Source organism: Niveibacterium sp. COAC-50 (genome assembly GCF_013184235.1).
In the GTDB taxonomy this organism is placed as follows: Bacteria; Pseudomonadota; Gammaproteobacteria; order Burkholderiales; family Rhodocyclaceae; genus Niveibacterium; species Niveibacterium microcysteis.
In genome coordinates this window covers 1-57671 of the sequence record NZ_JABCJM010000007.1, presented here as the reverse complement: position 1 = coordinate 57671, position 57671 = coordinate 1, and the positions used below count along the sequence as shown (strand labels likewise).

47 protein-coding genes and 1 tRNA gene (1 of these 48 running past the window's edge) are annotated in these 57671 nt (G+C 64.1%); 22 read left to right on the top strand and 26 right to left on the bottom strand.

All coding sequences use genetic code 11. From position 1 onward, the window contains the following. Window positions 1-636, bottom strand: the 5' portion of a protein-coding gene (locus tag HH302_RS19600; RefSeq protein WP_172204265.1) for an MFS transporter. 576 nt of this gene lie to the left of the window's left edge; only the first 636 of its 1212 coding nucleotides appear in the window; it begins with the start codon at window positions 634-636; the stop codon falls past the left edge of the window. 234 nt (window positions 637-870) lie between these two features. On the opposite strand from HH302_RS19600, the gene HH302_RS19595 reads away from it, so the two are divergent. Beyond that, complete coding sequence (locus tag HH302_RS19595; RefSeq protein WP_172204263.1) at window positions 871-1857, top strand: bile acid:sodium symporter family protein; 987 nt, start codon at window positions 871-873, stop codon at window positions 1855-1857. Between the two features lie 74 nt (window positions 1858-1931). Beyond that, window positions 1932-2195 (top strand): hypothetical protein, encoded by a 264-nt coding sequence (locus tag HH302_RS19590; RefSeq protein WP_172204261.1) that lies wholly within the window; start codon window positions 1932-1934, stop codon window positions 2193-2195. A 52-nt stretch (window positions 2196-2247) separates the two neighbouring features. On the opposite strand, the gene HH302_RS19585 is transcribed toward HH302_RS19590, so the two are convergent. From HH302_RS19585 to argF, 6 genes are all read right to left on the bottom strand, one after another. Next, entirely contained in the window at window positions 2248-2568 is a 321-nt protein-coding gene (locus HH302_RS19585; protein WP_172204259.1) for a pyrimidine/purine nucleoside phosphorylase, read from the bottom strand. 79 nt (window positions 2569-2647) lie between these two features. After that, window positions 2648-2875 carry a DUF2788 domain-containing protein gene (locus HH302_RS19580; RefSeq protein ID WP_172204257.1) on the bottom strand — a complete coding sequence of 76 codons (228 nt, stop codon included), beginning with the start codon at window positions 2873-2875 and terminating at the stop codon, window positions 2648-2650. A gap of 215 nt (window positions 2876-3090) precedes the next feature. Next, a complete protein-coding gene (gene pfkA, locus HH302_RS19575; protein WP_172204255.1) occupies window positions 3091-4053 on the bottom strand; it encodes a 6-phosphofructokinase in 963 nt (320 codons plus the stop codon). A 151-nt stretch (window positions 4054-4204) separates the two neighbouring features. Continuing rightward, window positions 4205-5434 carry an argininosuccinate synthase gene (locus HH302_RS19570; RefSeq protein WP_172204253.1) on the bottom strand — a complete coding sequence of 410 codons (1230 nt, stop codon included), beginning with the start codon at window positions 5432-5434 and terminating at the stop codon, window positions 4205-4207. A 154-nt stretch (window positions 5435-5588) separates the two neighbouring features. Beyond that, window positions 5589-5966, bottom strand: coding sequence for a VOC family protein (locus HH302_RS19565; protein ID WP_172204251.1), 378 nt, complete (start codon window positions 5964-5966; stop codon window positions 5589-5591). A gap of 18 nt (window positions 5967-5984) precedes the next feature. Continuing rightward, window positions 5985-6914 carry an ornithine carbamoyltransferase gene (argF, locus tag HH302_RS19560; RefSeq protein ID WP_172204249.1) on the bottom strand — a complete coding sequence of 310 codons (930 nt, stop codon included), beginning with the start codon at window positions 6912-6914 and terminating at the stop codon, window positions 5985-5987. 310 nt (window positions 6915-7224) lie between these two features. On the opposite strand from argF, the gene HH302_RS19555 reads away from it, so the two are divergent. Beyond that, window positions 7225-7509 (top strand): DUF3579 domain-containing protein, encoded by a 285-nt coding sequence (locus HH302_RS19555; RefSeq protein WP_172204247.1) that lies wholly within the window; start codon window positions 7225-7227, stop codon window positions 7507-7509. Window positions 7510-7584: 75 nt separating this feature from the next. Here HH302_RS19555 and rpsT read toward each other — a convergent pair whose 3' ends face one another. After that, window positions 7585-7857 carry a 30S ribosomal protein S20 gene (rpsT, locus tag HH302_RS19550; RefSeq protein WP_172204245.1) on the bottom strand — a complete coding sequence of 91 codons (273 nt, stop codon included), beginning with the start codon at window positions 7855-7857 and terminating at the stop codon, window positions 7585-7587. Window positions 7858-7994: 137 nt separating this feature from the next. On the opposite strand from rpsT, the gene murJ reads away from it, so the two are divergent. The 5 genes from murJ to HH302_RS19525 all read left to right on the top strand — a co-directional run bounded on the left by murJ (window position 7995) and on the right by HH302_RS19525 (window position 16591). Then, on the top strand, window positions 7995-9527 hold the full coding sequence (gene murJ / locus HH302_RS19545) for a murein biosynthesis integral membrane protein MurJ (RefSeq protein WP_172204243.1): 1533 nt from the start codon (window positions 7995-7997) through the stop codon (window positions 9525-9527). Window positions 9528-9612: 85 nt separating this feature from the next. Next, window positions 9613-10239, top strand: a complete 627-nt coding sequence (locus HH302_RS19540; RefSeq protein ID WP_172204241.1) for a YbhB/YbcL family Raf kinase inhibitor-like protein — start codon at window positions 9613-9615, stop codon at window positions 10237-10239. Between the two features lie 24 nt (window positions 10240-10263). Further along, a complete protein-coding gene (locus HH302_RS19535; protein WP_172204239.1) occupies window positions 10264-12075 on the top strand; it encodes a cyclic nucleotide-binding and patatin-like phospholipase domain-containing protein in 1812 nt (603 codons plus the stop codon). Then, window positions 12048-15884 carry a non-ribosomal peptide synthetase gene (locus HH302_RS19530; protein ID WP_172204237.1) on the top strand — a complete coding sequence of 1279 codons (3837 nt, stop codon included), beginning with the start codon at window positions 12048-12050 and terminating at the stop codon, window positions 15882-15884. The genes HH302_RS19535 and HH302_RS19530 overlap by 28 nt, the downstream gene beginning before the upstream one ends. Beyond that, complete coding sequence (locus tag HH302_RS19525; protein ID WP_172204235.1) at window positions 15881-16591, top strand: TVP38/TMEM64 family protein; 711 nt, start codon at window positions 15881-15883, stop codon at window positions 16589-16591. Before HH302_RS19530 ends, HH302_RS19525 begins: the two co-directional genes overlap by 4 nt. A 44-nt stretch (window positions 16592-16635) precedes the next feature. Here HH302_RS19525 and adk read toward each other — a convergent pair whose 3' ends face one another. The 6 genes from adk to HH302_RS19495 all read right to left on the bottom strand — a co-directional run bounded on the left by adk (window position 16636) and on the right by HH302_RS19495 (window position 20367). Then, complete coding sequence (gene adk, locus HH302_RS19520; RefSeq protein ID WP_172204233.1) at window positions 16636-17289, bottom strand: adenylate kinase; 654 nt, start codon at window positions 17287-17289, stop codon at window positions 16636-16638. Between the two features lie 79 nt (window positions 17290-17368). Then, on the bottom strand, window positions 17369-18142 hold the full coding sequence (gene kdsB / locus HH302_RS19515) for a 3-deoxy-manno-octulosonate cytidylyltransferase (protein WP_172204231.1): 774 nt from the start codon (window positions 18140-18142) through the stop codon (window positions 17369-17371). A 2-nt stretch (window positions 18143-18144) separates the two neighbouring features. Then, complete coding sequence (locus HH302_RS19510) at window positions 18145-18327, bottom strand: Trm112 family protein (RefSeq protein WP_172204229.1); 183 nt, start codon at window positions 18325-18327, stop codon at window positions 18145-18147. After that, complete coding sequence (gene lpxK, locus HH302_RS19505) at window positions 18308-19318, bottom strand: tetraacyldisaccharide 4'-kinase (protein ID WP_172204227.1); 1011 nt, start codon at window positions 19316-19318, stop codon at window positions 18308-18310. Before lpxK ends, HH302_RS19510 begins: the two co-directional genes overlap by 20 nt. A 2-nt stretch (window positions 19319-19320) precedes the next feature. After that, window positions 19321-19743: a biopolymer transporter ExbD gene (locus HH302_RS19500; protein WP_172204225.1), complete on the bottom strand. Its 423-nt coding sequence runs from the start codon at window positions 19741-19743 to the stop codon at window positions 19321-19323. An 18-nt stretch (window positions 19744-19761) separates the two neighbouring features. Then, on the bottom strand, window positions 19762-20367 hold the full coding sequence (locus tag HH302_RS19495; protein WP_172204223.1) for a MotA/TolQ/ExbB proton channel family protein: 606 nt from the start codon (window positions 20365-20367) through the stop codon (window positions 19762-19764). Between the two features lie 300 nt (window positions 20368-20667). Between HH302_RS19495 and xseA the strand changes: the two genes are divergently transcribed. The 6 genes from xseA to HH302_RS19465 all read left to right on the top strand — a co-directional run bounded on the left by xseA (window position 20668) and on the right by HH302_RS19465 (window position 31982). After that, the gene (gene xseA / locus HH302_RS19490; protein ID WP_172204221.1) at window positions 20668-22065 is read left to right on the top strand and encodes an exodeoxyribonuclease VII large subunit; all 1398 of its coding nucleotides are present in this window, start codon (window positions 20668-20670) and stop codon (window positions 22063-22065) included. Between the two features lie 34 nt (window positions 22066-22099). After that, window positions 22100-22687 carry a superoxide dismutase gene (locus HH302_RS19485; protein WP_172204219.1) on the top strand — a complete coding sequence of 196 codons (588 nt, stop codon included), beginning with the start codon at window positions 22100-22102 and terminating at the stop codon, window positions 22685-22687. A 177-nt stretch (window positions 22688-22864) separates the two neighbouring features. After that, window positions 22865-25147, top strand: coding sequence for an EAL domain-containing protein (locus tag HH302_RS19480; RefSeq protein WP_172204217.1), 2283 nt, complete (start codon window positions 22865-22867; stop codon window positions 25145-25147). A gap of 34 nt (window positions 25148-25181) precedes the next feature. Continuing rightward, window positions 25182-28733 carry a PAS domain S-box protein gene (locus HH302_RS19475; RefSeq protein ID WP_172204215.1) on the top strand — a complete coding sequence of 1184 codons (3552 nt, stop codon included), beginning with the start codon at window positions 25182-25184 and terminating at the stop codon, window positions 28731-28733. Between the two features lie 23 nt (window positions 28734-28756). Continuing rightward, a tRNA-Leu gene (locus HH302_RS19470) sits at window positions 28757-28841 on the top strand. A gap of 720 nt (window positions 28842-29561) precedes the next feature. Next, window positions 29562-31982: a substrate-binding domain-containing protein gene (locus HH302_RS19465; protein ID WP_172204213.1), complete on the top strand. Its 2421-nt coding sequence runs from the start codon at window positions 29562-29564 to the stop codon at window positions 31980-31982. Between the two features lie 56 nt (window positions 31983-32038). Here HH302_RS19465 and HH302_RS19460 read toward each other — a convergent pair whose 3' ends face one another. From HH302_RS19460 to HH302_RS19445, 4 genes are all read right to left on the bottom strand, one after another. After that, the gene (locus HH302_RS19460) at window positions 32039-34327 is read right to left on the bottom strand and encodes a diguanylate cyclase domain-containing protein (protein WP_172204211.1); all 2289 of its coding nucleotides are present in this window, start codon (window positions 34325-34327) and stop codon (window positions 32039-32041) included. Window positions 34328-34596: 269 nt separating this feature from the next. Then, a complete protein-coding gene (locus HH302_RS19455) occupies window positions 34597-35256 on the bottom strand; it encodes a hypothetical protein (protein WP_172204209.1) in 660 nt (219 codons plus the stop codon). Window positions 35257-35329: 73 nt separating this feature from the next. Then, window positions 35330-35908: a hypothetical protein gene (locus HH302_RS19450; RefSeq protein ID WP_172204207.1), complete on the bottom strand. Its 579-nt coding sequence runs from the start codon at window positions 35906-35908 to the stop codon at window positions 35330-35332. A 69-nt stretch (window positions 35909-35977) separates the two neighbouring features. After that, a complete protein-coding gene (locus tag HH302_RS19445) occupies window positions 35978-36379 on the bottom strand; it encodes a bacteriohemerythrin (RefSeq protein ID WP_172204205.1) in 402 nt (133 codons plus the stop codon). A 282-nt stretch (window positions 36380-36661) separates the two neighbouring features. On the opposite strand from HH302_RS19445, the gene HH302_RS19440 reads away from it, so the two are divergent. The 4 genes from HH302_RS19440 (at window position 36662) to HH302_RS19425 (ending at window position 41388) form a co-directional block, all read left to right on the top strand. Then, complete coding sequence (locus HH302_RS19440) at window positions 36662-37123, top strand: anti-virulence regulator CigR family protein (RefSeq protein ID WP_172204203.1); 462 nt, start codon at window positions 36662-36664, stop codon at window positions 37121-37123. Window positions 37124-37908: 785 nt separating this feature from the next. Continuing rightward, window positions 37909-39030 (top strand): saccharopine dehydrogenase family protein, encoded by a 1122-nt coding sequence (locus HH302_RS19435; protein WP_172204471.1) that lies wholly within the window; start codon window positions 37909-37911, stop codon window positions 39028-39030. 12 nt (window positions 39031-39042) lie between these two features. After that, window positions 39043-40596, top strand: coding sequence for an aldehyde dehydrogenase family protein (locus tag HH302_RS19430; RefSeq protein ID WP_172204201.1), 1554 nt, complete (start codon window positions 39043-39045; stop codon window positions 40594-40596). Between the two features lie 99 nt (window positions 40597-40695). Then, window positions 40696-41388 (top strand): DUF3047 domain-containing protein, encoded by a 693-nt coding sequence (locus HH302_RS19425; RefSeq protein ID WP_172204199.1) that lies wholly within the window; start codon window positions 40696-40698, stop codon window positions 41386-41388. Window positions 41389-41403: 15 nt separating this feature from the next. Here HH302_RS19425 and HH302_RS19420 read toward each other — a convergent pair whose 3' ends face one another. Beyond that, entirely contained in the window at window positions 41404-42654 is a 1251-nt protein-coding gene (locus HH302_RS19420) for a beta/gamma crystallin-related protein (protein ID WP_172204197.1), read from the bottom strand. Window positions 42655-42898: 244 nt separating this feature from the next. Here HH302_RS19420 and HH302_RS19415 point away from each other — a divergent pair, with 244 nt between their 5' ends. Then, window positions 42899-43840: a hypothetical protein gene (locus tag HH302_RS19415; RefSeq protein WP_172204195.1), complete on the top strand. Its 942-nt coding sequence runs from the start codon at window positions 42899-42901 to the stop codon at window positions 43838-43840. A gap of 154 nt (window positions 43841-43994) precedes the next feature. On the opposite strand, the gene HH302_RS19410 is transcribed toward HH302_RS19415, so the two are convergent. The 3 genes from HH302_RS19410 to recQ form a co-directional block, all read right to left on the bottom strand. After that, window positions 43995-46418, bottom strand: coding sequence for a carbohydrate-binding module family 20 domain-containing protein (locus HH302_RS19410; RefSeq protein ID WP_172204193.1), 2424 nt, complete (start codon window positions 46416-46418; stop codon window positions 43995-43997). Between the two features lie 257 nt (window positions 46419-46675). After that, entirely contained in the window at window positions 46676-47134 is a 459-nt protein-coding gene (locus HH302_RS19405) for a DUF456 domain-containing protein (RefSeq protein WP_216661993.1), read from the bottom strand. A 41-nt stretch (window positions 47135-47175) separates the two neighbouring features. Further along, entirely contained in the window at window positions 47176-49005 is a 1830-nt protein-coding gene (gene recQ / locus HH302_RS19400) for a DNA helicase RecQ (RefSeq protein ID WP_172204189.1), read from the bottom strand. Window positions 49006-49105: 100 nt separating this feature from the next. On the opposite strand from recQ, the gene HH302_RS19395 reads away from it, so the two are divergent. Beyond that, a complete protein-coding gene (locus HH302_RS19395; RefSeq protein ID WP_172204187.1) occupies window positions 49106-49576 on the top strand; it encodes a DUF4124 domain-containing protein in 471 nt (156 codons plus the stop codon). A gap of 13 nt (window positions 49577-49589) precedes the next feature. On the opposite strand, the gene HH302_RS19390 is transcribed toward HH302_RS19395, so the two are convergent. Continuing rightward, complete coding sequence (locus HH302_RS19390; protein WP_172204185.1) at window positions 49590-50756, bottom strand: MFS transporter; 1167 nt, start codon at window positions 50754-50756, stop codon at window positions 49590-49592. A gap of 367 nt (window positions 50757-51123) precedes the next feature. On the opposite strand from HH302_RS19390, the gene HH302_RS19385 reads away from it, so the two are divergent. Beyond that, window positions 51124-52002 carry a hypothetical protein gene (locus HH302_RS19385; protein WP_172204183.1) on the top strand — a complete coding sequence of 293 codons (879 nt, stop codon included), beginning with the start codon at window positions 51124-51126 and terminating at the stop codon, window positions 52000-52002. Continuing rightward, on the top strand, window positions 51992-53230 hold the full coding sequence (locus HH302_RS19380) for a hypothetical protein (protein WP_172204181.1): 1239 nt from the start codon (window positions 51992-51994) through the stop codon (window positions 53228-53230). Before HH302_RS19385 ends, HH302_RS19380 begins: the two co-directional genes overlap by 11 nt. A 118-nt stretch (window positions 53231-53348) precedes the next feature. Here HH302_RS19380 and malE (HH302_RS19375) read toward each other — a convergent pair whose 3' ends face one another. The 3 genes from malE (HH302_RS19375) to malE (HH302_RS19365) form a co-directional block, all read right to left on the bottom strand. Beyond that, window positions 53349-54548 (bottom strand): maltose/maltodextrin ABC transporter substrate-binding protein MalE, encoded by a 1200-nt coding sequence (gene malE / locus HH302_RS19375; RefSeq protein ID WP_172204179.1) that lies wholly within the window; start codon window positions 54546-54548, stop codon window positions 53349-53351. Between the two features lie 78 nt (window positions 54549-54626). Next, window positions 54627-55826: a formate-dependent phosphoribosylglycinamide formyltransferase gene (gene purT, locus HH302_RS19370; RefSeq protein WP_172204176.1), complete on the bottom strand. Its 1200-nt coding sequence runs from the start codon at window positions 55824-55826 to the stop codon at window positions 54627-54629. Between the two features lie 157 nt (window positions 55827-55983). Then, window positions 55984-57312, bottom strand: coding sequence for a maltose/maltodextrin ABC transporter substrate-binding protein MalE (gene malE, locus HH302_RS19365; RefSeq protein WP_253946241.1), 1329 nt, complete (start codon window positions 57310-57312; stop codon window positions 55984-55986). Between the last annotated feature and the right edge of the window lie 359 nt (window positions 57313-57671).

The window sequence follows — 57671 nt, the reverse complement described above, 5'->3', positions numbered from 1 at the left end:
GACGCCCTCGCGCAATGCCTGCAGCGCCGGCGCCTGCACGCGCGGCGGCGCAGGCTCCAGGCGGATCGCTACCAGCGCCAGTAACACCGCAAGATACGAAGCCGCATTGAGCACGAAACAGGCCGTCTCGCCGAACGAGGCAACCACAATGCCGGCCAGTGCCGGGCCAACGAAGCGTCCGCCGTTCATCAGCATCGAATTCAGCGCGATGGCGTTGGGCAGGTGCTCCGGGTCATCAACCAGTTGCACGGCAATCGCCTGCCGCACCGGCACATCCAGCGCGTTGACGCAGCCAAGCAGGAAAGCCAGGCCAATCAGAATTGCCGGTGTGACCAAGCCGAAGCCGGCAAGCACCGCCAACAACACCGCCTGCAGCATCGCCACCGCCTGCGTCCAGATCATCAGGCGGCGCCGGTCGAACCGATCCACCCATACGCCGCCGAACGAACCGAAGACCAGAATCGGGATCTGGCTGGCAAAGCCGATCGTGCCGAGCACGAAGGCGGAATTCGACAAACGGTAGGCCAGCCAGATCATCGCGATCTGCTGCATCCAGGTGCCGGCGAGCGAGATCAACTGGCCAGCGAAGTACAGGCGGTAATTGCGCGACTTCAGCGCGCGGAGGAATGCGGGCACGGGGCGTCCAGACTGGCCGCTGCGCGGATAGCAGCGGCATCACCGTTGTGACCAGGCATTGTCCCGCAGGTTTCGCACCGCCGATTTGCGCTGCCTGAAAGGCGGCGCATCTACGACGAAAAACGCCTCGTCTCCGACCACGTCACCCGCTCGCTTGCGCGACAATTCGATCCACTTGCGAACGCGAACCTGCGCCACTTACCCCCGACCGGCGCAACGGATCGAAGGATATTCATGCTGGCCCGCCTCAGACGTTTCGGAATCGACGGTTTCCTGCTCAGCCTCATCGCGGCGGTGGTCCTCGCCTCACTTTGGCCCGCACTGCTGAGGACGGGCGGGCTGATCCACATCGATGTGTTCACCACCTACGGCGTGGCGCTGGTGTTTCTGCTCTACGGCCTGACCCTGTCGCCTCAGAAGATGCGTGAAGGCATCGTTAACTGGCGCCTGCACCTGCTGGTACAAGCCTCGACCTTCCTGCTGTTCCCGCTGCTCGGTATCGGCTTCCACCAGCTCTTCGGGCAGCGGCTCGACCCGGCGCTTGCGCTCGGCGTGTTTTACCTCTGTGCCCTGCCCTCGACCGTATCGTCATCCGTCGCAATGACCTCGATCGCACGAGGCAATGTGCCCGGCGCAATCTTCAACGCCAGCCTCTCCAGCCTGATCGGCGTATTCATCACGCCGCTCTGGATCAACGCCTATCTGAATGCGCAGGGCAGCGGCATGGCACTCGGCCCGGTCATCCTGAAGATCGTGCTGCTGGTGCTGCTACCGATCGTGCTCGGCCAGCTGCTGCGCCCCTTCGTGCTGCGCTGGGTCGAGGCACACCTCGCAGCAGCAAAGCTGCTCGACCGCGCGACGATTCTGGCGATCGTAGCCAATTCATTCGCCGACTCGGTCGCCGACGGCGTTTGGGCGGCCCACGGTTTGCGCACGCTGCTACTGATCGCGGCGATCTCGATCGCGCTGTTCGCGCTGATGTTCGCGCTGACGAGCCTCTTGTGCCGTAGCTTTGGCTTCAGCCGGGAAGACCGCATCGCGGCCATCTTCTGTGGCTCGAAAAAGTCGCTTGCGAGTGGCGTGCCGATGGCGAAGATCATGTTCGGCGGCAATCCGGCGCTCGGCCTGATCATCGCGCCGATCATGCTGTTTCATCTGCTGCAGTTGATCATGGTCAGCGTGATTGCCCGACGCTTCGCCGCCGAGGCTACAAAAGCCTGAGCTGCGCTTGCCGCGCGCCAAGCGCCTTGCCAGAATCGAAGCACAGCCACACTCACGCGCCGGGAGGCATCAACATGGCAATACGCTACATGGTCATCGAGTTCATCGACGGCAAGAAGGAAACCTTCACCTTCCCGGAACAACTCGAATCGGAAGCGGGCAAGAAGGTTGGTATCGAGCGCTTCCTGCAAAGCCCCTGGATCATTGTGGAAACCGAGAGCACGGTGCTCGCCTTCCCGGTCGCCAACATCAAGAGCGTGCAGTTTTCCGGTGCGATCGACGACCGGCACGCGCTACCGCTGCCGGCCGTCACGATCCGCGGCGCCGAGCAGCGTTAAGCCCGCCCCGGCAGCGCCGCCCGCTCCGCGTTGCGCGGAGCGGTCAAAGCCGTCAGCCGAAGTGGCAGACGTAATGCAGGGTGTCCAGCGTTTCGATATCGAAGCTACTGTTGCCCGGCACGTTGAAAGACTGGCCTGCCACGTACTCCACCGCAGCCGTGGCGCCGGCGAGTTTGACGCGGCAACGCCCGTCGATGACTTCCATGATCTCCGGCGCGCCGGTGTTGAAGGTCAGGCTGGACGGCAGAATCACACCGACCGACTTGCGCGTGCCATCGGCGAACTGCACCGTGTGGCTGACGCACTTGCCATCGAAGTAGACATTGGCTTTCTTGACGACCGACACGCCGTCGAACTGATCCGCTGCAGACATCAGACTCTCCGAATTGAGCTGGAAATGAAAAAGGCCACGGATTATAGCCGTGGCCTCTCGTCGTCCTGCGGAATGGGCGTTACTCGATGCCCAGCACCTTCGCAATCACCGACTTTGCCATGAAACCGAACATGCCGGTGCCAAGCGCAAAAAACAGCACTGCAGTGCCAACCTTGCCCGCTTTCGACTCGCGCGCAAGATTCCAGATGATGAAGAACATGTAGGCGATCAGCGCGGTCAGGAAGAACTTGAGCGACAAGTCTTCAAACTGCGCAACGGTCAGGCCGAACAGGGTGACGGTTTCCATGGGCTCTCTGATTATGGGATTTGTCCAAACCCAAGCTCCATGAACCGGCTTTGGACAAATACCAGAGCGCGCGATTTTACCCAGCGTGCCCGCACCGCACAATAAGAAAATTGCCTACATTTCAGCAACTTGGCCTGACGCCACGCTGACAATACGCGCAGCGCCAAAAAGACAAAAGCCGCCCGGAGGCGGCTTCTTCTTGGCGCAAAACCGCGTCAGAACAGCTTGGCGCTCAGATCGAACAGTTCCTGGTTGAACGGGCGCTTCATGTTCTCGATACAGTCGATGATGTCGTGATGCACCATCTCGTTGTGCTGCAGACCGATACAACGGCCACCGTGCCCCTGCAGCAGAAGTTCGACGGCAAATGCGCCCATGCGGCTTGCGAGCAGGCGATCGCGCGCGGTCGGCGAGCCACCACGCTGGATGTGGCCGAGAATCGTGGCACGGGTTTCCAGTTCGGTACGTGCTTCGATTTCCTTGGCCAGCGCGTTCACATCGGTCACATGCTCGCAGATCACGACCAGCGCATGGCGCTTGCCGCGAGCGATGCCAGCCTCGATCTGCGACAGCAGCGACGCCTTGTCGAACGGCTGCTCCGGCACCACGACGAACTCGGCACCGCCGGCCACCGCGGCCGACATCGCGAGGTCACCGCAGTGGCGGCCCATCACCTCGACGACCGAGATGCGCTTGTGCGAACTGGAGGTGTCGCGCAGGCGGTCGATCGCTTCGAGGATCACGTTCAACGCGGTGTCGAAGCCGATCGTGAAGTCGGTACCGGCAATATCGTTGTCGATCGTGCCCGGCAAGCCGATGCAGGGGTACCCCATTTCGGTCAGCTTCTTGGCGCCCATGTAGGAGCCATCGCCGCCGATCACGACCAGCGCATCGATCGCGTGCTTCTTCAGGTTCTGAATCGCCTCGCGACGCACCGACTCTTCCTTGAAGGCCGGGAAGCGGGCAGAGCCGAGGAAGGTGCCTCCACGGTTGATGACGTCCGACACGCTGTAGCGCTCGAGCTTCTCGATGCGGTCTTGGTGCAGGCCGAGGTAACCATCGTGAATACCGTAAACCTCAAGCCCGCTGGACAGGCCCGCACGCACCACCGCGCGGATCGCCGCGTTCATGCCGGGCGAATCGCCACCGCTGGTCAGGACACCGATTTTCTTGATCATGCTGCGCCTCATTCTTGAACGAATCTAGGGGGTCAATTCGGGGGATCAATCCGTCTGACGCTGCCCGGCGGGGTGGTTCCACCGCTCTCGGCAGCGAGCGCGGCCTTGAAACGCAAGGGCCGCCCTAAGGCGGCCCGCACTACTTCAAAGCTCAGGCACCGCGCTTGCGACGCGCATTTTCCGCGATTCGCATACGCAAAGCATTGAGCTTGATGAAACCTCCTGCATCCGCCTGGTTGTATGCGCCGCCGTCGTCGTCGAAAGTTGCGATGGTTTGATCGAACAAGGTGTCCTTCGAGTCACGCGCCACGACCGACACCGAGCCCTTGTAGAGCTTCACGCGCACCCAGCCATTCACGTTGGTCTGCGTGTGGTCGATCAGCACCTGCAGCGCGCGGCGCTCCGGCGCCCACCAGTAGCCGTTGTAGATCAGGCTGGCGTAGCGCGGCATCAGATCGTCCTTCAGGTGCGCCACTTCGCGATCGAGCGTGATCGACTCGATGCCACGGTGCGCCTTGAGGAGAATCGTGCCTCCCGGGGTTTCGTAGCAGCCGCGCGACTTCATGCCGACATAGCGGTTCTCGACCAGATCCAGACGGCCAACGCCGTGCTTGCCACCCAGCTCGTTGAGCTTGGCCAGCACTTCGTGTGCGGCAAGGCGGGTTCCGTTGATCGCCACGACGTCACCGCGCTCGAATTCCAGATCGACGTACTCGGGCGCGTCCGGTGCCGCTTCCGGCGACACGGTCCAGCGCCACATCGATTCTTCAGCTTCGTTCTTCGGGTCTTCCAGATGGCGGCCTTCGAACGAGATGTGCAGCAGGTTGGCGTCCATCGAATACGGCGCGCCACCGTTCTTGTGCTTCATCTCGACCGGGATACCGTGCTTCTCGGCGTAAGCCAGCAGCTTCTCGCGCGACAGCAGATCCCATTCGCGCCACGGCGCGATGACCTTGACGTTCGGCATCAGCGCATAGGCACCAAGCTCGAAACGGACCTGGTCATTGCCCTTGCCGGTCGCACCGTGGGAGATCGTGTCAGCGCCGGTCTGGCGCGCGATGTCGATCAGGCGCTTGGCAATCAGCGGGCGTGCAATCGAAGTACCGAGCAGGTACTCGCCTTCATACACGGTGTTGCAGCGGAACATCGGGAAAACGAAATCGCGGACGAACTCTTCGCGCAGATCGTCGATGAAGATGTTTTCCGGCTTGATGCCGAACTTCAGCGCCTTGGTACGCGCCGGCTCCAGCTCTTCACCCTGACCGAGGTCGGCGGTGAAGGTCACCACTTCGCACTGGTAGGTGTCTTGCAACCACTTCAGGATGACCGACGTATCCAGGCCACCGGAGTAGGCCAGAACGACTTTCTTTGCTTCACTCATTTCCGTTCCTCGATGATTCCGACGCATCACCCACCGGCAGGCTCAAAGTGGTGCATACAGGCCGGGTAGGTCACCATTCGCGCTGAGCGTGCCGATGCGCGAACAGGATCCTGCACAGCCCCCGCCCGGCGTTCGGGGGCCAGACTAATCTTTGTCACTCAGGGTCGTGGCATACCGCCTCGACGTTGTTGCCTTCAGGGTCGATCACAAACGCGCCGTAGTAACCCGGATGGTAGTGCGGGCGCAGACCCGGCGCCCCGTTGTCACGCGCCCCCGCAGCCATGGCCGCGGCGTAGAAAGCGTCGACCGCAGCGCGGTTCGGTGCCCGCCAGGCGAGATGGCAGCGCGTCGTCACATCCGCTGCGCTGACAAACCAGGTATCGATCTTGCTGTCACAGGCAAAGCCCAGCACCCGGACCCCGTCATGCACCGCATCGTAAGCCGGCAAGTAACCCAACGGCGCCAGCGCCGCCGCATAGAACGACTTCGTACGCTCGATATCGGATACACGAAAGGTCATGTGATCGATCATGGTGCAGCCTCCGTCAGCTTACTTTCCGTCAACCCGCCCCATCACCAGATACTCAAGCAAGGCCTTCTGCGCATGCAGGCGGTTTTCGGCCTCTTCCCACACGACGCTCTGCGGCCCGTCGATCACTTCTGCCGACACCTCTTCACCACGATGCGCCGGCAAGCAGTGCATGAACAGCGCACCGCGGTTGGCCACTCGCATCATGTCGGCATCAACCTGCCAGTCGGCGAAAGCCTTGATCCGTGCTTCGTTTTCCGCCTCGAAACCCATCGAGGTCCACACGTCGGTCGTAATCAGATCGGCGCCGCGCGCGGCTTCCATCGGATCGGCAAATTGCTCGAAGTGACCCGTGCCGTAGAGGTTCGCCCGCTCGGGTTCGACCTCGTAACCCGGCGGCGTCGACACACGGACGTTGAAGTCCAGCACCTCAGCCGCTTGCAGCCAGGTGTTGCAGACGTTGTTGGAGTCACCGATCCAGGCCACGGTCTTGCCCTGGATCGGGCCACGCTGCTCGATCCAGGTGTAGATGTCCGCCATGATCTGGCACGGGTGGTATTCATTGGTCAGGCCGTTGATGACCGGCACGCGCGAGTTGGCCGCGAAGCGCTCGACGATACCCTGCTCAAAGGTGCGGATCATCACGACGTCCGACATGCGCGACATGACCTGCGCAGCGTCTTCCACCGGTTCGCCACGGCCCAACTGCGAATCGCGCGTATTCAGGTAGATCGCCGATCCACCGAGCTGGAACATGCCGGCCTCAAAAGACAGCCGCGTGCGCGTGCTGGCTTTCTCGAAAATCATCACCAGCGTGCGGTCGAACAACGGATGGTAGGGCTGGTAGCGCTTGAACTTGTCCTTGATCCAGCGTGTCCGCTCGAAGAGGTAATCGAACTCTTCACGCGAAAAGTCGTTGAACTGAAGAAAGTGCCTGGGCGCAGTCGCCATCATCATCTCGCTCGGCCGCGATCCGTATCGCGCGCGGCCCCGTTGGTCATGCAGTTGGTGGTGCGTTGCTCTGAGTACTCGATGCGATCGCGTCAGGCTGACGTCAGCCGCATAGAGGAACCTTCAATTTTACGGCAGCCGTCAAATCACGTCGACCCAATGGAACTTTCTGCCGCAACACCGATTGCAGCCCATACGCCACCGTCCGGCTTTGGCGCCCCCGCCCGCTCTGCTAGAATCCGCGCCACACAACGTTTCAGACCGGTAGTTCAACGGGGTCACAAACCCTCGTCAGGCCCCGGAGCACGCCATGTCGATTGAGAGTTTCGTGATCGTCGGCCTCACGCGCGAGGGCCGCAAATTCCGCCCGAGCGACTGGGCCGACCGCCTGTGCGGCATCATGTCGGCCTTCGGCGCCGAAAAACGGATGCGCTACTCGCCCTATGTGCGGCCTGGATGCACGCTGGGTGGCGAGAAGTGCGTGGTTGTCGACAAGCGGCTGCACGAACTCGAACCGCTCGCCTACAACTTCCTCGTCAACTTCGCGAAGGACAACGACCTTCAGGTCGATCCGCTCGCCGACGAACAAGGCTAAGCCGCACCGAAGGCGAGGCACAAAAGAAAACGGCTTCCCAAGGGAAGCCGTTTTTCATGCCAGATTAGCAAGAACTCAGGCGGTAGCGCCCAGTGCCTTGATCGCAGCCGACAGACGCGACTTGTGACGGGCAGCCTTGTTCTTGTGGATGATCTTCTTGTCAGCGATCGAATCGATGGTGCTCATCGACTGGTCGAAGACTTGCTTTGCAGCTGCCTGATCGCCCGCGTCGATGGCCTTACGAACCGCCTTGATCGCGGTGCGCAGGCGGGAACGGAGGCTGGCGTTGTGAGCTCGCGCCTTGAGCGCCTGGCGCGCGCGTTTGCGGGCTTGTACCGAGTTGGCCATGTTGGAACGTCCAGTTAGTATTCGTACAGAAAGCCGGCGATTTTAACGACCTTCTGCTAATTAGGCAAGCACTTAAGTTGCCCGCGGCATGCGGGGGTGGCTATCATCCCCTGCTTAGCTTCCCTCCGGCAAACTCAGTGAATCTCCTCAAGGCTCTTGCGACAGTCAGCGGCATGACCCTGCTGTCGCGCATCCTCGGCTTCGTTCGGGACTTTGTCATCGCGCGCGCATTCGGCGCCGGCATCGCGACAGACGCATTCTTCGTTGCCTTCCGCCTCCCCAACCTGCTGCGGCGGCTCTTCGCGGAAGGCGCGTTCTCGCAGGCCTTCGTGCCGATTCTGTCGGAATACAAGAACCGCCGCACCGAGGAAGACACCCGCGCGCTGGTGGACCATGTGGCAAGTCTGCTCGGCATCGCCGTGGCCCTGGTGGCGCTGCTCGGCGTGATCTTCGCGCCCGCCGTGATTCTGGTTTCGGCGCCGGGCTTCGCCAAGAACGCGGACAAGTTCGCCCTGACCGTCGAACTCACTCGCATCACCTTCCCGTACATCCTTTTCATGGCGCTGGTCGCGCTGGCAGGCGGCATCCTGAATGCGTGGAGCCGTTTCTCGGTGCCGGCATTCACACCGGTGTTGCTGAACGTCGCTTTCATCGTGATGGCGCTATTCGCCGCGCCATACTTTGATCCGCCCGTGCTGGCACTGGGTTGGGCGGTGTTTCTCGGCGGCATCCTGCAGCTGGCCTTTCAGGTGCCTGCACTGAAGAAGATCGGCATGCTGCCGCGCTTCCGCCCCGACTGGTCCGATCCCGGGGTGCGTCGGGTACTTAAATTGATGGCGCCAGCCACGCTGGGCGTATCGGTGGCGCAGATCAGCCTGCTGATCAACACCATCTTCGCCTCCTTCCTTCCGACCGGCTCGGTTTCGTGGCTCTACTACGCCGACCGCCTGATGGAATTCCCCTCCGGCATGCTGGGCGTGGCACTCGGCACAATCTTGCTACCAAGCCTGTCCAAACTGCACGCCAAAGGCGACCACGAGGAATTCGCGGCCCTGCTCGACTGGGGGCTGCGCCTGGCACTGCTGCTTACGCTGCCCGCGGTGGTGGGTATCGGCATCCTGGCTGTGCCGCTCGTAACAACGCTCTTCCACCATGGCGCCTTCTCGGCCAATGACGTGATGCAGACGCGCTCGGCGCTGACCGCCTACGCCGTGGGCCTCTCGGGCATCATCCTGGTGAAGATCCTGGCGCCGGCGTTCTATTCGCGGCAGGACATCAAGACGCCAGTGAAGATCGCATTGCTGACACTTTGCGTGACACAAGCACTTAACCTCGCCTTCATCGGGCCGTTGAAGCATGCTGGGCTTGCGCTGTCGATCGGCCTGGCGGCAACGCTCAATGCCGCGCTACTGTTCCAGGGGCTGCGCAGCCGCGGCATCTTCAAACCGCAGCCGGGCTGGGGCCGCTTTGCTATGCGGCAGGCCGGTGCGTTGGTGGTGATGGCGGTGGCGTTGTGGCTGGGCATGGGTGGCGAGCAACGCTGGCTCGAAATGCACGGCCTGCAACGCGTGCTCTGGCTCACGGCGGTGGTGTGTGGCGGCGCGGCCATCTACTTCGCAACCCTGTTCGCGCTCGGCTTCCGAGTCGCCGACTTCCGCCGGCGCGCTTGAGAGGCTGGACGTGGCATCGGACGGATTTCGCAGTTCCTGCCGGTAGCGGTTCGCCGCCGGCGCAATGACACCCAGGGAGGCACCCATGAAGCTCTGGAGTAACAGCATTCGCGACGGCGCACCGATCCCAGGCGAGTTCGCCTTCGCAGTCCAGGCCACGCACGGCCATGTCGCGCTGTCGGCCAACCGCAACCCGCACCTCGCCTGGTCCGGCGCGCCCGCCGGCACCCGCTCCTACGCCCTGATCTGCCACGATCCGGACGTCCCGAGCCGCGGTGACGACGTCAATCAGGAAGGCCGCAGCGTGCCGATCACCTTGCCGCGGGTGGATTTCTTTCATTGGGTGCTGATCGACATCCCGGTCGGCATTGACGAGATCGCCGCCGGCAGCTTCAGCGACGGGGTCGTGGCCCGCGGCAAACCCAGCGCCGGCCCGCTCGACACCCGCCAGGGGCTCAACGACTACACCGGCTGGTTTGCCGGCGACGCCGACATGGCGGGCGAATACCACGGCTACGACGGCCCGTGCCCGCCGTGGAACGACGAACTGCCGCACCGCTACATCTTCACGCTATACGCGCTCGACACCGATCGGGTGCCGATCGAAGGCCGCTTCGGCGGCGCCGAGGCGCGCGCGGCCATCGCCAAGCACATCCTGGCGCAGGCCTCATTCACCGGCCGCTACACGCTCAACCCCGCAGTCCGCCTCTAAGCCTGCGCCCACACGGGAACCGCCATGCCCGACGCCAGTTACGACGCGGCACGGATCGGCGACATCCTGCGCGGCAGTCGCCTGTTCGGGCAGATTGACGACGCGGCGCTGTCGCAACTCGTCGCGCTGCTCAAACCGGTCCGCAAAGCCGCGGGCGAAGTGGTCTATCGCGAGAAAGAGCCCTCAGGGAGCCTCGTGATCGTGCTGGCCGGCAGGCTGCGGGTATCCCGCAACGACCGGGAAGGGAATCTGCTGCTCTACAACGAGCTTTGCCCGGGCGAGTGCATCGGCGAGACCGGCATGATCCTGCAGCAGCCGCGCACGGCCGACGTCGTGGCCTTGCGCGACTCGACGGTGGCGGAGCTCAGCCGCGCCGACTACGAAACGCTGCTGCAGCAAAACCCGCTGGTATTCAGCCAGATCTTTTCTCAAGCGATCTACCACTACCTGCGCCACCTGCCCCAGATCGCAGAGCGCAAGCGAGCGCAGGCCTTCGCGATCATCCCGCTGCATCGTGGCGAGGAGGCCGCCTTGCTCGCACGCGGCCTCGCCCAAGCGTTCGCGGCGCGGCGGGTCACGCACCTCCGCCCGCCATCGCCCGGCGAAGCCGTGGACGATCAGGCGATCGCCCGCCGCCTTGGCACCGTGGACGCGATGGAAGTCTCGGCCGACTTCATCCTGTACGAAGCGGAAGCGGCGCTCTCGCCCTGGACAAAGTTCGCCGTGCGGCAAGCCGACCAGGTGATCTTCGTTGCGCGCAGTACCGACCCCCCAACGGTTGGCGCGCTCGAACAACAACTCCGCATGGAGCCGGGGCTGACCTACAAGCGGCAGCATCTGGTGCTGTTGCATCCAGCCGGGACAAGCGCGCCAACCGCGCCGGCGCCGTGGCGCGCGGCGCGTGAGGTGGAGCGGATCTACCTCCAGCGACAAGACGCGCCCGGTGACCACGAGAGCCTTGCGCGTTTTCTGACCGGACACGCAACCGGCATCGTGCTCGGTGGTGGCGGTGCGCGCGGCTTCGCGCATCTGGGCGTGCTACGGGCGCTCGAAGAAGCCAACATCCCGATCGACCTGATCGGCGGCAACAGCATGGGCGCCCTGATTGGGGCGCAGTACGCCTGCGGCATTGGCTTTGACGATATCCGCGAGAACATCCTGCGCTTCACGCGCACCGGAGAGCGACCGTCGCTGCCCGTGATTTCGGTACTCTCCGGACGGCGAATCGAACGCGAGTTGCGGCGCCTGTTCGGCGACGCCACGGCCGACGCGCTCTGGCGCCCATACTTCGCCGCCGCCTGCAACCTGAGCCAGGCCTGCACCACAGTGCAGGACACCGGCCCGCTATGGCGCGCCGTGCTGGCCAGCAACTCGCCGGCCGGGCTATTGCCGCCGGTGCTGCTCAACGGCGATCTGCTTGTCGACGGCGCCATACTCGACAACGTGCCGGTGGAAGCGATGCGGACACGGCTCGGCACCAAACTCGAAAAACGCCGCGGCAACGGCACCGTGATCGCCGTCGATGTGGACGTGCGCGAAGCGCTGCAGGTCGATGCCGAAGTCAAACGGCTGTCACCCTGGCGCAAGATCCGCGGCCATATGTCGGCCGACGCGCCGGTGGTGCCCGGCATCGGCGACATCCTGTACCGCGCCAGCCACATGGGTGGCCTCACCCAGCGTGGTCGCACGATCGCCCTCTCTGACTACTACCTTGAGCCACCGGTCGCGGAGTTCCCCTTGATGGCCTACCGCCGCGCGCGCGAGATCGCTGAGGCGGGCTACCGCTACGCCAGCGCCGAGATCGAACGATGGGATCGCCAGAACTTCGCGCTGTAGTGCAGGGTTTGCTGCCGCTGTCGCTCAGCCAGCATGAAGTCTGGCTCGATCAGCGCGCGTGGCCTGGCAGCCCGCACTTGATCATCGGCGGCGGCATCCTGTTCAAGGGTCGCCTCGATCGCCTGCTGCTTCAGGCTGCACTCGATCGCACCGTGGCGGAATGCGAAGTGCTGAGGCTCGTGCCGCAGGCAGCGGGCGGTCAACAACTGCTCGCAGCCCATCAGCAAGCGCTCGTCTTCGCAGAGATCGCAGCGAACCTGCCCATGCGCGAGGCAGTGCAGCGATGGTGGAACGCCTCGCTGGCAACCCCGTTCGCACTGGATGGCCCGCCGCCGTGGCGTATCGCGCTGCTCAGCGCCGGTGAAGCGGAGCATTGCGTGGTCATCCAGTTTCACCATCTAGTCATGGACGGCTGGGGTACCACGCAGATCATGGCGCGCTGGGCGGCCCACTATGCCGCGCTCGTCGCCGGCGACGCACAGCCAGCGGCCGAAGACGGCGACTACCGCTGCTTCATCGATGAATCACTTGCCTATCGCGCATCGCAAGACTTCGCCGACGACGGCGCCTTCTGGGCGGCGCAGCTGCCGAGCTTGCCGCCGCCGCTGTTTGAACGCCACAGCGCCGCCCGCGCCGACCATCACACTCGCCTGCCGGCCGCCACACTCAGCCGGTTGCCGCTGCCGCGCACCGACTATCAGCAGATCGTCGCGGCCGCCAACGCACCGGGCCAGAGCGCTTTCTGCGTCTTCCTCGCCGCGCTTGCGCTCTATTTTTGCCGCGTGCGCGGACTGAGCGAGATCGTCGTCGGCGTGCCCAGCCTCAACCGCAACGGCAAGCGCCACAAACGCACGCCCGGCATGTTCGTCGGCGTGCTGCCATTGCGGATTAACGTGACGCCCGAGGATACGGTGGCGAGCCTGATCGCCGGCATCAGCCGCACGCTGCGCAGCGCGCTGCGCCATGCGCGTTACCCGTTGAGCGAAGTCGCTCGCCAGTTGCAGGCCATCCGCAGCCATCGCGACAGCGTGTTCGACGTGCTGCTTTCCTTCGAACGGCAGGACTACTCGGTGCGCTTCGGCGAAGCCTGTGCCGTGGATTCCTGGCAGCTCTTCTCCGGCGTGGCTCGCTACCCGCTCGGGCTCACCGTATGCGAATTCGACGACAGCGGTGACCTGGAATTAGTGCTTGAGGGCAGCTCCGCCTGTTTCGCGGAGGGCGAACTTGCGCTGCTCGGCCGCCGCATCCGCCATGTGATGTGCGAGATCGCCCGTCAGACCAGCCTGCCGGTGGCGGCGATAGACATCCTGCCGCCCAACGAACGTGCCGCGGTGCTCGATGGCGTGCACCGCGGGCTGCTGGAAACGGTGTCCCCTGCAAGCTTCATCGCTCAGTTCGAAACCCAGGCGCGACAGGCGCCCGACGCACGGGCACTGGTTTGGGATGGCGGCAGCCTCAGCTACGGCCAGCTCAACCTCCACGCCCAAGCGCTGGCCACCCGGCTACGCGGCGCCGGTGCCGCACGCAATTTGATCGTTGCAGTCTGCATGCGGCGTTCTGCCGACATGGTCGTGGCGCTATTGGCCATCGCCAAAGCCGGCGCGGCCTTCCTTCCGCTCGATGTCGACGCGCCGGACGCGCGCCTGGCAGTTGTGCTGCAGGAGAGCCAAGCGGTGGCGGTGCTGGTTGATCCGGCGGAGCGCCCGCGGATCGCGGCGCTGCATCCGCAGCCAATCGCGCTTGGGCCGCTGCCCAGTTCGCCGGGCAACAATGCCGCACCCACGTGGCCTGCGCCCGCGCAAGACGATCTCGCCTACGTACTCTTTACCTCGGGCTCAACCGGCCGGCCCAAGGGCGTCATGATCGAGCACGGCGCCCTCGCACGGCGAATCGCATGGCTCGCTCGCGAATGGGCGATTGGCCCGACTGATCGCTCAGCGCAGGCGACTCAGATCACCTTTGACCCAGCCCTCATCGAACTGATACTGCCCCTTGCCTGCGGCGCCAGCGTTGCACTGCCGCCACCGGGCCGCTTGGCACCGGAGGCGGTGGCGGAATTCTCGGCACGCCACGGCGTTACGTTCACCAGCTTCGTGCCATCCACCCTGCGGCGCTTCGTCGATGCCGCCGGCGGGATGCCGCGCCTGCAATTGCGTGTTGCGTGTTGCGGTGGCGACGTTCTGCCGCCAGCACTGGCGCAACGTTTCCGCGAGACCTGCGGCGCACGGCTCTACAACGTCTACGGCCCCACGGAAGCCTGCATCTTCGCGACGGCCTGGCCCTGCAGCGCGTCGGACGGCGACGGCGCACTGCCTGTCGGACGCCCGGTGGACGACACACGCATTTACGTGCTGGACGATGCGGGACGCCCCGCTCCCTTCGGCTGCCAGGGCGACATCTGGATTGGCGGCAACACGATCGCTCGCGGCTACCTCAACCGGCCGGATCTGGACGCTGATGCTTTTGCAGCCGACCCATTCCGCACCGCCGGACGCATGTATCGCACCGGTGACCGCGGCTGGCTCACGACGGATGGCACGCTGCACTTCGCCGGCCGCAGCGACCGCCAGATCAAACTGCGCGGCTATCGCATCGAACCAGCCGAAATCGAAGCCGCGCTGCTCGCAGTAGGCGGCGTGAATCAGGCGGCCGTACGCCTTGTCGACGCGGATCACAAGCCGCGCCTGCATGCCTGGGTTGCAGCCGACGGGCAGGACACAGCTGCACTCAACCGCCATCTGCGCAGTCACCTGCCCGACTACATGCTGCCAGCCGGCATCACGATCCTCGCCACCCTTCCGCTCAACAGCACCGGCAAGGTCGATTACGCCGCGCTACCGGAACCTGCCAGCCCGAACCACGGCGACACCACCCGCCAGCCGCGCACAGCGCTGGAGCGCGATCTGCTCGGGCTGTGGGAGGCCGGGTTGAAGATGCACAGCATCGGGATCGATGACGACTTCTTCGAACTCGGCGGCGACTCGCTCGCGGCGGTCGACATCCTGGCCGGCGTTCAACGCCTGACGGGCAAGTCTGCCTCGCTGCTGATGCTGACTGAAAACCCCAGCGTCGCGCTGCTCGCCGAGGCGCTGCAGGATGAGGCAGGCCCGACGCGCCTGATGCTGCCGCTCGGCCAGCAGAGTGGCCGCATCACCCTGTATGTCGCCGCGTCGGGGCATGGCGACCTGATGCGCATGCAAGCGCTGGCACGAGCGCTGGGCCCGGAGATCAACCTGTTCATGCTGCAGCCGCCCACCTCCGGCAAACTCGCCGACATGGCCGACCTCGCAGCGCAATACGCAGACAAGATCGCCCAGCATGCGCGTCAGCCGGTGATGCTGGCGGGATTCTCGGTTGGCGGCATTGCGGCGCTCGAAACCGCGCGTACGCTGCAGGCGCGCGGCGTGACGGTGCGCGGGCTGGTGCTGATCGACACCGTCTATCCGGGCCCGCTGCTGCGTCGCCCGCGCTTCTGGCGGCTGCTCGCGTGGCTGACGCGCAGCCTGTACGTGCAGGAACTCAGCATGAACGGCCGACGCCTCGGCGCAATGTTCGCCGACACCGGCCTGGTGGCCCAGGTCATGGCCCTCCACGACTACCGGCCGCAGGCCTTTGCGGGCCGCAGCTGCCTGATCAAGTCGTCTGGTCTGGCGAACTGGGATCGTTGGCTGTTCCGACCCTGGCTGCGTCTCGGCCAAGGCGCGTTGGCAACGCGCGAGATCGCCGGGCTGCACGGCTCGGTTTTCGAAGTCGGCCATGTGGAAGCCCTCGCCGCCGCGCTACGCGCCGAACTTGGCGAACCCGATTGAGCGCACCGATGCACCACGGCCACACCGAGGCACACCACGCGCGTTTGCGCCATCGCCGCCGCGGCTTCTTTCTGGCAATCGCGGCGGTCATCGGGCTAGCGCTGGCATGGCAACTCACGCCACTGCGCGACACGCTGGACCTCAATCGCATGGTGGCCGGTCTTCGCCAGCTCGGTCAGCAACTTGGCCCGGCCGCAGCCGTCGGCAGCTTCGCGCTGGCTTGCGTGATCGCTGTGCCGCTGTCGATTCTGATGCTCGTTTGCGCGCTGGCATTCGGGCCGACGCTCGGCATCGTGTATGGCATCTGCGGTGCGAGCCTCGGCGCCGCGCTGAGCTTCCTGTTCGGTCGCTGGCTCGGGCAGGAGGCGATCAGCCGCGTGGCCGGCCCGCGCGTGCGCTACATCAGCCAGCGCTTGGGGCATCGCGGCGTGCTCAGCTCGATCGCGCTGCGGCTGGTGCCCGTGGCGCCCTTTGCGTTGGTGAACATGGTGGCCGGGGCAAGCACGATCCGCCTGCGCGACTTCCTCTTCGGCAGCGCGATCGGCATGTTGCCGCTGGTATTGGTGAGTGCTGTGTTCGCCGAGCAGATCGTGAACGCCGCAACACGACCCGGTTGGCTGACGCTGCTGTTTGTCGGGATCACGCTGGCGCTGGTGGTGGGTGGCAGCGCGGTGTTGCGCCGGTGGTGGCGCGAGGCGGAAGACTGAGATGAGAACGGCGCGACCCTTGCCGGGTCGCGCCGGATTGCCAATCAGGCCAATGCTTCAAGTGCGCGCGTGGTGATCGCGTCCACACTGCCCTGGCCAGAGATCATGCGGTACTTCGGCGCCTTGGCATCCCCCGTCGCCGCCCAGTCGCTGTAGTACTTCACCAGCGGCGCGGTCTGCGAGTGGTAGACCTCGAGGCGCTTCTTGACGGTTTCCTCACGGTCGTCGTCGCGCTGCACCAGCGGTTCGCCGGTCACGTCGTCCTTATCTTCCACCTTGGGCGGGTTGAACACCACATGGTAGGTACGGCCCGAGGCCAGGTGAGCACGGCGCCCGCTCATGCGGGTGACGATCTCGGAATCGGGCACATCGATCTGCAGCACGAAGTCGAGCGCCACGCCCGAGCTCTTGAGCGCTTCGGCCTGCGGAATCGTGCGCGGGAAGCCGTCGAACAGGTAGCCCTTGGCGCAGTCCGGCTGGGCCAGACGTTCCTTGACGAGGCCGATGATCAGATCATCCGATACCAGCTGACCGGCATCCATCACCTGCTTGGCGGCAAGGCCCAGCGGCGTGCCTTCCTTGATCGCGGCGCGCAGCATGTCGCCGGTCGAGATCTGCGGGATGCCATATTTTTCGGTGATGAACTTGGCTTGGGTACCCTTGCCCGCACCCGGCGGGCCCAACAGAATCAGACGCATCTCCCCTTCTCCTGATATGTGTGGCGGCAATCGCCAGTATCGGCTGCCGCGCTTACCCTGAACTTACCGCCCCGGCCAACTAACCGGCGGCAGATTCGAAATGGGCCCGCACGCGGGCCAGGTCTTCGGGCGTGTCCACGCCGGCCGGCGGCGCCGACGCAAGCGTGATCACGCGGATCCGGTAGCCGTGCCACAGCGCACGCAACTGCTCGAGCATCTCTATCGATTCGAGCGGCGACGGCGCCAAGGCGGCGTAGCGGCGCAGAAAGGACACCCGATAGGCGTAGAGCCCGACGTGGCGCAGCGCGCCGAGTTCGGCCGGCAAGACACTGCGGTCGCGGGCAAAGGCGTCGCGTGCCCACGGGATCGGCGCCCGCGAAAAGCTCATCGCATTGCCGGCCGCATCGCACACCACTTTGACCACCGCCGGGTTGAAGAACTCGTCGGCATCATGGATCGGGTGCGCGGCGGTCGCGATCGCGGCATCCGGATCGTCAGCCAATGCCTGCGCCACCGCTGCAACGACGGCCGGGTCAATCAGCGGCTCGTCGCCCTGCACGTTGACGACGATCGTCTCGTCCGGCCAGCCGAGCGTCTCGACCACTTCTGCCAGACGATCGGTGCCACTCGGATGCTCGGGCCGCGTCATCAGCACCTTGCCGCCGCAAGCACGCACCGCCGACTCCACATCGGCGTGATCGGTCGCCACCCAGACCGACTCGGCACCAGAGGCCTGCGCCCGTTCCATCACGCGCACCACCATCGGCTTGCCGGCGATGTCGGCCAGCGGCTTGCCCGGCAGACGGGTAGACGCGTAGCGCGCCGGTACCACGGCCTGGAAAGGCGCTGCCATGTTCAGGCGCTCGCCTCGTCGTCGCCCAAGGCGCGGGCCTCGTCTTCAAGCATCACCGGGATGCCGTCGCGCACCGGGTACGCAAGCCGGCAGGGCTTGCAGACCAGTTCGTTGGCCGCCTTGCGGAACTCGAGCGGCCCCTTGCACAGCGGGCAGACCAGGATTTCAAGCAGTTTTGCATCCATTCAAACGCTCCAGTACGCGCTCCAGCGCCCCTTCCCTGATGTCGGCATCCACCGGCAGCACCCAGGTTTCGCGTGGCGCAAAAGCTTGCAATTTTATCGCATCCTTCTCGGTCACCACGAGCGCATCGGCGTCGCGCAGCGCAACGTCATCTGCCGTGAACGGGTGGTGATCGGCGAAGGCCTCTTCAGCCACCGGGTGGAGGCCGAAATCGTGCAGGGTCGAAAAGAAACGCTCGGGCCGGCCGATGCCGGCCAGCGCGCGCAGCTTCAATCCGGAAAATTCGCCCGGCGAACGCCGTTGGCGCGGGTCCGCCAGTCGGTAGAAGGCCGTCGGCCACAGGCGCATCGAATACACCGGTGCCGGTGGGCACTTGGCCCGCACCGCCGGTGGCATATCGCCGTGCGCCAAAACAAGGTGAGCCTGCGCCAAGCGCTTCACCGGCTCGCGCAATGGCCCCGCCGGCAGCATCAGGCGGTTGCCCATCTGGTGCGCATCAACCACGACGATCTCGACGTCGCGCCTCAGACGGTAATGCTGCAGACCGTCGTCCGTCACGATCACATCGACTTCCGGGTGCGCTTCGCGCAAGGCCCGCGCGGCGGCAACCCGGTCGCGCCCGATCCAAACCGGGCAGCGCGAGCGCCGCGCCAGCAGCACCGGCTCATCGCCGCAGACTGCGGGATCGCTGTCGGGCTCAACGCCTTGCACGCCTTCGGCGCTGCCACCATAGCCCCGGCTCACGACAGCTGGCCGAAAACCCGCTGCGCGCAAGTGCTCGACGAGCCAGATCACGACCGGCGTCTTGCCACTGCCGCCCACCGCGATGTTGCCGACAACCACGACCGGCACTCCGACCGCATAGCTGCGCAGCCAGCCGAGGCGGAACATCGCGCACCGACACGCAACGACAGCACGGAACAGGAGCGAGAGCGGAAAGAGAAACGCCGCGGGGACGCCGCGGCGTTTCCAGAAGCCTGGGGCAGAACGCACGGTCAGTTCTGGCTGGCCTGCGTGGCGAAGGTGATCTGCGGCAGATCGGCAGCCTGCGCGGCCTGCATCACGTCGATCACCGCCTGATGCGGTGTCTTGGCATCGGCGTTGATGATCACGACCGGCTCCTTCTCGCTCTGCGGGCGCGCACGACGCAAGGCATCGGCGATCGCAGCAGGCTCACGGCTGCTGACCGGAACACGATTGACGATCACATCCCCTACCGCCGTGACGATCACGTCGATCTCGTTCGGCACGCTCTTGGCGGCCGGGGCAGCGGCGGTCGGCAGGTTGATCTCGAGCCCCGAAAACTTCGAGTAGGTCGTCGTGAGCATCAGGAAGATGATGATCACGAGCATCACGTCGATCAGCGGGATCAGATTGATCTCGACGTCCTCAGTACGACGTCCGCGGCGAAAGTTCATCTGGAGACTCCGGGCCGCTCAGCGGCGCTCGCCGTGCAGCACTTCCACCAGCTTGATCGCCTGCTGTTCCATCTCGACGACAAAATCGTCGACCTGGGCGCGGAAGTGGCGATAGGCGATCAGCGACGGAATCGCGATGATCAGGCCGAAACCGGTGTTGTAGAGCGCCACCGAGATACCGTGCGCCAGTTGCTGCGGGTTGGTACCACCCGGCGACGTGGAGCCGAAGATCTCGATCATTCCTATCACGGTACCGAACAGGCCCATCAGCGGCGTGACGGTGGAAATCGTGCCCAGGGTCGTGAGGAAACGGCCCAGCTCATGCGCCACGGCACCGCCGGCCTCTTCGATCGACTCCTTCATCACGTCGCGCGAGGCCTTGGCGTTCTTGAGCCCGGCAGCAAGCACGCGGCCCAGCGGCGAGTGGTTCGCCACCCGCAACACCAGCTCATCGGTGATGCCGCCCTGACGGAGATCGCCAATGATCTTGTCGACCAGCCCGACAGGGACAATTTTGCTGCGACGCAGCGCGACGACCCGTTCAAGGATCAAAGCAAGGGCGATGACGGACGCCACGATCAGGAAGTAGATCGGCCAACCGGCAGCCTGAATGATCGCCAACACGTGTGCAGCTCCTTTAGATGCGGGGGATATCGCGAAGCATGGGACTTTAGCGCGGCGGCATGGCGACCGGCAAGCCGGACGACAGTGCACACAATCCACAGATTCTGTGGATAAGTCGGTGGATTGCCGTCGTGGCAGCGCGCTAAGTCACCGTCCCACAAGGGATTTTTCTGCTCCGATGCAAAATGAAGCTATGATGAAAGATCATATTTTTCAGTAACTTACAAGCCCTGATTGACGATTCGTCGATCTGCCGCACGAATTGCCCTGCAAGCAGCGCGAGATGTGGATTCCGCTAGAATGGAGCCAATGTTTACGCGCCCTGACGCCCCATTTCGCCCCGCAGACGAAGCCCTGGCCGTGTCGGAATTTGTCCGACACGCGCGGCGCGTGCTTGAGGGCGCATTTCCGCTCGGCTGGATCAGCGGCGAAGTGGCCAACCTCACCCGAGCGGCATCGGGGCACCTCTACTTCACGTTACGGGACAGTGCAGCACAGGTGCGCTGCGTGATGTATCGATCGCGCGCCCAGTTGCTGCCGTTCCGCCTTGAGGAAGGCCTGCAGGTCGACGTACGCGCGCTCACCACGCTCTACGAACCGCGCGGCGAGTTCCAATTGCAGGTGGAAGGCATACGCCAGGCGGGGCGCGGTGGCCTTTTCGAGGCTTTTCTGCGGCTCAAGGAGCGCTTGGCCGCCGAGGGCCTGTTCGACGAAGCGCGCAAGCGCCCCCTGCCGCCAATGCCGCGAGGGATCGGCATCGTCACGTCGACTGCCGGCGCGGCCCTGCACGATGTGCTGGTCGCGCTTGAGCGCCGCGCACCACATCTGCCGGTAGTGATCTATCCCAGCCCAGTTCAGGGTGCCGACGCGGGCGGGCGCCTTGCCGCCGCAGTTGCCGAAGCAGGCGCCCGCGCGTCGGCCGACGGTACCGACGTTTTGCTGGTATGCCGTGGCGGTGGCAGCCTTGAAGACTTGTGGGCCTTCAACGACGAGCAACTGGTGCGCGCAATCGTACGCAGCCCGATTCCGGTGGTTTGCGGCGTCGGCCACGAAACTGACTTCACGCTCGCCGACTTTGCGGCCGACCTTCGCGCGGCAACACCGACGGCGGCCGCGGAACTGGCCAGCGCCGGGCTGATGCTGGCGGCACAACGGCTGAGCCGCCATCGCGATGCGCTGCGACGGCTCGCCCTGCGCCGGGTCGAGAGCGCCTATGAAACCCTCGACCGCGCCCGCCTGAGACTGCGCCATCCTCGCGAACGGTTGGCGCGACAACGGGATCGCGTCGCAGCCCTCGCGCCTCGGCTTGACCGCGCCGCGGCACTGCGGATCGAAAGGCTTCGCGCGCGCTGTGGCTTGCTCGGGCAACGGCTCGGCCATGCGTTGCCGGACCCCGCAGCCAAGCGAATCGTCGTCGAGCGACTTGGGCAGGCACTTTCCGCCAGCTTTGACCGCCGGCTGACAGGTAGCCAACGCCAGCTCGACGCGCTACGCGCCCAATTGGGTCAGCTCAACCCCGATGCCGTGCTGGCGCGCGGCTACGCAATCGTGCGCGACGAGCAAGGCCGGGCCGTGCGTGACACCGCTGGGCTGATGCCGGGCGATCTGATCGATGTGCAAACGCGCGACGCGCAAATTGCAGCACGGATCGAGACCCTTTCCGCGAAAGGGTCGAAACCCGGGCCCCAGCACGACTAGAATTCGACTTCCAACCCACAGGAGCACACAAAAAATGGAACATACGCTGCCCGCTCTGCCCTACGCGAAAGACGCACTGGTCCCGCACATCTCGGTCGAGACCTTTGACTATCACTACGCCAAGCACCATCAGGCCTATGTGACCAACCTGAACAACCTGATCAAGGGCACCGAATTCGAAGCCCTCGACCTGGAAGCCATCGTGAAGAAGGCGCCGGCTGGTGGCGTCTACAACAACGCCGCGCAGGTGTGGAACCACACCTTCTTCTGGAATTCGATGAAGCCGAACGGCGGCGGCGCCCCGAGCGGCAAGCTCGCCGAAGCGATCAATGCCAAGTTCGGCAGCTTCGACGCTTTCAAGGAAGCCTTCACCAAGAGCGCAGTCGGCAACTTCGGTTCCGGCTGGACCTGGCTGGTGAAGAAGGCTGACGGCTCGGTCGACATCGTGAACATGGGCCCGGCCGGCACGCCGCTGACCACGGGCGACACCGCGCTGCTGACGATCGACGTGTGGGAGCACGCCTACTACATCGACTACCGCAACGCACGCCCGAAGTTCGTTGAGGTGTTCCTCAACAACCTCGCAAACTGGGACTTCGCCGCCGCCAACTTCGGCGCCTGACCCCGGTAACAACGCCGGGCCTGCGGGCCCGGCGCGCCCTCAACCCGGGCCCAACAGCGTCGCACGCGCAAGGCAGGTAGTATTGCGCGTCTGGCAACAACCCCCTTCACGGCAGATTCCCCTACAGTCCGGGAACGAAATGCCGTAATCGCGAGAATCGGGGGCGCGACGTCGGCCATGCCTGTGGCCGGAACGACACGGGAGATCAAGGTGAGCGAGGCGCAGAACCAGCCGGACGACGAACTGGAGTTCATAGACGACGAGCCGGAAGCCGGAAGCGCGACGGGCCACGAGAGCTTGCGCAAGTCCTGGCGGGTGCTGATCGTCGACGATGATCCGGATGTCCACAGCACGACCGTCCTTGCCCTGCGCAACACGCAGATCCTGCATCGACCGCTGCACTTCCTGCACACCTACTCGGCAAGCCAGACCCGCGAGCTGTTGCAGCACGAGCACGACATTGCGGTGATCTTGCTCGACGTGGTGATGGAGAACGAAGACGCCGGCCTGCGTCTCGTGAAAACCATCCGTGAAGACCACGGCATGAACGAAACACGGATCATCCTGCGCACCGGGCAGCCCGGTTATGCGCCGGAGATCGACGCGATCCGCGACTACGACATCAACGACTACAAGACCAAGTCCGAACTCACCCGCAACAAGCTCTACACCACGCTGACGGCCGCGATCCGCTCCTACGAGCAGATCCGCACCATCAACGCAAGCCGGCGTGGCCTCGACATGATCGTGCAGGCTAGCGCCGAACTGATGGCGCTGCACGGCGTGCGCAACTTTGCCGCCGGTGTGATCACGCAGATCGCCGCTTTGCTGGGCCTGGCGCCCGAAGGCTTGGTGTGTGCGCAGGAAAGCAGCACCAGTGTCGACGCCGGCAGCGACGAAGTCACGGTGATCGCCGCGGCAGGCCGCTATGCGGACCTGATCAACCGGCCGCTCGATGCGATCAACGACCCGGAAATCCGTGCCGCGCTGACGCGCTGTCTACATGATCAGCGCAACCTCTACGATGGTCCGGGCACGACGCTGTTCTTCCAGGGCAATGCGCACCGCGATGTGGCGGCCTACCTGGATACGCGCGAAACGCTGGACGACATCGACCGTCGGCTGCTTGAAGTCTTCTGCACCAACATCGCTGTGGGCTTCGACAATGCGGCGCTGTTCTCGCGGCTGCACAGCTTTGCGTACTACGACCAGCTCTCGCGGCTGCCGAACCGGATCCACTTCATCACGCAGATCGACCGGCGCCTCGCCACGCACGACCATGCAGACCAGATCCTGGCGCTGGTGGACCTCGATCACTTCGCCGAAACCAACGACGCGCTCGGTCACCGCTTCGGCGACCAGTTGCTGCAGGAGGTTGCTGCGCGACTCAAGCAGGCGGTCGGCGATCAGGTGGTGGTGGCACGTGTTTCGGGCGACACGTTCGGCCTGCTCGGGCCAACCTCGCAGCTCTCGCCCAGCTACATCATGGGGCTGTTCAACGACCCCTTCGTGATCGACGGGCAAGAGCTCATGGTATCGATCACCTGTGGCGTACTGAGCCTCTCCGACGCGGGCTCAAGCGGTGGTGAGGCGCTGAAAGACGCCAACATCGCGCTCAAGCGCGCGAAGCAGCGCAACCGCGGCGAGATCAACTACTTCACCCGCGAGATGAGCGTCGAAATCCAGGAACGGGTGATGCTGTTGCAGGCGCTTCGGCAGGCCTTCGACAACGAACGCCTGTTCATGGTCTATCAGCCGCAGGTCAGCCTGGTCACACGCAAGGCGATCGGCCTTGAGGCGCTCATTCGGTGGCGCGACGACGACGGCAAGTTCATCGCGCCAGATCGTTTCATCCCGCTTGCCGAGCACTCGGGTCTGATCGTCAACATCGGCGAATGGGTCATGCGGGTCGCCTGCCATCAGCAGGCGCGGCTCGCGCGTGCCGGCTATGGCTATCTGCGCATGGCGATCAACGTCTCCGTCGCGCAGTTCCGTCATCCGCGCTTCCCGTACATGCTCAAGCGCGCGATTGAAGACAGCGGTTGCGACCCGGCCTGCATCGAGCTGGAAATCACCGAATCGATGGCGATGGTTGAGGCTGACTTCCTGCTTCAGACGCTCGACAAGCTCAAGGAGTCTGGCATCACGGTTGCGGTCGACGATTTCGGCACCGGCTTCTCGTCGCTCTCGTACCTGCAGCGCCTGAAAGTGGATCGCCTGAAGATCGATCGCGCCTTCGTGAACGAGATCACCGATTCGGAACGCGGCGCGAAGATCCCGGAAATGGTGATCCAGCTCAGCCACAAGCTCGGCTTGAAGGTGATTGCCGAGGGCGTGGAGGATCTGGCGCAGGCTGACGTCCTGCAAAACCTCGGTTGCCATGAAGCCCAGGGCTACTACTTTGGCCGACCGATGGAACCCAGCGCACTGATGGACTGGCTGGCGGCTCAGAAAGACTGAAACGTCCCCCGGCCGCACCACCCCAAAGCCAAGCATGGCACGCCGCCTTAATGTCCGACGCGCGATCATTGCAGCGGTGTTGTTTGGCCTGCTGGTGCCGGGCACGCTGGTCGGGCTGATCGGCGGCCGACAGCTCTACGCCGACACACTGCGCGCGCGAACCGACGAGGCCCTCAATCAGTACGGCGACGTGCTCGCGCTTGGGCTGCAAGAACCCCTCTGGGCCTTCAACCCGCCCGCCGCGCACAAACTGATCGAAGCCGTGATGCGCAGCCCGGACGTGCAACGGGTGGTGGTTCAGGACACCAGCCTTGGCGTCTTCGTGGAGGAGCATCGGCCGGAGCGGGCGACCGGTTCCACTTACCAGACGACGCGCACGATCCTGCATGACGAGCGCCCGCTGGGCACCGTGCGCATCGAGATCTCCGACGTGCAGGTGATGCGCTCGCTGCGCTCCCAGTTGATCGCACTGGTGAGCGTGCTGGTTGCACAGACCTTGTTGGCCTTCGCGCTGATCGCACTGGTGCTGGAACGCCGACTCGTGAAGCCGCTCAAACGCGTTGGCGCCGAGGCCGATCGACTCGCCTCGGGCGAGCTGGACACGCCGATCGTGCCGCAGTCGGACGATGAGATTGGTGCGCTCGAAGGGCGACTCGAATCCACCCGCCGCTCCCTCGGCGAACTGCTCGGCACGCTGGGCGAGAAGAACCTGCAGCTTGAAGTGGATCTGCTTGAGCGCCGCAGGGCTGAAGACGCCGCCCAGCGCAGCGAAGCGCACATGCGGCTGCTGGTTGCGCAAAGCCCGATCGCGATCATCGAGATCCAGCTCGATGGCACCGTGCTGGCATGGAACACCGCAGCCGAACAGATCTTCGGTTGGCGTGCGCAGCAAGCCATCGGCCGCGAGATCACCTTTCTGCTTCCCGACAACAGTGCGCTTGGTGCCGCAGAGCTCATCCGCGCCGGCGACGACGCGACAGGCGCGGACGGCTCGGGCTGGCGTCAGGAGCTCGACGCCCTGCGGCAGGACGGCACACGCATCACCTGCCAATGGCACAACAACGTGGTGCGCGACGCGCAAGGGCTGCCCCAACGGATCGTCGCGATGGCGGAGGACATCACTGAGCGCAAGGCGGCCGAGCTGCGCATTCGAGAATCGCGCCGCATGCTGCAGAACGTGCTCGACACCATTCCGGTACGTGTGTTCTGGAAAGACACCGAAAGCCGCTACCTGGGTGCCAACACGCTTTTCGCCCGCGATATCGGCCTGTCGATGTCCGAACTGGTCGGCCGCACCGACAGCCAGATCGGCGTACGCAATGCGGCCAGCCACGAATCGGATGACCGCGCCGTGATGAGCGGTGGTGAGCTTCGCATCAACACCGAAGAAGCCGTTACCGTCGCAGACGGTAGCGTGCGCTGGCACCGCAGCAGCAAGGTCGCCCTGCGCGATGCCAACGACAAGGTCGTCGGCGTATTGGGCGTCTATGACGACATCAGCGACCGCAAGTCCGCCGAACTCGCGCTGGCGCAGTCCGAAGCACGCCTACGGGCGCTCATCGACTATGCGCCCCTTGGCGTATTCGAATACGAACTCGATGCAGGGGCACGGCTGGTGCTCATCACCACCAACCGCGCCGCCGATCGCATTCTCGGCATCGACTGCGCTCGTCTGCGCGGCCAGGCGCTGGAAGAAGCCTTCCCTGGCCAGGCGGAGACGCCGATGCCAGCCGCCTTGCGTCACGTGGCCCGCAGTGGCGAGCGCTATGCGAACGATGACTTCCGCTTTGCCGTGAGCGGGCAGCTGATGACATTCGACGTCCACGCGTTCCAGACGGGGCCGAACCGCGTGGCCGTCCTGTTCCGCGAAGTATCAGACCTGCGGCGCGCCGCATCGGCCCTGCGCGGACTCGCCAGCGCCCGTGACAGCGATGGCGACCCAGGCTTCTACAGTACCGTGCTTACGCTCTTCGCAGATGCGGTCGGCGCCACTCGTGCCTCGATCGGGCTGCTCAGCAACGAAGATTGGCACCCCCTCGCACGAATCGGCGAAGGAGAATTGGGGCAGTCCGATACCCAATTGGCAGAGCTCGTACGGCGAGGCGAGCATGTGCTGTTGCCGGATCATTTGCGTGAGGATCTAACACCCTCAATCGCAGCGCTTGCGCCATCGCGCGGCGGCTATCTGTGCGTACCGCTGACCAGCGCTGACGGTCAATCATTCGGCCTGCTGAGTGCAAGCTTTGACAAGCCGATCAGCAACCCCGAGCTCGCGCGATCGCTGGGCGACGTGTTCGCGCTACGGGCGAGCACCGAGTGGGCCCGCCAGCGCACCCTCAATGCGTTGCGTGAAAGCCAGGAGAAATTCTCGCTGGCCTTCAACGAGGCCCCGGTCGCCATGACGCTCGCCAACATGAGCAACGGCGAGTTGCTCGACGTTAACCGCGCTTTCTCCGACCTATTCGGCTACAGCCATGCAGAAGCGGTTGGGCACACCAGCACGGAACTTGGACTCTTCGTCGAGCCGTCGGTTCGGGTGCAATGGGTCAACGAAGTGGCCAAGCATGGCTATGCGTCCGGCACCGACCTGGAACTCAAGGACAAGGCCGGCCGCCATCTGCAGACACGGGTATGGGCGCGGGTGCTGCCCGATGGCAACACCGACACGATTCTCGTGAACATCATCGACATGACCGAGCAACTTCGCATTCAACGCGAGGTTGAAGAACTCAATCGCACACTCGAGGCCCGCGTCGAGCAACGCACGCGCGACCTCAAGCAGACACTGGAGCGCCTGCAGCTGACGCAGAACGAGCTGGTACAGGCCGAAAAGCTGGCCGCACTGGCCGGGCTGGTCGCAGGTGTCGCCCATGAGCTGAACACGCCGATCGGCAATAGCATGATGGTGGCCAGCACGCTACGTGATTCCACGCTCGGCGTGCATGCCAGCATGCAAACCGGGCTGCGTCGATCACAACTGAACGAATACCTCAACGAAGCCGACTCCGCGACCGACATCCTGATGCGCAACCTGCATCGCGCGGCGGAACTGATCTCCAGCTTCAAGCAGGTCGCTGTGGACCAGACCAGCCAGCAACGTCGCACCTTCAAACTCGAAGAGCTCGTCAGCGAGATCGTCCTGACGCTGCAACCCACCTTCCGCACCACCCCGTTCCAGGTCGAAACCGAGGTACAACCCGGCGTGCGGCTCGATAGCTACCCAGGACCGCTTGGTCAAGTGCTGACCAACCTGATCGCCAACGCCATCATCCATGGCCTGGAGGGGCGGGATAGCGGACGGATCCGGATCGTTGGCGGCGAAGACGGTGAAAACGCGATCAGCCTGACGATTCAGGACAACGGCTGCGGCATTCCGCCCGAGCACATGCGCAAGATCTTCGACCCCTTCTTCACCACCAAACGCGGCCGCCAAGGGAGCGGGCTGGGTCTCCACATCGTGCACAACATCGTCACCGGCATCCTCGGCGGCCAGATCTCGGTTGAGAGCGAAGTCGGTGTCGGCACAAGCTTCCGCGTCACCGTACCGCGGATTGCACCGTATATCGACGAGGCAGCACGCGAATGATCCGCTACAATGCGCGCCCGCCTGCCCGAATGGCGAAATCGGTAGACGCTGCGGACTTAAAATCCGCTTCCGTAAGGAGTACGGGTTCGAGTCCCGTTTCGGGCACCACCTGATCTGGTGGCGATTCGCGGCCGGCACGATTCGCGTGCCGAGCCCCGCGCCGACGAACCGAACTATTCAGCCTCACCCGCCCTCCCCTTCGAGCGAGCTACTGCGCGCTGCAGACCACCCGCATCCCGAAGCTCAGATCGCTCAGCCCCACCGCTTTGGCTAGCTCCCCCGGCACGCCTACGGCCTCGGGAATTCGTCAGCGCGCCCGACAAATCCCGCAATTGAAGTCATGGAGCGCAAATCACGACGGGCCTAGTATCCGAGCCAAGGATCATCACCGTTGCAAGCGAACGCGGGCAAAGGCTGGGTCGACCATTGGCTCACAGGTATCGCACTCGACGGCACAAGCGCGGCCCAGTTCGGATCCAGCGACGGATTGGATCGATGCGTTCCGTCTCAAACGCCGAGTGGCATCGTTAGCTCGCAAGTCAGGCGCCTCGGGAGACGCGTGTGCGGCCAGGTGGCACCCGTAGCGGGCCCGTCCGTCGCGAGGTTTTCAGCGCCATCGTGCGGCGCTCCGAAACGTCGCGGTATCCGCCCCGATTTGGGCGGCCTGCCGGAGGTTGGCAGGCTTCAAGTGGCGAGCCCCGTCGGAGTCTGGCGGACAGGCTCGATAGGCAATCCGGTGAATTTGCCGGAAGCGCGGGCGTGCGAGCCCCCGCCCGGACACGCGCGGCTTAACGCCCTAAACAAACAGGTTTCACTCTCGAGCAGCACATGGCCGGACGCAAACGTATCGGATTTCTCGTAAACCACCTTGGCTGGGAGGGGCACTACACGAACCGGCTTTGGCGCTCGGCCGTAGAGATATGTCGTCGCAGGGGGTTCGATCTGCTGGTGTTCACCGGCCCTCAGGACGTTGGCGACTATCTCTCGTTTCGCGTTCAGTCGGCGGTGTTTCGGCTGATCGATGAGCGACGGCTCGATGGCCTGGTTCTCAACGCCGGACTGTGCCAGTTCAACGGAAGCGAAGCGTCGTCCCCTTACCTGCAGGACTTCGGCGGGATTCCCACCGTATCGATTGCGGCCACCCTTGCGGGCGTGCCCTCGGTTCTGGTCGACAACGTGAGCGGAATGCGCGAACTCGTCGAACATCTGATCGTCGACCACGGCTACCGCCGCCAGGCGTTCGTGTGCGGGCCCGCCAGCGCTGAAGACGGCCTGATCCGCTACAACACGTGGCAGCAGACGCTGCGCGCCCATGGCATCGAACCTGACCCCGATCTGGTGCTGCAAGGCGATTTCATCGTAGTGGACGGCGCCGAACGTTTGGCCGAAGCGTGGCGCGCCGGGCACCGGTTCGACGTGGTGGTGGTGGCGAGTGACTTGATGGCCCGCCACATGATCGCCGTACTCCGCGAAGCCGGCATCCGCGTACCCGAAGACGTGGCCGTGGTCGGATTCGACGATGATCCACACAACCGCTATTCGGACCCACCTCTGACTTCGGTCGCGCAGCCGATTGATGCCCAGGTCGAAACCGCGATCGATCAGTTGGTCAGCATGTGGGCCGGTATGACACCTGCCCCTGTGACCACCCTGCCCTGTACGCTTCAGAAGCGCGCCTCGTGCGGATGCGATAGAGCCCGGTGGACGGTCGCCGCCGAGCTGCGACAACAGGTGATCGAGGCAGCGGGCAGAGGCACACCGTTTGTTGCGGCTGTGCGCGGCATGCTGGGTGCTGAGGAGAACGCAGCGGACCGCGCCTTCGATATCTGGTCCGTCATCGACAGCATGGCGGCGGAGAAGCATCACGCGCTCGCACATCTGACGCACGGCGATTTGCAGGTAGTGCGACGCGAGCTGTTCAGCCGCGTCGCGCGCGAGGCGCACCTGCAGCATGTGCGAGCGCCAACCGATCCGCGATCGGGCTGGGATGCCGCGCTGGACGCCTTGCGGGTGGCCAGCCTTTCGTCGTTGCCGGATTTCATGGCGCAAGGGCTGCCTCGACTTGGGATCGAAAAGTACTGTCTATCGGTGATGCCGACGCTTGCAAGCTCTCCGCTCGAGAATGGCGCCGAACGACTCACGCCACTCGACGTGCCGGCAGAACTCGAAACCGGGCCAACCGGACAGACTCGATTCGCCGCAGTCGCGACCTACCCAGCCTTGAACGGACATCCGGACGCTGGGGTTTTCAATGCGTCCCTGATCGCGCCTGATGCTTGGTTCGACCGCCTCGACGAGTCGGCGCTCCTGGTGCTCCCGGTTGCCTCGCGTTCGACCTGGCATGGGCTCTTGGTCGTTGAGCTGCATCCCGGCAGCGAAGCGATGCTGGTTCAGCTTCAAGCAGCACTGGCCCTGGTGTGCGATCGCGAGTACGACATCGCGCGAGCGATCCGAAAGAACCTGGCCGACTGGAACCGAAGCTTCGTCCTCGCCGAGAAGACACGAACCATTGGCACCCTCGTGCGCGGAGTCGCGCATGAGATCAATACCCCATTGGGCGTCAGCGTTACGGTTGCCTCGGTCGTCCGCTCCGAGCTCGACGCACTAGAGGCGAAGTACCACAGCAATCGATTGTCGCGAACCCATGTTCTGGACTTCTTCGCGGCTTGCCGCGAGGGTCTGGGTCAGCTCGAACGCAACCTGTGCCGTGTCGCAAAACTGGTTGAGACGTTCAAGAAGGTTTCGATCACGCAGTTCGCGGACCAACTGGTTGATTGCGATCTGGTCGACGAACTTGCGGCGGTGCTGCAGGGCTTCCGTGCGGAACTGGGCGCCCGCTTCATCAAGTCGGCCATCGACGCAGTTCGCCCGATGTGGATACGCGCGCAGTTGCCCGTCATCCATGAAATCGTGACGGACCTGATCCAGAACGCGCTCGATCACGCCTTCCCGCCGGGCATGCAGACGGAACCACGGCTCGTCATCTCGGCGCAATTGATCGACAACAACGCGACCGCTCAGATCCGCGTTGCGGACAACGGCACTGGCATCGCGGACGAGCTCCGCGGCAAGGTTTTCGACCCGTTCTTTACCACGCAACGCATGTCAGGCAACGTTGGTTTGGGTTTGGCGATCGTGAACAATCTGGTCGCGGATGGATTGGGCGGCCTTGTCGAGTGCCAGCCTAACCCGGGTGGCGGCACCGTGTTCGAGATCCGTTTTCCCGCCAATCGCTGCGCGAATTGCTAGCCTAGGCAGGGGCGATCCGATCGGCGCGCCCCTGACCGAAGCCAGAGCGCCGCCGGCTATCTGACCCGCTGTTCGCCCCCTGCAGCGTCGCGCGCAGCTTTGCGGCGGGACTTCTCCTCATAGAGGAAGGAGTCGGCTTGGCTGATAACCGTTTCCAGCGATGTGGCCGAATGGGCGGGCAGCTCGCAATAGCCAATGCTGCAGCCGAGCGGGTAGCCCTTGCCGCTGCGGGCATTGAAGTTGTCGAACATGCGGTAGATCCGGGCGCGGATTCTTTCCGCCGCGGCGGGCGAACACTCCACACCAAGAATCACGAACTCGTCGCCGCCCATGCGACTGACCACGTCGCCACTGCGGAACGCGTGGGCCAGGATTTGCGCCGCCATACGGATTGCGAAGTCGCCCTCTTTGTGACCGAAACTATCGTTGATGTACTTCAAACGGTCGAGGTCGGCGAAGATGACAACAAGCGGCCGGCCCGCATTCGCGACCATGGCCGCCTCGGCTCGGGTGAAGAAACCGCGGCGGTTGTACAGCCCGGTCAGCTCATCTCGCTCCGCCAGGTCGGCGAGTCGCCTGTTCTTCTGCGCAACGTCGGCCAGATCGTTTCGCAGCATGTCACGCGCGCGAGCCAACTCGGCGGCGACCAGGGCACCACAAAGTGTCGAGGTGATCTCTTCAATCACCACTTCCAGCCGTGAGGTGGGCGGCTCGCTGGTGACATCCAGCGCAAGGTAACCGAAGTGATGGTTGAGCTGGGCGACGGGAAACAGACACATCACTTCAAAGCCACTGGCGCGAAAGAGCGCATCCGGCACCAAGTGCGTTGCCGGGAACGACGCGGCACCGTCGAGTTTCTGGCGAACGCCATCAACCACCGAAAAGATCAGGTGCGCACGGACCAGCGTCTCGCTGTGGCGGATGCCATCGAAAGAGACGGGCGCGTCGTAGAGGCCGATATAGCAGCTGCGTTGGCCGAGTCGGGCGATCGCGTTTTCGATCAGGTCCAGGGTCTGATCGATTTCAAAGCTGGACACGCGCGCACGAAGCTGGCCGGTGAACTGCGTGTCATTGAACTTCGAGGCGAACGCGATCCTGAGCTGGTCGAGCGCATAGGCGTTCGAGATCAGGATCTGCCCGTTCTGCAAACGCTCGCCGTAGCGTTGCAGCTCCTGCCGCGTCATCGCACTGTCGGCGAACAAGCGCCGGTACATCACGAACAGCAGCGCCTGCAGGGTGCTGAGGTCACCTTGTTGCGCGAGGCAAGCCTCGGCAACATCGCTCACGCACGCCTCAAACGGCTTTGTATCCTCGTCGAAGAGAGACCGATGCAGGCGCGCGATGTGCTGACGATATTCGTCCCGGTACTCGTTCTGCACGACGGCGGCGTTGAGCATCTGCTCGACCACCGAATCATCGGCATTCGTCGATGCCGACACGCCAAGCATCGCAGGCGGCGGCATACGATCGCTGCGGCAGCCACAGGTCTGGCGCAGCACCAGGCGAGTCGGAACGATATAGCTGTCGCTGACCGCCTCGCCGCGCAACTTTGCGAGGAGCACGTCGAGGGCCAGCTCCGCCTGCTCGCGCAGCGGTTGCCGCACGGTACTCAACGGCGGCCCGGTGCGGTGAAGTGACAGCACATCGTCAAACCCAACGACAGCGAAGTCCTCCGGAATATGCAGACCGCGTTCCGCTGCCACCGACATCGCGGCCAGAGCCATTTCGTCATTCGCCGCAACCAGCGCGTCGAATGGGCTTCGGCGCTCAAGCAGAGCCTCCATTGCGAGGCGGCCGTGGTAGTGGTCAAACTCGCCGCAGACGATCAGTCTCTCGTCGATCGGCAAGCCGGCCGCCTCCATACAGGCGAGGAACACTTCGTAGCGGGCGATCGCGTCTGGGTTGCTCTCACGCCCCTTCATGAACGCGATCCGCTTGCAACCATGATCCTGGATCAGGTGTTCGATGAGCGCGCGAAAACCTGTCGTGTTGTCAGGCGCGATGGTCGGCGCCCAAGGCAAGGTCAAGCCCAGGCTGACCATCGGCACATGCGCCAGGCGCGCCAGCGCCGCCACTGTCGCATCGTGGTCGCCCGCCGACATGAAGGACGATGTCACCGATATCAGGCCATCGATGTGCGGCGTATCGGCGAAGTTCAGCAGCTGGTTGTACTGACGCTCAAAGGCGGACTCCGCGTCGATGATGCGCACCGGGAAGAAGAGAAGCTTCAGACCCAGCTGTTGCGCCTTGGCACGAAATCCGTCGATCAGCGGACGGTTGAAGAACCCATCGATCTCGTTGATCAGGATGCCGATGCGCGGGCTGTCTTCCGCGTGATTGTCCATGTCCAACTGTGGGTATCTCCCAGCTCAGCCGCGCCCGCAGGCGCATGGCTTAGGAGCGTCGAACGCACGATATGGCCGACTGATCACAAGCCAGCGTTGAATTTCACCTTCTTGCTAACGGCAATTGCCGGCGCAACTTGATTGATGCACGCGGCGGGCGCGGGCCGGACTTGCACGTCAAGCCGGCGCGTGCGGTCTGCGCGCGACAACCACCCAAGACAATGCAGCATGCTCGGCACGGTGCCTGACCTTGCGCCCGGGCGCCGCCCTCAAGCGAGGCTTGGCGAAATCCGCCGAACCTCCGCTGCACGGCGGCTATGGGCCAGCCATTGCTGCAGCGTGGGCTGCATCGGCGCTGCGCAGTAAGCCAGCGTTCCGGTAGCGTCCTTGGGCAGCCAGTCCGGCTGATCGAACTGCGATTGCTGCTCGACGATCCAGAGCAAACCGTTGGTGTGCCAGCCGTCTTCAGGTTGCAAGGCCAACGCAACAACCCCAGTCGCCTGCTGGAGCTCAGCGAGCATCCAGGTCCTGGCTTCGCTGGAAGAACTGTCGCCCCAGCGAGCATCGGGGCTCACTGCTTTCAGCAGCAGATAGCAGATGCCGCCGGCAGTCACCGCCGTATCAATCGCGGCCTTGGGTGCCGCGGCCTCCGGCTGCGGCACCCAAGCGCCCGGCTGCAGCTGATTCACATGGCTTTCGAGCGCTGCACGGTTGGTGATTGCGTAGTCGGACTTGCGCCCCACCATGACGAGCCGAAGCCCGCCATGACTGCGGGAGAACTGGACAAGGGCGCTGCGCTCGGAGGCAGAGAATTCGGCGGTCGGAACGCGCCCGCCGGAAGACAGGAGCCGGACGAGGGCACGCACCAAGGGGTCGTCAATGGTCATGGCACAAGAGAGAAAATCAGCGTCGCTGTGGTAGTGGAACATGAGCGGCGCAAAGCCGCGCCCGTCACCGCACCGGCGACATATCGCAGATCGGTTCCGAGCGGCGGATATTGCCTCAAATCCGCGGCAAGTCGCTCTGGCCGTGCGGCGCTGGGCCGGATAGCCTCGGCACCAGATGCGCTGCGTCGAACCCCAGGTGATGCAAGAACTCCCTCGGGATCAGAAGCGTACTCGGTGATACACGCTCGCTTGACGCTTCGCCGCCCCCTGCGACGCCAAGCGACGCACGCGCCACCATCATCTGAAAGAGGTTCTCGACCGCGTCGCGCGTCACGAAGGCCTCAGACTGACCTGCGCTCAACTGTGTGACGAGCGGCCCCACCGATTCGCCGCTCACAAGCAGCGCCGCCGGTCTGGTCCAAGCTTTTGCCAAAGGCACCAGCGCATCTTCAACGACAGCGATGGCGTTTTCGAGGTCGATTGGTGCGGGTGGATCGTGACGGAACGGTTGGCCACCGATGGCGCCGGCACCCAGTGGTAGCGACCAATGGTCGCGTGCGGCGTCAGCTGTGCCCGCAACAACCCGGCTTTCGCACTCGCCAATCTGTAGCAGCACCAGCGCCGAGTCCGAAGCAGGCGCTAACCCCGCCCGCGAGTCGCTGTAGAGGCTCGCTAGAGCCGCATCGATCGTCATATCTGGCCCCACTTTGTTGTTCCCGCCCGGCCTCGGCCACACCCCACTAGTGCGCAGCAACAATCTCGCTCACGCAGCCGACAGATGATCGCAGATCTGGTGGTCGGACTTCAGGATGTGGGCGGTCAACCAATCTGACAGAAACGTGAGCACCGTTTCAGGGGTGGCAAGGTTGCCCATGATTGCGACGCTCAAATCCGCCACTGCTTCGATAAAGCCGGCGTGCTCCTCCACATGCCGCTCCAGATTCGGAAAACAGATCGAGCGCATGAACGCCTCTTCCGTCGCGAAATGCGTCCGTGAGTACTCGAACATCTCCGCAAGAATGTCGTGAAAACGCTCAGAATGCACGGCTTCCGGCGCGCGACAACACTCGGCAAGTTCGTTGCGCAACGCGAAAAGTGTGCGGTGCTGCTCGTCGATGACATCGACGCCAACGCTATACGCGTCACTCCATTCCATGTGCTTCATAGTTCTCCGACGGCGCAAACCCCGACCACGCGCGGCCGGCAAGCATGCGCACCGCAGCATCAGCGATTGGCGCTTGACCCGGCATGACACAGAACAAGCCCCAGCGGAACAGGCGGTCTTTCGTCAATCTTGTCGGTGACCGTGCGACAGACGCAGCCCGTCTTGTCGTGGGAAATTGGGCCAGCCTAGAATCGGCCGTGCGCTGGCGCCGGCGCCGGAGTGCGTGCTGCGCCCGCCTTGATCGCGTCCCCGACGACGCGCTACCAACGAAGGAGTACCCAGATGCCGCGTCGCCCACACACCCTGCCGAGCCAGCTCTTGGCTGCCTTGTTGAGTCTCACGCTGGGCATCGGGCCCGCGCTCGCCGGCCCTCCCCCCGGGAAGGGCAACAAGCACGGCAACCAGGGCCAAGGTAATCAAACCGAGTATCAGGAATCGTCGGATGTCGGCGTATCGGTAACGCTCAGCTCGGCCGGCATCAGTGTCAGCGCGGCACGTGGCATTGCCGTGGATGTGGGCTATCAGCAGGGTAGCTACAAGCCGCTGCCCCCGGGCATCCGCAAGAACCTCGCGCGCGGCAAGCCTTTGCCCCCCGGTATCGCAAAGAAGGCGGCGCCCGCGCCGATGATCGCCCGCCTGCCGAAACACCCCGGCTACGAATGGCAGGTTTGCGGCACAGACCTCGTGCTGGTTGCGATTGGTACGGCGATCGTGGCGGATGTGCTGATGGACGTGTTCCGCTAAGGCCTGGCCGCAATATTCGCGCCGAAGCGCCGGTCATCCGCCATGCGGAGCGGCGCGAACGTCCCCACTTCGTCGCCCGGCCGCTGGCTGGTTCGCCGGCGCTGCGGGCTGCAGAACATGGCCACAGCAGGCCGCCAAGCGCCCTCACGGCATCGAAGCGGCGCGGTGTCATACGCGTCGCCCGGACGGCCAGCACAGGCGCGCTCACCGGGCTGCGCTGTGGGAAACGCCCTTGGAACGCCCCCTCGTCATAAGTCACGGTCGTCGCTCGTGGGCGTCCCGTTTTCGACAACACCCGCCGCACACCGGCAAGCCGCATCCGCCCCCGCAGTCTTTAATGCCGTCACCGGAAGACACCGCATCACGGCTTCCGGTGAGCGGACGCGCGTTCGGGCAATCCCTGTGCGCACGCCCAACATGTGGGGGGACACGATCCCCCCGCTTCGTCTCTCCTCGGGGCGAAGCCACTTCGCTTCTGGGGGGAATGCGAGTGGATTGCGGCTGTGTGACATCGCGCATGTTGGTTGTACGTACGAGTACCGGCTTGCCCGGCTGCGCGTCCGCCCTTCTTTTTTCATCCGGCAGGCTCTCTGCCCGCCAAGCTCAAACGCCTTTCCATCCCGATCGCCTTGCGGCCGGCACACGCCTGCCACCACGGCAAACAGCGGGCTCTGCTTTACCCATCGGTAACAAGAATTCGGCCCACGGCACAACCGTGCGCGCTGAGCACTGACGACTGCCATCAAGGCAGCGCACCTCCAACCCACAACGGAGAGAGACACTTGATGTATCCGATTCTGATCCTCGGCGCCGGCAAGATCGGCGCATCCATCGCAAAACTGCTGCACATGAGCGGCGACTATCAGGTCACGGTCGCCGACCGCGATCCCGTCACGCTGGAGCGCCTCGCCAAGCAACTTCATGTAGCGACGCAATTGATCGACCTGTCTGCACCCGAGCAGTTGCGCCAGGCACTGGTTGGCCAGCGCGCGGTGTTCTCGGCATGCTCGTTCGACGTCAACCCGGCGATCGCGCAAGCGGCGCTGGACGCGGGCGTCTCGTACTTTGATCTGACCGAGGATGTCGAAACGACGCGTCGGGTGCGACAGTATTCAGCCGATGCGCGCGACGGCCAGATCTTCATGCCGCAATGCGGGCTGGCGCCAGGCTTCATCGGCATCATTGCGCACGCCATGAGCCGCCGCTTTGACCGGCTCGACAGCATCAAGATGCGCGTCGGCGCGCTGCCGCAGTACCCGCACAACCACATGAAATACAACCTGACCTGGTCCACCGACGGGGTCATCAACGAGTACTGCAACCCCTGCGAGGTGATCCACAAGGGGCGCCGCATGGAAGTGCTGGCGCTCGAAGGGCTCGAGCGCTTCTCGCTCGACGGCCTCGAATACGAAGCCTTCAATACCTCGGGCGGGCTCGGCACGCTGTGCGAAACCCTGGAAGGCCGCATCAACGACCTCAACTACAAGACCGTGCGCTACCCCGGCCACCAGTACCTGATGGACTTCCTGATCAACGGGCTGAAGATGGGCCACAGCCTTGAGCGCCGCCACGAGCTGCGCGAGATCATGGAATCCGCCCTGCCGATCACCAAGCAGGATGTGGTGCTGGTGTACTGCGCCGTGTCCGGCTGGAAGGATGGCCACTACTGGCAGGAAACCGACGCCCGGAAGATCTACCATCAAAATCTGTTCGGCGAAGCGTGGAGCTCGATCCAGCTCACCACCGCGGCCGGCGCCTGCGCCGCGGTCGATCTGCACCGTGAGGGCCGCTTGCCAAACAAGGGCTTCGTGCGGCAGGAGCAGGTTGACCTCGAACACTTCCTGGCCAACCGTTTCGGCCGCTACTACTCCACCGAATCGCATCACGCCGAACGCGTGACGCTTTGAGGACTACGCTGCATGACTGACAACACCCTGCCGGTGCTCGCCGGCGTTCAGCCGCCGGTGCGCGGCTCCACCTACCCCGCCGCCATCATCGACGGCGAAGCACGCTTCCCGGAAGGGGCGCCCACCCGCGCGCTGAAGAGCCCGCTCGATGGCGCCCCGCTGGGCAGCCAGTTGCTGGCCGACCCCGCGCTCGCCGCCGAGACGGTCGAGCGCGCGCAGGCGGCCTTCATGGCCTGGCGCACAGCGCCCGCGCCGCGCCGCGGTGAGCTGGTACGCCGAATCGGTGAGGCGGTGCGCCAGCACAAACGCGAACTCGCCCGCATCATCACGCTGGAGGCCGGCAAGATCCCGGCCGAAGCCGAAGGCGAGGTGCAGGAGTGGATCGACATCTGCGAGTTCGCGGTCGGGCTGTCGCGCCAATTGCACGGCCTCACCATCGCCAGCGAGCGGCCGGACCACCGGATGATGGAGCAGTGGCTGCCGCTCGGCCCGGTCGGCGTCATCACGGCGTTCAACTTCCCGGTGGCGGTGTGGGCGTGGAACGCAATGCTCGCCTTCGTCTGCGGCGACTCGGTGATCTGGAAGCCGTCGGAGAAAACGCCGCTCTGCGCGCTCGCCGTGCAGACGCTGGTGGGGCAGGCGATTGCGTCGATGGATGAAGCGCCAGCGGGTTTGTCGCAACTCGTCGTGGGCCTCGCCGATGTGGGCGAGGCGATCGCCGCGGACACACGGGTACCGCTTGTCTCGGCGACCGGCTCGGTACGCATGGGCAAGCGTGTCGCGGCCACGGTGGGCGCACGGCTTGGCCGCAGCCTGCTGGAACTGGGCGGCAACAACGCGATGATCGTCACACCCTCGGCGCGGCTGGATCTTGCGCTCCGCGCCATCGTTTTCGCCGCCGCGGGTACCGCTGGCCAGCGTTGCACCACGCTGCGCCGCCTGATCGTGCACGAATCGGTGCTGCCCGCGCTGATGCCCAAGCTGATCAAAGCCTACGAGAGCCTGCCGGTGGGCGATCCGCGCGTGCCAGGCACGCTGGTCGGGCCGCTGATCGACGCCGCCGCTTTCGAAGCGATGCAACTCGCGCTGGACGACGCGAAAACCCAGGGCGGCCGAATCGTTTGCGGCGGAAAGCGCATCACCGACAACCTGCCGGCCGGCGGCTTCTACGTGCAACCGGCCATCGTCGAAGTGCCTGGCAACCTCAAGGTTGTCTGCCATGAGACCTTCGCCCCGATCCTTTACGTGATGCCCTACCGCGAACTGGACGAAGCGATCGCGCTGAACAACGGCGTGCCGCAAGGTCTGTCGTCCGCAATCTTTACCGAACGCATGCAAGAGGCAGAACGCTTCATGGCAGCGGCCGGCTCGGATTGCGGCATTGCCAACGTGAACATCGGCACCTCAGGCGCCGAGATCGGCGGCGCCTTCGGCGGCGAGAAGGAGACCGGCGGCGGCCGCGAGTCCGGATCCGATTCGTGGAAGGCCTACATGCGCCGCACCACGAACACGATCAACTATGGCGATGCGCTGCCCTTGGCACAAGGGATACGCTTCGACGTCTAAAGCATCGGAATCACCCAGTAGCACCTGTGGTTTCGGGGTCGCCAATACGGCGACCCCTTCTTTCTTTTACGATGCCGGTTTTGCCAGGATGCACACCACGTGCGCAAGAAGCTGATCATCGGCATTGCAAGCCTGTTGCTGGGCCTCGACAGCGTGCATGCGAGCATCGCTGATGATGGCGCCTTGCCCGGCGACTGGCACCGCATTGCGTTAACCGGTGACAAACGCCCGACCGAGTACCGCCTCGAACACGATGGTGGCAAAGCGGTGATTCACGCCCACGCGGCATCGGCCGCGCTCGCGCTGGCACACGAGCCGCCTGCGGACTGGATCAAACGGCCGATCATCCACTGGCGATGGAAGATCTCCCATCCACTGGAGCATGCGGATAACCGTGTCGGCACACGCGAAGACGCGGCGGCGCGGGTGGTGCTGAGTTTTGATGGCGATCGAAATTCGCTCGGGCTTTTCGACCAAGCCGCGCTCGCCATCGGCAGCCAACTCGCTGGCCGGGAAATGGCCTACGCCACGCTGATGTACATCTGGTCAAACCGCGACCCGATCGGCACCGTGATCGACAATCCCCACACCAGCCGCGTAAAGATGATCGTCGTGGCCAACGGCCCGGGCGGCGTGTGGCAGAGCGCTACGCGCAACTGGGTCGAGGACTATCGGCACAGCTTTGGCGAGAGCCCGGTCCGCCTGACCGGCTATGGCGTGCTCACGGATACCGACAACACCGGCGAGACGGTGGATGCGTGGTACGGCGACATCGGTTTCGACGAACGCTGACCACGCACGACCCGATCACTGCAGCTGCCGCACCGACGAGATGCGGTCGTTCATGCCGCTGCGATCAAAGTTGGCGACATTACCGCTCACCACCTGGCAACGGCCGCGGAAGTTGGCGTCGGAGCAAACCTCCCAGCGCCCGCTCGACATCCGCATCGACGACACCTGGTCGTTGAATCCGAGGCGCGACAAATCTGCAACCTCGCCCACGATGCGAAGCTGTCGCCCGCGGTAGTCGGCGTCGGCGTAGAGCACGGTAGCGTCATGCGGGCGCTCGCCAAAGTTGCCGTCGTTGCCCGACCAACCGCCGCCTCCACCCCCCCAGCCCTGATTGCCCCCGTCATGCATGCGGCGGATCGACGAAATCTGGTCGTTCATACCGAGCGGTTCCATGTTTTTTACGTTGCCGTACAGCACCACGCAGCGGCCGCTGAAGTCAGCGTCGGTACAGGCTTGCCAACGCCCACCCTGTAGACGGAGCGACGAGACCCGATCATTGAACCCCCAGCGGCCGAGATCGCGCACGCCCTCAGTCACCGAGATCTGGCGGCCGCTGAAATTGGCGTCTTCGTAAAGCAGCGCCACATCGGGATCGCCACCGTCATCGCCATCGCCGCCGGCGTTGCCCCACTGGTTTCCACCCCCGTCATCGCCGCCGAGCCGGCGGAGCGAGGAGATCTGATCGTTGAGCCCGATATCGGCGAAATTGTTCACGCTGCCATCCACCGTCACGCAACGCCCGCGGAAGCCTGCATCGCTGCACAGCTGCCAGCGACCGCCGTCGAGGCGGACCGACGAGACACGGTCATTGAAACCCCGTCGGGCCAGATCCGGTTCGTGATCGGTCACCGCGATCCGCTGGCCGCGGAAATCCGCATCTTCGAACAGCACAGCGGCGCCCTCGTCCCGATGCGCGCCGTCGCCATCCCAACCGCCCTCATTCATCGGACGCAGGCTGACGATGCTGTCCTGAAACTGGGAGCCGGAAAGGTCGCGTTCGCTCTCGTCGAACACACGGCAGACGCCGCGAAAGTCGCGGCGGGTGCACATGAGCCAGGCGCCGGACTCGATCGAAAAGCTCGATATCGCGTTTGCCAAGCCCAGCTCCGACAGATCGCGGTACGGTTGCCGGAGTGTCGTACAAGGCGAGTGATAGTTCGCATTTGCGCACACTTTCACCGCGGGAAGACCCGCTAGCACCGCAGCCGGCGCAATGCCCCCGGCAAATGCCAGCACCACCTGTGCGCCGATCCGCTTGTAACGCATTCGCTTCTCCATCTTCTGGGTCCTGCCACGTGGGCTGACTTGCATACGATGCCGCTTCGGCTCATCGTAGCCGCGTAGCAGTTTGCCGCCCGCGCGATCGCAGAACAAGCGTGCGCGGACGCTGCATTGGCGTGCAGGCCAAATTTGCTGCGGCGCAAAATTGATCCAGCGCATGGCCCCCTGAGCGTCGGGCGCTAGGCTTGCGGATCACGTAGCATCGGCACCAGGTATTCCGGGGGAGAACATGGGCAAGGCAATCGAACGAATCGGCAACATCACGGTGGGCCATGTCGGCCTCGGCGGACACGGCGGCGGTATTGGAAGCGTCCGCACGCTGGTACATGACGGCGATACGGTGATGGTGCGCCCGCTCGGCAATCTCGCCGTGCGCTTCCTCGGCGTGGATACGCCGGAAATCAGCCTTCCGCTGCCCGGCTCCAGCGCCTTCGTGCGTACCGACCATCCGGCGTGGGAAGCCTTCCTGAGTGATCCGTTCGCGCCGCATCTGCCACCGATCGACCTCGACGCGGGCCTGCGTGACTACATCGCGGCGCGCGTCGGGCCGGGCTGCGCCACCAATCACCACCGGCACGCCGAGGCCGCTGAACGCGGGCTGGAAGGCGAAATCGCGTCGGACCTCGCCAGCACCGGCCTGACGCCGGAAGCGTTCCGCTTCTACGTACGCTTTTCGCGCGAAGTGATGGACAGCTACGGCCGCCTGCTCGGCTGGATCAACCGGGAAGAAGCATCGGACGATCGCCCGCCCACCTACAACCACCGCATGATGCTCAAGGGGCTCGCACTGCCCTACTTCATCTGGCCCAACGTAGCGCCGTGGCGGCGAATCGGCGCCCTGCGCGACGCGGTGCCGATACCCGGCAGCCAGGCGCGCATCGCAGAAACCGACAACCGCCTCAAACAAGCGCGCGAATGGTTCCGCGCCAACCGTGAAGCAGGCGTCGGTGTGTTCGATACCGAAGATCCCCTGCGCCTGCAGGCCTTCGAATTGCGTTACCTCACGCAGCGTAAGGCGCCCAATCGCTGGGTGATCGATCTCTCGAAAGCCGACAACCTGCTGATTGATCCGCAGCGCTACTACACCGTCGAAAACCCGGAAGACCGCCTGTTCGTGCCCGACGACTACCTTGAACTCTTCCTCGCGAAGGGCTGGCAGATCGCTCGCTGAAGCAGCGCCAGCGGGTCGGCATCAGCTTCCAGCTACGACACCATAGCCGGCCGCTCGCCTGATCCGCACGCCATCAATAAGAAAGGCCGCCCGGCAATTGTCAGGGCGGCCTTTTTCTTACCCGCGCCTCGCGGCGCGGGTACTTCAGAGGGGTTTAACGGAAGCTGCCGTTATCCACTTCCGCATTCGCGGTCGGGAGCGTGTAGACGTAGTTGCCACCGTTCTCCCAAGTCACGTTGCCGTTACCGATCTTCTGGTACTTGTACTCGATACCAACACCGCCCTGCGGGAACTTGATCACGCAGGTCCATTGCGGATAGGCCGTCGGCGAGCACTGGCGGAAGCTGTCAGCGTTGGTGCTCCAGTTGCCGATTTCCGCGGTATTGCCAACGATGTAGACGCTCTCGCCCCACACCGTCTCCGCCGTCACCTTGAAGCTAACCGTCACCGAGGTGTCCACCGCCGGCGTCACCGGAAGGTTCCAGTTGCTGCCGCCGTTGTTATCCCAGTTGGTGCCGTCGGTCACGACGAAGTTGATCGCGTTCGCATTGCTCGGCGGGGTGATCGTGGCAGACCAGAAACCGTCGCCGCGCTTGGTCAGCACGGTGTCGGTCACGTTGTTCCAGCCCGAGTAGCCCCAACGCAGCGTCAGTGCGGCGCTGTTGGCCAGCGTGCCGTTGTAGTACAGCGTGACCGGCTGGCCGCCAGTGATCGATGACGGCGTGTAGTCAAGCGGTGCCTTGGTCGGGCAGTAGGCTTCGACACACACGTTGCCCGCGGTAGCGACCTTCCACACACCGCTCTGCGCGCCGATCGTGACACCGACAAGCTTCACGGTGTGATCGGTGGCAGCCGCCGCGGTACGCAGACGGAACACCTGACCCGGCTGGATCGTTGCCGGACCACTCACGAACGCCCCGCCATTCACACTCAACTGGCCGTTGGTGACCGAGATCGTCGCCGGCTTGTAGTCGAGGTAACGCAGCGCTGCCGAGGTGACGACCTGGTTACGCGCGACGTTCAGACTATCCGGCACGCGGGCCGGCAGGGTCTTCAGCGTCAGCGGCTGCACGATCGCGCCGAAGTGCAGCGCCACCGCGCTGTTCGCGGCGATATTCAGCGTCGCCTGACCGTTGACCACCTTCACCTGCGCGCTCGCCGGGCAGATGCCGGTTTCCGGCGCACCGCTCGCCACCACGTTGCAGTAGGTTGCATCCGGCAGGTTGGTCGCGAACGGTTTGCTCCATGCGTCCGTCGTGTTGTTGATCGCGACGAAACCCTTGTTGCCACGGCTGAACGAGATGCGGTTCGCGCCATCAGCCGCCCAGTAAAGCAGCGGAGAAGCGGCGGTGTAGTTGCGGAAGCCGACCATGTTCGCCACACGCTTGTCGCGGTGCACGCAGTCCCACTTGCCGGTGGCGGTCGGGTCGCTGCTGCAGTTCGACGGCACCAGCTCGAAGCCCTTGTACGGCTGACCAACCGGGCCCATGTCGTGGCTGTTGAAGTGATAGCCCGACATCACCTGCGGATAGCCGTACGGATAGCCGAGCATGAACACGTTGGCGAGGAAGAGCTTGTCGCCGTTGAAGGTGTTCATCGAATCGCAATTGGCCCCCGGCGCGTACTTGTCGCAGTACTTGCGCTCGGTATCGTGGTTGTTCACGAACACCGTGGCCTTGCTGCTCGGGTACATGCCCCAGTTGGCAAACGCTTCCGGCATGCGCGAGAGGTTGAAGCCATAAAGATTCATGAACATGTTCTTCATGGCATAGACGTAGCTGAACTCGTTCACCGTCCCCATTTCCGGGTAGCGGTTGATGTCGCCCGAGTCGTACAGCGAACCGTCCTTGATCACTTCCTGCGTCAGGAAGTACGAGCCCGGCACCTTCGCCTTGATGGCCGCCAGCTCGTCGGGTTTGATGTGCTTGGCGGCATCGATGCGGAAGCCCGCAACGCCAAGCGAGAGCAGATCCTTCATGTAGGCCGCGATACGGTCCTGCACCGCCGGGTTGCTGGTATCCAGGTCCGGCAGGCCCGGCATTTCGCACTGGGTCACGTTGTTGCGATTGCCATCGTAATCGGTCGACGCAATCGTGCACTTCGGGTGGAAACTCGCGGCGGTATAGGGCACAGCCGGGAAGTTGTAGCTGCTGTAGCTGGAACCACCGACACCCACAGCCGTCGTCGCAGGCGGCGTTGCCATGTGGTTGATCACGGCGTCGACGTAGACGTCCACGCCCGCTGCCTTACAGATCTGCACCATCGCGTAGAACTCGCGACGATTCCCGCTGCGCGAATCCAGCTTGTAGCTCACGGGCTGGTAGCGGGTCCACCACTCGGTACCCTTCACATGCTCCTGCGGGGGCGACACCTGCACCGCCGCATAGCCTTTCGGACCCAGTTCGGTCACGCATTCGCGCGCCACCGACGCCCAGCTCCACTCGAATAGATTGACGTAGGCCGTGCGCGGTACGCCCGGCTTCCAGTCAGCAGCCCATGCGCCCGGGGCCAGCGAGAGTCCGGCACCCGCGAGCGCCAGCCAGATCGCGCAACGGCGACCAAGAGTCGAAGAAGTCATTCCTGCTCCAGAAACAACTCCGGCCCGGAGTATGAATGGGGGCTCCAGGCCAAAAGTCGGTGAGGGTTCGACAGGTGCACTTGCACATGCCAAACGGATTCTGGAGGTGCCGCCAGCAGCGAATTAGTCGGAAATTGCTGAATCTGACGTTTTAAGGGTTTTCCCTAGTCAGTCCAGCGAAACCCCTTGCGCCAAGCGGCGTGCAGCGAAGCGGTTATGACGTGGGAGACAGGCAGCTCAGCGCTGAAATACCTGTGTCAAACGAAGTACGCGAAGAGAAATACGCCGATCATGGCGACCGTGATGCCCAACTTGGCTGCCATGGCGACGACGAAACCAAGCCCAGCAGCAACACCCGCCTTGGCCGCTTGTTGCGCATCCTTGCGGGCATAGAGCTCGCCTGCCGCCGCGCCGATGACGGGCCCCAGGATCAGCCCCGGAATGCCGCCAAAGAGCCCGACGAGCCCTCCGATTCCGGCGCCCGCCATCGCATAACCGCTAGCGCCAACCAGCTTCGTTCCAAGGATGCCAGCGACGAAATCAATCGCCCAGGCGAGCACCGCCAGCGCGCCCAGCACCACCACCGCGATAACACCGACCTTGCCGAAATCATCCAGCCAGGCACCCAACAGCATGCCCGCAAAGAGCAGCGGCGTGCCCGGCAGAACCGGCAGCACCACGCCGGCAATTCCGATCAACATCAGCGCGATCGCCACAAGCCACAGCCATTCCATGTCCGTTCCTTTGCTTGAATTCTTCAGCCGTATTGGCGGGCATGGCCCTTGAGCACTTCGAGGAACTCTTCGCCGTAACGTTCCAGCTTCTTGTCACCGACGCCGGAGAGCTCCGACATTTCGGCGAGGCTCGCCGGCCTTCGCTCCAGCATCTGCTTGAGGGTTGCGTCGCCGAACACGATGTATGCCGGAACGTTGTTCTCTTCGGCCAGCTTGCGTCGGCATTGCCGCAGCGCGGCCCACAAGGCACGCGCCTCGTCGCTCTCGAACTCGATCTCCTTGCGCACGCTCGTGGCACCGCCCGGCGTCGCTTCGCGCACCTTGCGTGCCATGAACTCCGCCTCGCCGCGCAGGATCGGCCGGCACGGCTCCAACAGTAGCAAGCCGCCGTGCTCGTTCACCCCAATCAAGCCTTGCGCCACCATCTGGCGCAGCAGCGAGCTCCACTGCACGTCGCTCACCGCCTTGCCGATACCGAAGGTGGTCAGATGCTGGTGGCCGCGCTCGATCACCTTGGGGGTTTCACGTCCCTGGAGGATGTCGATCAGGTGGCCGGCGCCATAACGTTGGCCGCTTCGATAGATCGTCGACAGCGCCTGCTGCGCCGCGACGGATGCATCCCAGGTTTGCGGTGGCGTCAGGCACATGTCGCAGTTGCCGCAGGGCGACGAGGTCTCGCCAAAATAGCGCAGCAGCACTTCGCGCCGGCACGCGGGCGCCTCGCAATAACCGAGTAGCGCGTCAAGTTTTTGCCTCTCAACCCGCTTCACTTCGTCTGGCGCCTGCGATTGCTCGATCATCTCGCGCTGCAGCACCAGATCCTGCAAGCCGTAGGCCATCCAAGCATTGCTTGGCAGGCTGTCGCGCCCCGCACGGCCGGTTTCCTGATAGTAGGCTTCAAGCGACTTGGGCAAATCCAGATGCGCAACGAAACGCACATCGGGTTTGTCGATGCCCATGCCGAAGGCAACGGTCGCAACCATGATTACGCCATCACCGCGGATGAACTTGTTCTGGTGCGTGGCCCGTGTTTCGGCATCGAGCCCCGCGTGGTACGGGTAGGCGTTGAGCCCTTCCCCGCGCAGCCACTTCGCGGTCTCTTCGACCTTCTTGCGCGACAGGCAATAGACGATGCCGGAATCGCCCTCGTGCGTGCTGCGAATGAATCGCAGCAGCTGCTTGCGCGGGTTGTCCTTCTCCACCACCGTGTAGCGGATGTTCGGACGGTCGAAGCTGGAGAGGAAGACCTCGGCGTGCTGCAACTGCAAGCGCTCGATGATCTCTGCGCGGGTGGCGTTATCCGCAGTGGCCGTCAGCGCGACGCGCGGAATGTTCGGGAAGCGTTCGTGCAGCACCGAGAGCTGGATGTACTCTGGGCGGAAGTCGTGCCCCCATTGCGATACGCAGTGCGCCTCGTCGATCGCGAAGAGCGCGATCCGCGCCTGCCCCAGCAACTGCTGGAAGCGCGGCGTCATCAGGCGCTCCGGCGCCACGTAGAGCATGTCCAGCTCGCCCTCGAGCAACTCGCGCTCGATCACCGACACATGCTCGAGCTCCAGCGTCGAGTTCAGAAAGGCAGCACGCACGCCGAGCAGCTTCAGCGCGCTGACTTGATCCTGCATCAGTGCGATCAGTGGCGAGACGACAATGCCGCAGCCTTCGCGCAGCAGTGACGGGATCTGGTAACACAAGGACTTGCCGCCACCGGTAGGCATCAGCACCAGGGCATCACCCCCATTTGCTACATGCTCGACGATCGCCTGCTGCTGCCCGCGGAAGGCCGGGTAGCCGAAGACATGGCGAAGGGTGTCGAGCGCAGGTGCCGCTGGCGCGGCGTCGAGGGTGGGCTGCATCGGCCCAATTATAACGACCCGCCGCCGCTGCCCCGATCCGGTCAAACAGGTGGCGTGCCGCGCGGCTAAGATGGCTGGGCCTCCAACGTGCCATACACCCATGCGAATCGCCACCCTGCTCCTCTGTCTGTTCTCGCTGCCGGCTCACGCAGGTCTATACAAATGGACCGACGAGCAGGGCAAGGTCCACTACAGCGACGTTCCACCACCCAGGCAGAGCGCACAGTCCGTCGATGTCGTAAAGCCCGGCGGTATCACACCAACGCCCGTCCAGGCCACGCGCGAGCCTTCTGCCACTGCACCTGCGCGAAGTCGCCGCAATAGCCTTGCCGACGAATACGGGCCCACCAGCGCGGCCTGTCGCAACCTGTCGTCATCGGCGTCGCTGAGCGAGGCCAGGGAGAAAGGCTGCCGGATCGAGCAGTCAGGCTGCACGGCAATGCGCCAGTATCAAGAGGAAACCGAGCGCGCCATCACGCGCCGGCCACGCGATGAGCCGGCCTTCGTACGCGACGTCGGCGACTCGATGCTCGAACAACTCAAGGAGCACATGCGCGCCAAAGGCTGTTGACCGCCTAGTGCGCTCAGCCCAGCTGGGCCCCGCGACGCGCTCGCATCGACGCAACTGCCGCAGCGCACGCGATCAGCCAGCAGACCGGCCATAAGCCCGCTATCGCCGCGGTGGCGCCGAACAGCCACGGCACGCCAACCCCCGACAGATTGCCGAACAGCGAGCGCAGGCCAATCGCCTCCCCAACCCGCCCCGCCGGCGCGAACCGATGCAGCAATGACAGCACGTTAGGCTGACCACAACCAACGCCGGAGCCGAGCAGGAAAGCCAGCAGAAACAATGGCGCACCCGCGCGCGCAAACGGAAGCAGTGCCCACACGCAGGCGATTAGCGCGAGAGCGGCCGCCAACATCCGCCATTCGCCCAGGCGGTGCGCCACCCACGGGATCACGGCGCGCACAGCGAACGTGCCCAGCGCGAAGCAGGACATCATCGTGCCGATCGCCGTCGCGCTCAACGCGGCGCGGTGCCCCAGCACCGGCCCGAGGAAGGTGAAGGCATCCCACGCCACGGCGTTGGCCGAGGTCAGCAGATAGATGGTTCGCAGCGATGGGTCAGCGAGCAGACCACGCCAGCCCTGGGCATGCTGGCTTTGCGGCGGCATGGCTTCATCGCCGTGTGTATCGGCGACCCTGCGTGTGAGCAACAGCGCCAGCAACGTGCCCATGCACAACACGGCAAACGCCGCGCGAAATCCGGCGGCATCGATCATCGCCCCGGCAATGAACGGGCCGAGCACTGACGAAGTGGAATGCCCCAGCGTGAGCCAGCCGAACAGCGCAACGCGCTGCTGTGTGGTTTCTATCGGCAAGCCGCCGACCGCATGCTGTATCGCCACGGAGGCCACCGTCACCCCGGTGCCACAGAACACCGCACCCGCCAGCATCGATGGCAGCGCTGGCCAGCACACCGGCAGCAGGATGCCCACTAGGATCGACAACAAACCGCCACGTACCACGCGGCGCGGACCGAAGCGGTCACTCCAGCGACCGAACTGCAAACCAAGCAGCACCGACACAACGCTGTAGAGACCAATCAGCAAACCAACCGCAGATTCGCCTGCGCCCGATTGCAGCACGAACACGGACGATGCGACCCGTCCACCGGATACCGCGACATGGCCGAACAGCATGATCGCAATCAACGGGAAGAGCGGCTTGGGCAGGCGGGATGGGCGCACCACTCGATTGTAGAGCGCCACACGGCGAGTCTGGCGCGACGTGTTGCAACGCCGTAACAACCGGCACCCGCTGCCGAGGCCGAGGGTACAGCAATGGCCTGTCGGCGCCCCTGCGCCATGCGTTTCACCATACCGGTCGGTATGGGCATTTTGTGCGCTGGCAGCAGCGCAACAGGCCCTCAAAGCCTGTCACCACAGGGGCATGCGAGGCGGATATATTGCGGCGCGTTTCCTCGCCCAGCCCTACCGCGAGGCAACACTCGCTTGCCCCGAAGGCCGTAGATCCGGCAAGCCCGACTTCGACGCGCGCCACCCGCTGCGTTGAAGCGCATCGCATCGTGTCACTCACCCAAACGGAGCACGCACCATGACGAAACCGCAGCGCCTCGCCATCGCAGTCCTTCTTACCCTCCTCGCCGCACCGGCCATGGCCGCCAACTTCACGCTCTGGATCAACGGCCGCAACGGCGGTGGGCAGATCGGCAATTACGACAGCTTCACCTACTGGGGGCCGGCCAGCACGGCGGCCGGCGTGAACAAGAAGGCGGTGAACTGGGATGGCAAGAGCCACATCGCCGATCAGAACTACCTGATCCGCAACGCGCTGGATTGCTTCTGCACCGGCAACAACTGGTGCTACATCGCGGTGCATAGCGCGGGCGACCTGATGATCGGCTACACGATGGCCAACTACGGTGGCTCCACCCGTTACAAGAAGAACCCGCAGCCCGATGCTTCAGGCACCTGCAGCAACAGCGACGGCACCACGCAGACGGGCTGGAACATCAAGTGGATCAACGTTGCGTCCGGTGCCGGCGGCGGTTCCGAACTCGCTGATATCGGCTCCTGGGCGGTGTCCGACGTGCTGACGCAGGATCTGAAGACCACCACCGCCCGCGCGCTTTACAACCACAACGCAACGCGCGCAGTGTCGTTCAATATGTTTGCTGGGGCCAAGGGCACCTTGTATTCCAGCGTGTTGCCGGGGCAGGACGACGAGGTCGTCGCCTATCACTCGACGGGCGGCGTCTCCGGCTCTTCCGGCGCGAGCTTCTGCAATCCGTCCGACTGGTTCTGCAACGATCTCATGCTGGGCACGGCCAACAACGAGGGTGGCTCCGCGAAATGGAGCTACCACACCGTGAAGTTCCGCGACGATGGTGAAGCCTACAACCACTACACCAATGGCGCCTGGGGCGGCATTGTTTCGGTTGTGCGAACCGATGTGGTGAACAATGCCCGCTGAAAAGCGGCCGCATGGCGCGCGCGGCCCCTTGCTGCGCGCCGCCGCCCGCATCGCCGCATTAGCACTTGGCGCCGCGGGGCTGGCTTGGCTGCTCTGGCCCGCGGCATCGGCACATCTGGCGGAACGCATCGGTTCCAGCGCCCGCGTATCGACGCCAGATCAGCCAACCTTCGCCGCCAATGCCGCAACGGACGGCGGCAGCCTGATGACGGCCTCCGAGCGGGCGGCCGCGCTTGCCCTGTGGCAAGAGCGCGCCGCACGAGCCAAGGCCGCGTTGGAGGGCTACCGCAAAGCCACCATGTACCCCTTCACCTCGCGCCCCGCAGCCGAGAACGCAGATCAGCTCTACCCCAACCGGCCAGTCACGGAAGATCGCCCGCTCAACAATGGCAGCGACGAAGCGGATCCCTCGATCCGCATTCTCACCAGTCAGAGCCGCGTGTTCGTCGCCAGCGGCGAGGATGTGGTCTTCACGATCGCCGCACGCGACCGCGACGGCAACCGCCTACCACTGGAGGTCACCAACGCTCGCGCGACCGGTCTGGCAAACGCCGCGAACGCTTCGCCGCAATCGGTGGCGATGCGCTTCAATGACCAAGGCCAGGCGGGCGACGCGGAGGCCAACGACGGCACGCAATCCTCAGTGCTGTTGCCAGCGCAAACGACGCTCGCCGCCTTCGATGGCACGATCCGCGTGGAGCTGGCCTTTCGCGCGGGCGAACGCACCGGGCAGCACATCTTCGACGTGGTCTATTCGCCACAGCCACCGGCCTTATGGGCCGGCCCCTTCAAGGATTCGCTCGAAGCGGGCTCGCTCGTCCTCCGCGTACCGATCGAGGTGAGGCAGGCAGGCCGTTACATCATCAACGCCCGGGTCGACGACGCCAGCGGCCACGCCTTCGCACTTGCGACCTTCAACGATGAACTTGAAACGGGTACCAAGGAAGTCGCACTCACCGTGTTCGGGAAACTGATCCGCGACGCAAAGCCCAGCTTCCCGCTCACAGTGCGCGACGTCGACGGTTACCTTCTTCGTGAACAAGGCCATCCGGACCGCGCCTTGATGCCGAGGCTCCCCGGAGTCGTCCGCACGACGGCCAGCTATTCACTCAACAGCTTCTCCGACGCCGAGTGGCAGAGCGATGAGCGAACGCGCTACCTCACGGAATACGGCAAGGATCTCGACGACGCTCAGCGGCAACTCACCGCACTCAACGCCGGCCGCTGAATGCCGGAGGTCTTTTCGAAGACGCCACACCGAACGGCAGAGCAAATAAAAAACGCACCGCCCGATCCACTCGGGCGATGCGCTTCCTTTTCGACTTCACGAGCCGAGAGCCGCCGGCTTACTGACCCGCGACGATCGCCTTTGCGGCGGTGTCAAGCGCGTCCTTCGGCTTCTTGCTGCTGGTGGTGATGTCCTTCAGCGCGCTGGACAGGTTCTTCCAGAAGTACTGCATTTCCGGGTTGTTCGGCATCGGCCGCCCCGCAAACACGCCTTCCATCGCCTGCCGGATCTGGGTGTCCTGGAAGAAGTCCCAGAACACCGCCTTGCTCGCGGGCACACCGATCGGCTTATCGTCATTCACAAGCTTGATGCCTTCCGGCGTCAGCAGGAAATTCTCGATCAGGTTGACCGCCGCTGCACGGTTCGGCGAGCCCTTCGGCAGCATGGCGCCGAGCACGCCCACGAACGGGCGCGCAGGCTGGCCTGCGACGGTTGGCAGCGGAGCAATACCAAACTTGATCCCCGCCTTCTGCAGGCCTTCCCAGGCCCAGGGGCCGTTGATCCACATCGCCTGCTTGCCGGTCTTCATCGCCTCTTCGGCATCCGCGTAGGACAAGGCCGGCTGCACAGCGCCAGCCTTGATCAGCTTGACCAGCACTTCGGCCCCTTTCACCGCACCGGCATGATTGATGCCCGTGTCCTTGCCAAGGTAGTTACCCAGCAGGTCGCGCTGAAACGGATAGCCCCCGTTGGCCGCGAGCATCGGCCATGTGAAGTAAGGGCTTTGCGTCTCCCAGCCGACGGCGCGAATCCCCTTGCCCTTGAGGCTGGCTTCGATCTCGGCGAACTCTTCGTAGGTGCGCGGCGGCTTGTCGATCAGCGCCTTGTTGTAAATCAGCGAGATCGCCTCGACGGCAATCGGATAGCCCCACTGCTTGCCCTGGGTCGTAAAGCCGTCCCACGCAATCTGCACCGTACCGGTCTTCAATGCCGGACTGGGTTCGACCGGCGTCAGCCAGCCATTCTTGACCCAGTCACCGATGCGGTCGTGCGGCCAGATCCAGATGTCCGGTCCATTGCCCTTCGCCATCGCGGCGGCAAAGGCCTCGGTCGGATTGTCAGGCGTCTCGACCTTGACCTTGATTCCGGTCTTCTTGGTGAACTCGTCGCCCACCTTCTGAAGCCCCTTCCAGCCCTTGTCGTTGTTCACCCAGATGAGCAATTTCCCGTTTTCCCACGCAAACGCGGGTTGGGCAGCCAATGCGCCGGCGAATACGAACCCCGCCAGCACCTTTACGACAAGGCGCGAACATTTCATGACTTGCTGTCTCCTCCGGTTTGCAGCCTGCGGGAATTGGGCGACGTACGTTGCATCGCCCTTTAGTGTTCGGTCTACTTAGGCCGCGCGCGGCTTGACCCGCCCTGCGGCTTCCTTCGCTCGCGCCCGCGCCGTGCCCGTGTCATCGGCAGTCGCAAGCGCAACGCCCATCCGCCTTCTGACAAAGGACTCCGGCTTGCCAAACAAGCGCAGATCGCTCTCAGGCACTTGCAGCGCTTCCGCGACGCCATCAAACACGATGCCTTTGGCATCGACGCCGCCGTAGATTACCGCACTGGCTCCGGCGCGCCGCAGCGTCACATCAACCGGCAGGCCAAGAATTGCACGCGCGTGTAGTTCGAATTCCGAGAATCGCTGCGAGGCAAGCGTCACAAGACCAGTATCGTGGGGCCTCGGGCTGACCTCGGAGAACCAGACCTGGTCGCCCTTCACGAAGAGTTCGACACCGAAGATTCCGCGCCCGCCCAAGGCAGCCGTCACCTTCCCCGCAATATCGCGGGAACGCTCCAAGGCCGTCGCCGACATCGCCATCGGTTGCCAGCTCTCGACATAATCACCCGATACCTGCACATGGCCGATCGGGTCGCAGAAATAGGTCTCGACTTCGCAACCCGCGCCCACCGCGCGCACCGTCAGTTGCGTAATCTCATAGTCGAAATCGATGAAGCCTTCGACGATGACCCGCCCCTGATTCACGCGGCCGCCGCGCGCCGCATAGTCCCACGCAGCAGCCAGCTCGTCCGGTGAGCGCACGGTTGATTGCCCTTTGCCCGAGGACGACATCACCGGCTTGATCACGCACGGGTAGCCGATGCCACCGTCGATTGCAGCCCGCAACTCGTCGAGCGAATCGGCGAACGCGTAGGGAGATGTCGGCAAGCCAAGCGTCTCACCGGCGAGCCGACGGATGCCTTCACGGTGCATCGTCAGCTGCGCGGCGCGCGCGGTCGGAATCACCTCTGCCAATCCGTCCGCCTCGATCCGCGCCAACTCGTCGGTGGCGATCGCCTCAATCTCCGGAACAATCAGAGCGGGCCGCTCAGATTCGACCAACGCTCGCACGGCGGAAGCATCGGTCATATCAATCGTATGTGCCCGATGCGCAACCTGATGGCCTGGCGCATTCAGGTATCGGTCCACCGCAATGACTTCGCAGCCCAGTCGCTGCAATGCAATGATGACTTCCTTGCCGAGTTCGCCGGCGCCAAGCAGCATCACGCGGGTGGCCGATGCGGTCAGCGGGGTTCCAAGTGTCATGGATCTCTCCGGATCATATAAACAGCGAATCATGCCGCGCCCACAGTGAATACACCACCGAACGGGTCAACCAGGCCGTGCGCAACAGTGCGGTGAGCCAAAGCCGGAAACAAAAACGCCCACCTTTCGGTGGGCGCTTTCTCCGCCTAAAACACGTTTAGACGCCGTTCGCTATGTTCTTCGCGGCAGCATCCAAGGCGTCCTTCGGCTTGCGACCGTTGATGGTGATGTCCTGCAATGCGCCGCCGAGGTTCTTCCAGAAATACTGCATCTCCGGATTGTTCGGCATAGGCTTACCGGAAAAAACGCTCTCCATGGCTTGCCGGATCTGCGGGTCTGCATAGAAATCCCAGAAGATCTCTTTCGACGCCGGAATCCCGAGCGGACGTTCCTTGTTGAAGGCCAGCAGCCCCTCAGCCGGAAGCAGGTGTTGTTCGAGCAGTTGAACCGCCGCTTCGCGGTTCGGCGATTTTGCCGTGATCATCGCGCCCAGGACCCCTACAAACGGGCTCGCCGGTTGCCCGTTCAGCGACGGAATCGGAGCAATGCCGAACTTCACACCTGCCTTGCTGAGCCCTTCCCATGCCCACGGGCCGGTCAGCATCATGGCAAGCTTGCCCCCCTTCATCGCGGCTTCCACATCGCCGGTCTGTTGGCTGGCATTCAACACACCTGTCTTCACGAGCTTCTGAAGTACGTCCGCCCCCTGCACCGCGCCCGGATGATTGACCCCGGTGTTCTTCGGCTCATAGTTACCCAACAAGTCGCGCCTGAACACATAACCACCGTTCGAAGCAAGCAGCGGCCAGGAGAAATACGGGTTGTTCACCTCCCAACCAATCGCCGCGACGCCCTTGGCCTTGAGTCCGGCATTGAGCGCAGGGATGTCCTCGAACGACTTCGGCGGTGTGGCGACAAGCGTCTTGTTGTAGACGAGACTCAGCGCTTCGACCGCCACCGGGTAGGCCCACACCTTTCCCTTTGACGTCACGCCATCCCAGGCAACCTGAACGATGTTGCCCTTGAGCGTTTGCGTCACGGCAAGCGACGCGAGCCAGCCGTGCGCTGACCACTCGCCAATGCGGTCATGCGGCCACATGAACACATCGGGCCCGTTACCGGATGCCATGGCCGCCTCGAAGGCGCCGGTCGGGCTCTCCGGCACTTCGACCACAACCTTGATCCCCGTCTTCTGGGTGTAGCTGGCGGCAATCTTCCTCATTCCCTTCGCCGCCCGATCGTCGCCAACCCAGATCAGCAGCTTGCCCTTCTCCCATGCCATTGCGGGCGCCGAACATGCCACCAAGACACCGAGCGCCAACGCGCGCGCACCACACTTCATCAGACGATTCAACGAATTCACTTGGGATCCTCGTGGGTTATCCGTCCGCAGCACACCAGAGGGATTCTCGGCGCCCGGCCCGCAAAAAAGCGAAAAGCGCTGCACGAATGCAGCGCCTTCTTGTAAGCCAAGATACTGATTCAATTGGAGAAGTCGTGCTTGACCGCGCTTGCTCGACGGCCGCTCGAGGGAGCCCCGCGGGGCAGGGTCACCAGAGGCGCCACCTGCCCGCTATCCGGCCGCTCTGCGCTTTGCTTGGAGCGGCACTGCCTTCAACAGGATCCTCTATCGGCCCCCGGTCTGAGATGGACTATTGAATCGGCAAGCCGGCGCAACGCGTTCTGACGTTTTGCCTTTGTGCGGTTCCGGCCGACCTCGACCGCCTCTTCTGGATCTTCGATTAGGTTCAGTGCTGCAAGGCGCAAGCGCCTACGTCGGGCGTCGCGAGGTGCTTGCGTTTCAGCTCAATTGCGGTTGGCGGGTATGACGTGGTTGAGTGGCCC

What these genes read in the sequence shown, in the direction of transcription:
- argF (WP_172204249.1), bottom strand. Translation starts at nt 6,914, where the DNA reads ATGGCGACTGCGCCCAGGCACTTTCTTCAGTTCAACGACTTTTCGCGT.
- HH302_RS19585 (WP_172204259.1), bottom strand. Translation starts at nt 2,568, where the DNA reads ATGTCTGCAGCGGATCAGTTCGACGGCGTGTCGGTCGTCAAGAAAGCC.
- HH302_RS19530 (WP_172204237.1), top strand. Translation starts at nt 12,048, where the DNA reads ATGGGATCGCCAGAACTTCGCGCTGTAGTGCAGGGTTTGCTGCCGCTG.
- HH302_RS19410 (WP_172204193.1), bottom strand. Translation starts at nt 46,418, where the DNA reads ATGACTTCTTCGACTCTTGGTCGCCGTTGCGCGATCTGGCTGGCGCTC.
- pfkA (WP_172204255.1), bottom strand. Translation starts at nt 4,053, where the DNA reads ATGATCAAGAAAATCGGTGTCCTGACCAGCGGTGGCGATTCGCCCGGC.
- HH302_RS19590 (WP_172204261.1), top strand. Translation starts at nt 1,932, where the DNA reads ATGGCAATACGCTACATGGTCATCGAGTTCATCGACGGCAAGAAGGAA.
- rpsT (WP_172204245.1), bottom strand. Translation starts at nt 7,857, where the DNA reads ATGGCCAACTCGGTACAAGCCCGCAAACGCGCGCGCCAGGCGCTCAAG.
- HH302_RS19435 (WP_172204471.1), top strand. Translation starts at nt 37,909, where the DNA reads ATGTATCCGATTCTGATCCTCGGCGCCGGCAAGATCGGCGCATCCATC.
- HH302_RS19540 (WP_172204241.1), top strand. Translation starts at nt 9,613, where the DNA reads ATGAAGCTCTGGAGTAACAGCATTCGCGACGGCGCACCGATCCCAGGC.
- HH302_RS19465 (WP_172204213.1), top strand. Translation starts at nt 29,562, where the DNA reads ATGGCCGGACGCAAACGTATCGGATTTCTCGTAAACCACCTTGGCTGG.
- HH302_RS19580 (WP_172204257.1), bottom strand. Translation starts at nt 2,875, where the DNA reads ATGGAAACCGTCACCCTGTTCGGCCTGACCGTTGCGCAGTTTGAAGAC.
- HH302_RS19570 (WP_172204253.1), bottom strand. Translation starts at nt 5,434, where the DNA reads ATGAGTGAAGCAAAGAAAGTCGTTCTGGCCTACTCCGGTGGCCTGGAT.
- HH302_RS19455 (WP_172204209.1), bottom strand. Translation starts at nt 35,256, where the DNA reads ATGTTCCACTACCACAGCGACGCTGATTTTCTCTCTTGTGCCATGACC.
- HH302_RS19535 (WP_172204239.1), top strand. Translation starts at nt 10,264, where the DNA reads ATGCCCGACGCCAGTTACGACGCGGCACGGATCGGCGACATCCTGCGC.
- xseA (WP_172204221.1), top strand. Translation starts at nt 20,668, where the DNA reads ATGGAGCCAATGTTTACGCGCCCTGACGCCCCATTTCGCCCCGCAGAC.
- HH302_RS19460 (WP_172204211.1), bottom strand. Translation starts at nt 34,327, where the DNA reads ATGGACAATCACGCGGAAGACAGCCCGCGCATCGGCATCCTGATCAAC.
- HH302_RS19420 (WP_172204197.1), bottom strand. Translation starts at nt 42,654, where the DNA reads ATGCGTTACAAGCGGATCGGCGCACAGGTGGTGCTGGCATTTGCCGGG.
- HH302_RS19485 (WP_172204219.1), top strand. Translation starts at nt 22,100, where the DNA reads ATGGAACATACGCTGCCCGCTCTGCCCTACGCGAAAGACGCACTGGTC.
- HH302_RS19565 (WP_172204251.1), bottom strand. Translation starts at nt 5,966, where the DNA reads ATGATCGATCACATGACCTTTCGTGTATCCGATATCGAGCGTACGAAG.
- recQ (WP_172204189.1), bottom strand. Translation starts at nt 49,005, where the DNA reads ATGCAGCCCACCCTCGACGCCGCGCCAGCGGCACCTGCGCTCGACACC.
- malE (WP_172204179.1), bottom strand. Translation starts at nt 54,548, where the DNA reads ATGAAATGTTCGCGCCTTGTCGTAAAGGTGCTGGCGGGGTTCGTATTC.
- HH302_RS19480 (WP_172204217.1), top strand. Translation starts at nt 22,865, where the DNA reads ATGCCTGTGGCCGGAACGACACGGGAGATCAAGGTGAGCGAGGCGCAG.
- HH302_RS19440 (WP_172204203.1), top strand. Translation starts at nt 36,662, where the DNA reads ATGCCGCGTCGCCCACACACCCTGCCGAGCCAGCTCTTGGCTGCCTTG.
- HH302_RS19415 (WP_172204195.1), top strand. Translation starts at nt 42,899, where the DNA reads ATGGGCAAGGCAATCGAACGAATCGGCAACATCACGGTGGGCCATGTC.
- HH302_RS19385 (WP_172204183.1), top strand. Translation starts at nt 51,124, where the DNA reads ATGACGAAACCGCAGCGCCTCGCCATCGCAGTCCTTCTTACCCTCCTC.
- HH302_RS19450 (WP_172204207.1), bottom strand. Translation starts at nt 35,908, where the DNA reads ATGACGATCGATGCGGCTCTAGCGAGCCTCTACAGCGACTCGCGGGCG.
- HH302_RS19510 (WP_172204229.1), bottom strand. Translation starts at nt 18,327, where the DNA reads ATGGATGCAAAACTGCTTGAAATCCTGGTCTGCCCGCTGTGCAAGGGG.
- HH302_RS19555 (WP_172204247.1), top strand. Translation starts at nt 7,225, where the DNA reads ATGTCGATTGAGAGTTTCGTGATCGTCGGCCTCACGCGCGAGGGCCGC.
- kdsB (WP_172204231.1), bottom strand. Translation starts at nt 18,142, where the DNA reads ATGGCAGCGCCTTTCCAGGCCGTGGTACCGGCGCGCTACGCGTCTACC.
- HH302_RS19395 (WP_172204187.1), top strand. Translation starts at nt 49,106, where the DNA reads ATGCGAATCGCCACCCTGCTCCTCTGTCTGTTCTCGCTGCCGGCTCAC.
- HH302_RS19475 (WP_172204215.1), top strand. Translation starts at nt 25,182, where the DNA reads ATGGCACGCCGCCTTAATGTCCGACGCGCGATCATTGCAGCGGTGTTG.
- adk (WP_172204233.1), bottom strand. Translation starts at nt 17,289, where the DNA reads ATGCGTCTGATTCTGTTGGGCCCGCCGGGTGCGGGCAAGGGTACCCAA.
- HH302_RS19500 (WP_172204225.1), bottom strand. Translation starts at nt 19,743, where the DNA reads ATGAACTTTCGCCGCGGACGTCGTACTGAGGACGTCGAGATCAATCTG.
- HH302_RS19595 (WP_172204263.1), top strand. Translation starts at nt 871, where the DNA reads ATGCTGGCCCGCCTCAGACGTTTCGGAATCGACGGTTTCCTGCTCAGC.
- purT (WP_172204176.1), bottom strand. Translation starts at nt 55,826, where the DNA reads ATGACACTTGGAACCCCGCTGACCGCATCGGCCACCCGCGTGATGCTG.
- HH302_RS19445 (WP_172204205.1), bottom strand. Translation starts at nt 36,379, where the DNA reads ATGAAGCACATGGAATGGAGTGACGCGTATAGCGTTGGCGTCGATGTC.
- HH302_RS19380 (WP_172204181.1), top strand. Translation starts at nt 51,992, where the DNA reads ATGCCCGCTGAAAAGCGGCCGCATGGCGCGCGCGGCCCCTTGCTGCGC.
- HH302_RS19430 (WP_172204201.1), top strand. Translation starts at nt 39,043, where the DNA reads ATGACTGACAACACCCTGCCGGTGCTCGCCGGCGTTCAGCCGCCGGTG.